67 protein-coding genes and 1 riboswitch (1 of these 68 cut by a window edge) are annotated in these 55,543 nt (G+C 52.6%); of the genes, 50 read left to right on the forward strand and 17 right to left on the reverse strand.

The genetic code is table 11. The features are described 5' to 3' along the window. The 42 genes from CVU77_05240 to CVU77_05445 form a co-directional block, all read left to right on the forward strand. The coding region (locus CVU77_05240) for a hypothetical protein (protein PKN01340.1) at positions 1–78 on the forward strand (78 nt) is incomplete at its 5' end. 16 nt (positions 79–94) lie between these two features. After that, positions 95–430: a 30S ribosomal protein S10 gene (locus CVU77_05245; protein PKN01341.1), complete on the forward strand. Its 336-nt coding sequence runs from the start codon at positions 95–97 to the stop codon at positions 428–430. A 12-nt stretch (positions 431–442) separates the two neighbouring features. Beyond that, on the forward strand, positions 443–1,144 hold the full coding sequence (locus CVU77_05250) for a 50S ribosomal protein L3 (protein PKN01342.1): 702 nt from the start codon (positions 443–445) through the stop codon (positions 1,142–1,144). A 6-nt stretch (positions 1,145–1,150) separates the two neighbouring features. Then, positions 1,151–1,789 (forward strand): 50S ribosomal protein L4, encoded by a 639-nt coding sequence (locus CVU77_05255; protein ID PKN01343.1) that lies wholly within the window; start codon positions 1,151–1,153, stop codon positions 1,787–1,789. A gap of 6 nt (positions 1,790–1,795) precedes the next feature. After that, positions 1,796–2,077, forward strand: a complete 282-nt coding sequence (locus CVU77_05260; GenBank protein PKN01344.1) for a 50S ribosomal protein L23 — start codon at positions 1,796–1,798, stop codon at positions 2,075–2,077. Positions 2,078–2,150: 73 nt separating this feature from the next. Further along, complete coding sequence (locus tag CVU77_05265) at positions 2,151–2,981, forward strand: 50S ribosomal protein L2 (protein PKN01345.1); 831 nt, start codon at positions 2,151–2,153, stop codon at positions 2,979–2,981. A 64-nt stretch (positions 2,982–3,045) separates the two neighbouring features. Then, complete coding sequence (locus tag CVU77_05270; protein PKN01346.1) at positions 3,046–3,333, forward strand: 30S ribosomal protein S19; 288 nt, start codon at positions 3,046–3,048, stop codon at positions 3,331–3,333. A gap of 78 nt (positions 3,334–3,411) precedes the next feature. Beyond that, positions 3,412–3,741, forward strand: a complete 330-nt coding sequence (locus CVU77_05275; protein PKN01347.1) for a 50S ribosomal protein L22 — start codon at positions 3,412–3,414, stop codon at positions 3,739–3,741. Between the two features lie 8 nt (positions 3,742–3,749). Beyond that, on the forward strand, positions 3,750–4,505 hold the full coding sequence (locus CVU77_05280; GenBank protein PKN01348.1) for a 30S ribosomal protein S3: 756 nt from the start codon (positions 3,750–3,752) through the stop codon (positions 4,503–4,505). Between the two features lie 33 nt (positions 4,506–4,538). After that, positions 4,539–4,943 carry a 50S ribosomal protein L16 gene (locus tag CVU77_05285; protein ID PKN01349.1) on the forward strand — a complete coding sequence of 135 codons (405 nt, stop codon included), beginning with the start codon at positions 4,539–4,541 and terminating at the stop codon, positions 4,941–4,943. Between the two features lie 21 nt (positions 4,944–4,964). Further along, positions 4,965–5,198 carry a 50S ribosomal protein L29 gene (gene rpmC / locus CVU77_05290; GenBank protein ID PKN01350.1) on the forward strand — a complete coding sequence of 78 codons (234 nt, stop codon included), beginning with the start codon at positions 4,965–4,967 and terminating at the stop codon, positions 5,196–5,198. Positions 5,199–5,201: 3 nt separating this feature from the next. Continuing rightward, complete coding sequence (gene rpsQ / locus CVU77_05295) at positions 5,202–5,474, forward strand: 30S ribosomal protein S17 (GenBank protein ID PKN01351.1); 273 nt, start codon at positions 5,202–5,204, stop codon at positions 5,472–5,474. 15 nt (positions 5,475–5,489) lie between these two features. Further along, positions 5,490–5,858 (forward strand): 50S ribosomal protein L14, encoded by a 369-nt coding sequence (locus CVU77_05300; protein PKN01352.1) that lies wholly within the window; start codon positions 5,490–5,492, stop codon positions 5,856–5,858. Between the two features lie 26 nt (positions 5,859–5,884). Next, positions 5,885–6,196: a 50S ribosomal protein L24 gene (locus tag CVU77_05305; GenBank protein PKN01353.1), complete on the forward strand. Its 312-nt coding sequence runs from the start codon at positions 5,885–5,887 to the stop codon at positions 6,194–6,196. Positions 6,197–6,373: 177 nt separating this feature from the next. After that, positions 6,374–6,559: a type Z 30S ribosomal protein S14 gene (locus CVU77_05310; GenBank protein ID PKN01354.1), complete on the forward strand. Its 186-nt coding sequence runs from the start codon at positions 6,374–6,376 to the stop codon at positions 6,557–6,559. Between the two features lie 21 nt (positions 6,560–6,580). Continuing rightward, positions 6,581–6,979 carry a 30S ribosomal protein S8 gene (locus CVU77_05315; GenBank protein ID PKN01355.1) on the forward strand — a complete coding sequence of 133 codons (399 nt, stop codon included), beginning with the start codon at positions 6,581–6,583 and terminating at the stop codon, positions 6,977–6,979. A 59-nt stretch (positions 6,980–7,038) separates the two neighbouring features. After that, complete coding sequence (locus CVU77_05320; GenBank protein PKN01356.1) at positions 7,039–7,620, forward strand: 50S ribosomal protein L6; 582 nt, start codon at positions 7,039–7,041, stop codon at positions 7,618–7,620. 32 nt (positions 7,621–7,652) lie between these two features. Further along, positions 7,653–8,009 carry a 50S ribosomal protein L18 gene (locus CVU77_05325; protein PKN01357.1) on the forward strand — a complete coding sequence of 119 codons (357 nt, stop codon included), beginning with the start codon at positions 7,653–7,655 and terminating at the stop codon, positions 8,007–8,009. A 33-nt stretch (positions 8,010–8,042) separates the two neighbouring features. After that, positions 8,043–8,528, forward strand: coding sequence for a 30S ribosomal protein S5 (locus tag CVU77_05330; GenBank protein ID PKN01358.1), 486 nt, complete (start codon positions 8,043–8,045; stop codon positions 8,526–8,528). 28 nt (positions 8,529–8,556) lie between these two features. Further along, positions 8,557–9,015 (forward strand): 50S ribosomal protein L15, encoded by a 459-nt coding sequence (locus tag CVU77_05335; GenBank protein PKN01359.1) that lies wholly within the window; start codon positions 8,557–8,559, stop codon positions 9,013–9,015. A 4-nt stretch (positions 9,016–9,019) separates the two neighbouring features. Further along, the gene (locus CVU77_05340) at positions 9,020–9,577 is read left to right on the forward strand and encodes a 50S ribosomal protein L5 (GenBank protein PKN01360.1); all 558 of its coding nucleotides are present in this window, start codon (positions 9,020–9,022) and stop codon (positions 9,575–9,577) included. 2 nt (positions 9,578–9,579) lie between these two features. Next, the gene (locus CVU77_05345) at positions 9,580–10,908 is read left to right on the forward strand and encodes a preprotein translocase subunit SecY (protein PKN01361.1); all 1,329 of its coding nucleotides are present in this window, start codon (positions 9,580–9,582) and stop codon (positions 10,906–10,908) included. Beyond that, positions 10,908–11,573, forward strand: a complete 666-nt coding sequence (locus tag CVU77_05350; protein PKN01362.1) for an adenylate kinase — start codon at positions 10,908–10,910, stop codon at positions 11,571–11,573. Before CVU77_05345 ends, CVU77_05350 begins: the two co-directional genes overlap by 1 nt. A gap of 7 nt (positions 11,574–11,580) precedes the next feature. Beyond that, complete coding sequence (map, locus tag CVU77_05355; protein PKN01363.1) at positions 11,581–12,351, forward strand: type I methionyl aminopeptidase; 771 nt, start codon at positions 11,581–11,583, stop codon at positions 12,349–12,351. Then, positions 12,348–12,635 carry a translation initiation factor IF-1 gene (gene infA / locus CVU77_05360; GenBank protein ID PKN01364.1) on the forward strand — a complete coding sequence of 96 codons (288 nt, stop codon included), beginning with the start codon at positions 12,348–12,350 and terminating at the stop codon, positions 12,633–12,635. The genes map and infA overlap by 4 nt, the downstream gene beginning before the upstream one ends. 18 nt (positions 12,636–12,653) lie before the next feature. After that, entirely contained in the window at positions 12,654–12,767 is a 114-nt protein-coding gene (locus CVU77_05365) for a 50S ribosomal protein L36 (GenBank protein ID PKN01365.1), read from the forward strand. A 38-nt stretch (positions 12,768–12,805) separates the two neighbouring features. Beyond that, complete coding sequence (locus CVU77_05370) at positions 12,806–13,204, forward strand: 30S ribosomal protein S13 (GenBank protein PKN01366.1); 399 nt, start codon at positions 12,806–12,808, stop codon at positions 13,202–13,204. Positions 13,205–13,305: 101 nt separating this feature from the next. Then, positions 13,306–13,695 carry a 30S ribosomal protein S11 gene (locus CVU77_05375; protein ID PKN01367.1) on the forward strand — a complete coding sequence of 130 codons (390 nt, stop codon included), beginning with the start codon at positions 13,306–13,308 and terminating at the stop codon, positions 13,693–13,695. A gap of 57 nt (positions 13,696–13,752) precedes the next feature. Beyond that, positions 13,753–14,373, forward strand: coding sequence for a 30S ribosomal protein S4 (locus tag CVU77_05380; protein PKN01368.1), 621 nt, complete (start codon positions 13,753–13,755; stop codon positions 14,371–14,373). A 71-nt stretch (positions 14,374–14,444) separates the two neighbouring features. Beyond that, positions 14,445–15,419: a DNA-directed RNA polymerase subunit alpha gene (locus tag CVU77_05385; protein ID PKN01369.1), complete on the forward strand. Its 975-nt coding sequence runs from the start codon at positions 14,445–14,447 to the stop codon at positions 15,417–15,419. Positions 15,420–15,472: 53 nt separating this feature from the next. Continuing rightward, on the forward strand, positions 15,473–15,823 hold the full coding sequence (locus CVU77_05390; GenBank protein ID PKN01370.1) for a 50S ribosomal protein L17: 351 nt from the start codon (positions 15,473–15,475) through the stop codon (positions 15,821–15,823). A gap of 6 nt (positions 15,824–15,829) precedes the next feature. After that, complete coding sequence (locus CVU77_05395; protein PKN01371.1) at positions 15,830–16,858, forward strand: rod shape-determining protein; 1,029 nt, start codon at positions 15,830–15,832, stop codon at positions 16,856–16,858. 116 nt (positions 16,859–16,974) lie between these two features. Next, positions 16,975–17,769: a hypothetical protein gene (locus tag CVU77_05400; protein ID PKN01372.1), complete on the forward strand. Its 795-nt coding sequence runs from the start codon at positions 16,975–16,977 to the stop codon at positions 17,767–17,769. Positions 17,770–17,792: 23 nt separating this feature from the next. After that, a complete protein-coding gene (mreD, locus tag CVU77_05405; GenBank protein ID PKN01373.1) occupies positions 17,793–18,302 on the forward strand; it encodes a rod shape-determining protein MreD in 510 nt (169 codons plus the stop codon). A gap of 7 nt (positions 18,303–18,309) precedes the next feature. Next, a complete protein-coding gene (mrdA, locus tag CVU77_05410) occupies positions 18,310–20,112 on the forward strand; it encodes a penicillin-binding protein 2 (protein PKN01374.1) in 1,803 nt (600 codons plus the stop codon). Between the two features lie 8 nt (positions 20,113–20,120). Then, the gene (locus CVU77_05415; GenBank protein PKN01375.1) at positions 20,121–21,464 is read left to right on the forward strand and encodes a rod shape-determining protein RodA; all 1,344 of its coding nucleotides are present in this window, start codon (positions 20,121–20,123) and stop codon (positions 21,462–21,464) included. Between the two features lies 1 nt (position 21,465). Beyond that, positions 21,466–23,901 (forward strand): hypothetical protein, encoded by a 2,436-nt coding sequence (locus CVU77_05420; GenBank protein PKN01376.1) that lies wholly within the window; start codon positions 21,466–21,468, stop codon positions 23,899–23,901. Positions 23,902–23,985: 84 nt separating this feature from the next. Then, positions 23,986–25,494, forward strand: a complete 1,509-nt coding sequence (locus tag CVU77_05425) for an Rne/Rng family ribonuclease (GenBank protein PKN01377.1) — start codon at positions 23,986–23,988, stop codon at positions 25,492–25,494. After that, the gene (locus tag CVU77_05430) at positions 25,257–26,255 is read left to right on the forward strand and encodes a hypothetical protein (GenBank protein ID PKN01378.1); all 999 of its coding nucleotides are present in this window, start codon (positions 25,257–25,259) and stop codon (positions 26,253–26,255) included. Before CVU77_05425 ends, CVU77_05430 begins: the two co-directional genes overlap by 238 nt. Before the next feature lie 182 nt (positions 26,256–26,437). Continuing rightward, positions 26,438–27,055 (forward strand): radical SAM protein, encoded by a 618-nt coding sequence (locus CVU77_05435; protein ID PKN01379.1) that lies wholly within the window; start codon positions 26,438–26,440, stop codon positions 27,053–27,055. Continuing rightward, complete coding sequence (locus CVU77_05440) at positions 27,042–27,860, forward strand: hypothetical protein (protein ID PKN01380.1); 819 nt, start codon at positions 27,042–27,044, stop codon at positions 27,858–27,860. Before CVU77_05435 ends, CVU77_05440 begins: the two co-directional genes overlap by 14 nt. Positions 27,861–27,914: 54 nt before the next feature. Beyond that, positions 27,915–28,109, forward strand: coding sequence for a hypothetical protein (locus CVU77_05445; GenBank protein ID PKN01381.1), 195 nt, complete (start codon positions 27,915–27,917; stop codon positions 28,107–28,109). A 168-nt stretch (positions 28,110–28,277) separates the two neighbouring features. On the opposite strand, the gene CVU77_05450 is transcribed toward CVU77_05445, so the two are convergent. The 6 genes from CVU77_05450 to CVU77_05475 are packed head-to-tail and all read right to left on the reverse strand — an operon-like array spanning position 28,278 to position 33,035. Continuing rightward, the gene (locus CVU77_05450) at positions 28,278–29,438 is read right to left on the reverse strand and encodes a hypothetical protein (GenBank protein ID PKN01382.1); all 1,161 of its coding nucleotides are present in this window, start codon (positions 29,436–29,438) and stop codon (positions 28,278–28,280) included. Continuing rightward, positions 29,435–30,433, reverse strand: a complete 999-nt coding sequence (locus tag CVU77_05455; GenBank protein ID PKN01383.1) for a hypothetical protein — start codon at positions 30,431–30,433, stop codon at positions 29,435–29,437. The genes CVU77_05450 and CVU77_05455 overlap by 4 nt, the downstream gene beginning before the upstream one ends. Then, positions 30,434–30,931: a cyclic pyranopterin monophosphate synthase MoaC gene (gene moaC, locus CVU77_05460; protein PKN01384.1), complete on the reverse strand. Its 498-nt coding sequence runs from the start codon at positions 30,929–30,931 to the stop codon at positions 30,434–30,436. It abuts the gene before it with no gap. A 24-nt stretch (positions 30,932–30,955) separates the two neighbouring features. Continuing rightward, complete coding sequence (locus CVU77_05465) at positions 30,956–32,002, reverse strand: GTP 3',8-cyclase MoaA (protein ID PKN01385.1); 1,047 nt, start codon at positions 32,000–32,002, stop codon at positions 30,956–30,958. Between the two features lie 8 nt (positions 32,003–32,010). Beyond that, entirely contained in the window at positions 32,011–32,532 is a 522-nt protein-coding gene (locus CVU77_05470) for a molybdenum cofactor biosynthesis protein (protein PKN01386.1), read from the reverse strand. Between the two features lie 38 nt (positions 32,533–32,570). Continuing rightward, positions 32,571–33,035, reverse strand: a complete 465-nt coding sequence (locus CVU77_05475; protein PKN01387.1) for an MOSC domain-containing protein — start codon at positions 33,033–33,035, stop codon at positions 32,571–32,573. A 185-nt stretch (positions 33,036–33,220) separates the two neighbouring features. Between CVU77_05475 and CVU77_05480 the strand changes: the two genes are divergently transcribed. Genes CVU77_05480 through CVU77_05490 form a run of 3 tightly spaced genes read left to right on the forward strand, consistent with a single transcriptional unit; the run spans position 33,221 to position 36,092 of the window. Beyond that, positions 33,221–34,744, forward strand: coding sequence for a hypothetical protein (locus tag CVU77_05480; GenBank protein ID PKN01388.1), 1,524 nt, complete (start codon positions 33,221–33,223; stop codon positions 34,742–34,744). Positions 34,745–34,767: 23 nt separating this feature from the next. Then, positions 34,768–35,175, forward strand: coding sequence for a hypothetical protein (locus CVU77_05485; GenBank protein PKN01389.1), 408 nt, complete (start codon positions 34,768–34,770; stop codon positions 35,173–35,175). Beyond that, positions 35,172–36,092 carry a diguanylate cyclase response regulator gene (locus CVU77_05490; GenBank protein ID PKN01390.1) on the forward strand — a complete coding sequence of 307 codons (921 nt, stop codon included), beginning with the start codon at positions 35,172–35,174 and terminating at the stop codon, positions 36,090–36,092. Before CVU77_05485 ends, CVU77_05490 begins: the two co-directional genes overlap by 4 nt. A gap of 134 nt (positions 36,093–36,226) precedes the next feature. Here CVU77_05490 and CVU77_05495 read toward each other — a convergent pair whose 3' ends face one another. The 11 genes from CVU77_05495 to CVU77_05545 all read right to left on the reverse strand — a co-directional run bounded on the left by CVU77_05495 (position 36,227) and on the right by CVU77_05545 (position 51,884). Further along, positions 36,227–37,810: a hypothetical protein gene (locus CVU77_05495; protein PKN01391.1), complete on the reverse strand. Its 1,584-nt coding sequence runs from the start codon at positions 37,808–37,810 to the stop codon at positions 36,227–36,229. Then, positions 37,782–40,019 carry a hypothetical protein gene (locus CVU77_05500; protein PKN01392.1) on the reverse strand — a complete coding sequence of 746 codons (2,238 nt, stop codon included), beginning with the start codon at positions 40,017–40,019 and terminating at the stop codon, positions 37,782–37,784. The genes CVU77_05495 and CVU77_05500 overlap by 29 nt, the downstream gene beginning before the upstream one ends. A 95-nt stretch (positions 40,020–40,114) precedes the next feature. Next, on the reverse strand, positions 40,115–41,281 hold the full coding sequence (locus CVU77_05505) for a peptidase M23 (protein PKN01393.1): 1,167 nt from the start codon (positions 41,279–41,281) through the stop codon (positions 40,115–40,117). A gap of 35 nt (positions 41,282–41,316) precedes the next feature. Further along, positions 41,317–42,609: a hypothetical protein gene (locus CVU77_05510; GenBank protein ID PKN01394.1), complete on the reverse strand. Its 1,293-nt coding sequence runs from the start codon at positions 42,607–42,609 to the stop codon at positions 41,317–41,319. Then, on the reverse strand, positions 42,606–43,115 hold the full coding sequence (locus CVU77_05515; GenBank protein ID PKN01395.1) for a hypothetical protein: 510 nt from the start codon (positions 43,113–43,115) through the stop codon (positions 42,606–42,608). The genes CVU77_05510 and CVU77_05515 overlap by 4 nt, the downstream gene beginning before the upstream one ends. Before the next feature lie 5 nt (positions 43,116–43,120). After that, positions 43,121–45,679: a hypothetical protein gene (locus CVU77_05520; protein ID PKN01409.1), complete on the reverse strand. Its 2,559-nt coding sequence runs from the start codon at positions 45,677–45,679 to the stop codon at positions 43,121–43,123. 172 nt (positions 45,680–45,851) lie between these two features. Then, complete coding sequence (locus CVU77_05525; protein PKN01396.1) at positions 45,852–46,883, reverse strand: bifunctional oligoribonuclease/PAP phosphatase NrnA; 1,032 nt, start codon at positions 46,881–46,883, stop codon at positions 45,852–45,854. Between the two features lie 65 nt (positions 46,884–46,948). Then, a complete protein-coding gene (gene rbfA / locus CVU77_05530) occupies positions 46,949–47,296 on the reverse strand; it encodes a ribosome-binding factor A (protein ID PKN01397.1) in 348 nt (115 codons plus the stop codon). Positions 47,297–47,397: 101 nt separating this feature from the next. After that, positions 47,398–49,686: a translation initiation factor IF-2 gene (locus CVU77_05535; GenBank protein PKN01398.1), complete on the reverse strand. Its 2,289-nt coding sequence runs from the start codon at positions 49,684–49,686 to the stop codon at positions 47,398–47,400. An 88-nt stretch (positions 49,687–49,774) separates the two neighbouring features. Then, a complete protein-coding gene (gene nusA, locus CVU77_05540; GenBank protein PKN01399.1) occupies positions 49,775–51,208 on the reverse strand; it encodes a transcription termination/antitermination protein NusA in 1,434 nt (477 codons plus the stop codon). 145 nt (positions 51,209–51,353) lie between these two features. Then, positions 51,354–51,884, reverse strand: coding sequence for a ribosome maturation factor RimP (locus tag CVU77_05545; protein PKN01400.1), 531 nt, complete (start codon positions 51,882–51,884; stop codon positions 51,354–51,356). Positions 51,885–52,068: 184 nt separating this feature from the next. Between CVU77_05545 and CVU77_05550 the strand changes: the two genes are divergently transcribed. The 5 genes from CVU77_05550 to CVU77_05570 form a co-directional block, all read left to right on the forward strand. Beyond that, the gene (locus CVU77_05550; protein PKN01401.1) at positions 52,069–52,785 is read left to right on the forward strand and encodes an ADP-ribose pyrophosphatase; all 717 of its coding nucleotides are present in this window, start codon (positions 52,069–52,071) and stop codon (positions 52,783–52,785) included. Positions 52,786–52,821: 36 nt separating this feature from the next. Beyond that, a riboswitch (cyclic di-GMP riboswitch) is annotated at positions 52,822–52,979 on the forward strand. Positions 52,980–52,990: 11 nt separating this feature from the next. Next, complete coding sequence (locus tag CVU77_05555; protein PKN01402.1) at positions 52,991–53,473, forward strand: hypothetical protein; 483 nt, start codon at positions 52,991–52,993, stop codon at positions 53,471–53,473. Positions 53,474–53,832: 359 nt separating this feature from the next. After that, a complete protein-coding gene (locus CVU77_05560; protein ID PKN01403.1) occupies positions 53,833–54,069 on the forward strand; it encodes a hypothetical protein in 237 nt (78 codons plus the stop codon). Next, positions 54,060–54,722 (forward strand): hypothetical protein, encoded by a 663-nt coding sequence (locus CVU77_05565; GenBank protein ID PKN01404.1) that lies wholly within the window; start codon positions 54,060–54,062, stop codon positions 54,720–54,722. Before CVU77_05560 ends, CVU77_05565 begins: the two co-directional genes overlap by 10 nt. Continuing rightward, positions 54,673–55,543, forward strand: partial view of a hypothetical protein gene (locus tag CVU77_05570; GenBank protein ID PKN01405.1) — the 5' end (the start) only. 2,330 nt of this gene lie beyond the right edge of the window; 871 of the gene's 3,201 nt are visible here — the first part of the coding sequence; the start codon lies at positions 54,673–54,675; its stop codon lies off the right edge, out of view. The genes CVU77_05565 and CVU77_05570 overlap by 50 nt, the downstream gene beginning before the upstream one ends.

The following is a 55,543-nucleotide window of genomic DNA, read 5'->3' on the forward strand; positions in this document are numbered from 1 at the left end:
GAACAGGGTTTAAGATTCGCTATCCGCGAAGGCGGCCGCACTGTCGGCGCCGGCGTGGTTACCGAAATACTGGAATAACTTGACGGAGCGAAAAATGGCAGATAAATCCTCGACACTAGTACAGAATCCGACAAAGATAAGGATAAAGCTGAAGTCGTTCGAGCAGAAATTGCTCGACGATTCATTGGCGCGCATCAAGAAAACTGCCGAAAATACCGGCGCCAAAATCGTGGGCCCCATACTTCTGCCGACGAGGATCAAAAAGTTCACGGTTCAGCGCTCCGTGCACGCCGATAAAAAAGCCAGAGAGCAGTTTGAAGAAAGAATCCACATGCGCCTTATGGACATCATAGAGCCGTCGGCCAAAACCATCGACGAGCTCATGAAACTGGACCTGCCGGCGGGCGTGGATATCGAAATTAAATACTAAAGACGGTCATATATGAAAATACTTATAGGTAAGAAATTATCGATGACACAAATCTTCGACGAATCCGGCACAGTAACGCCGGTTACGGTCGTTCAGGCCGGCCCGTGCTATATCACAGCGATAAAAACCGTCGAGAAAGACGGGTATTCCGCCGTGCAGCTGGGTTTCGAGGAAATTACAAAAGCCGCCAACGCCGCCAAGTCGTACGCGGGCATATTCGGCAAGAAAAATATTCCGACTTTGCGCCACCTCAGGGAATTCCGCGCGGCAAAGCCGGAGGACATCGCCGGCTTCGAGCAGGGCAAAGTTTTATCGGCGGATGTATTCGCGGCGGGAGATTTTGTCGATGTCACCGGTACCAGCAAGGGTCACGGGTTCTCCGGCGTAATGAAGCGTCACAACTTCAGCGGTCAGCCGGCCTCGCACGGCGCTTCCGACAGGGAGCGCGCGCCTGGTTCAAGCGGACGTCAGCAGCCGCAGCGCGTTATTAAAGGAACAAAGAAGCCCGGACATTTCGGCGTGGACCGCGTGACGATTCAGCGTCTGGAAATAATGGGCGTGGACAAGGAAAACAACAAAATACTGGTTAAGGGAGCCATCGCCGGGCCGTCGCACGGCACGGTTTATCTTAAAAATACCGTAAAGAGAATAAAGAAAAAAGTCGCTCCTGTCGCCTCCAAAAAAAAGGTGACGGTCGAGAAAAAGAAAAAGTAAAAAATCATGGAAATTAAAATTTACGACAAAGCCGGAAAAGTAACGGGAAATCTCGCCGCGCCGCAGGAATTGCTGGACAAAAAAGTGTCCAAGCACGTTCTCTATGAAGCGGCCAGAACGTATCTTGCCAATCAGAGAAGCGGAACGGCTTCCACAAAAACGCGCGCCGAAGTTTCGGGCGGAGGCAAGAAACCCTGGAAGCAAAAGCATACGGGCAATGCCCGCGCCGGCTCCACGCGCTCTCCCCTGTGGCGCAAGGGCGGAATAATATTCGGCCCGAAACCCAAAGAGTGGAGAATTGACGTCCCCCGCGCCAAAAAACGTTTGGCCGCGGGATTCGCGTTCGCCCTTAAAATAAAGGCCGGCGAAGTTATTATCGTGGAAGATTTCGGTCTTTCGGATCCCAAGACACGGCTTGCCGCCGATATGCTTAAAAAACTCGGAGCAGGTTCTTCTAAATCCGTGCTTTTGGCCGATTCTAAAATCGAACCGAACATGAAAACGGCGTCGCGCAATATTCCCGGCGTGGAGTACAAGCTCGCCGCCGACGTAAATGCTTATGAATTAATGCGCTCCTCGCGTTTTATAATAACGAAATCGGGCTACGAGACGCTTCTTAAACGTCTCGGCTGCCTTGCCGGATAGAAAACTATGGAAATATATGAAATCATCAAAAGCCCTGTCGTTACTGAAAAAGCCGCTGCCGTAAAAGAGCGGGATAACTGCTACGTTTTCCGCGTAGCGCGAACTGCGACAAAAGGCCAGATTAAAGAAGCCGTAACGGAAATGTTCAAGGTAAAAGTCGCCAAGGTACGCACGGTAATTCTGCCGGGCAAATACCGCCGTATGGGGGCTTATGGCGGATATAAGCCGGATTTCAAAAAAGCGTATGTAACCCTTAAAGAAGGGCAGACCATCAAAATCGGCGAGTAGGGACAGGTCGCGACCTGTCCGTACATAAAATAATTCGCCCATTGCCCCGCAAAAAAAGCAATCGGAGAAATATATGGTTAAAGATTATAAACCTTACACACCGTCCCGTCGCTTCATAACCACCGAAGATTTCAGCGATGTCACCCGCCATCGCCCCGAAAAATCTCTCGTTGAAGGCCTCAAGAAAAAAGGCGGCAGAAACAATACGGGCGAGATTATGGTGCGCCATCACGGCGGCGGACACAAGCGTCTTTACCGCATAATAGATTTTAAGCGCGACAAGTACGACGTTCCCGCCCGCGTCGCGTCCATAGAGTACGATCCCAACCGCTCCGCGCGCATAGCTCTTCTGCATTATGCCGACGGAGAAAAGAGATATATCGTTCAGCCGGTCGGACTCAAAGTCGGAGACACGGTTGTCTCGGGCGTTGAGGTCGAGGTGAAAGTCGGCAATTCCATGACTCTGGAAAAAATTCCTGTGGGTCAGATAATTCACAACGTGGAACTGGTTCCCGGCAACGGCGCGCAGCTTGCCAGATCTGCCGGCGCCATGGTTCAGTTGCTGGGCAAGGAAGGAAATCTTGCTCACTTGCGTCTGACTTCCGGCGAAATCAGAATGGTTCCCGTTAAGTGCCGCGCCACCATAGGGCAGGTAGGCAATCTTGATCACGAAAATGTGACGATAGGCAACGCCGGCCGTGCCAGACATATGGGTCGCCGTCCGACGGTAAGAGGCACGGCCATGAACGCGACGGACCATCCGCACGGAGGCGGCCGCGGACGTTCCAAGGGCAACAATCAGCCCAGAAGTCCGTGGAATCAGCCGGCCAAGGGCTACAAGACCCGCTCCGCCAAGACGCACGACTGGATGATAATCCGTCGCAGGACCGGACAGAAAGTATAACGATACGCAGACGCCTTGCGCCTTCGACCTGACATATAACCTAAGCACTTATTGAGGTAAAGTTATGAGCCGTTCAAGCTGGAAAGGGCCGTACGTAGACGAAAAACTCGCAAAAAAAGTTTCGATAATGAACCAGACGGGACAGAAACGTCCTATAAAGACATGGGCTCGCGCGTCCATGATTCCGCCCGAATTCGTAGGACATACCTTTGAAGTTCATAACGGAAGAAAGTTTCTTAAAGTTTACGTTACGGAACAGATGGTCGGGCATCGCCTGGGAGAATTTTCACCCACCAGGTTCTTTAAGGGTCACGGTATGGCGCATACCAAGGAAGCCGCCGACCTTACGTAAGACGGCAATACGGATCGCCGCGCCGTTCGCGGGCAGTTGACGGATAAAAACAGGACTTAATAAAGAGAGTCGCAAACTATGGAATCATCAGCCACCGCAAAATACGTAAGAGTAAGCGCTCGCAAAGTCGAGCAGCTGCTCGACATCGTAAGAAGAAAAACAGTCAAAGAAGCTCTCGACACTCTGGCTTTCACCGTGAAAGCGCCGTCGGAGCCGGTCTCCAAGGCCATCAAATCGGCTTTGGCCAATATGGGAAAAAACGCCGACCCGTCGCGCGCTGTCATCAAAGAAGCCGTGGTCGGGAAGGGCGTTTATATGAAAAGATTTCGAGCGGGTCCTCAGGGAAGGGGCATGCCCTACACCAGAAAGACCTGCCACATAAAAATCGTGTTAAGCGACGCTAAATAAGAGGCGACATGGGACAGAAAGTTCATCCTAAATCCGTACGACTCGGCTACATCAAAGACTGGGACTCCAGGTGGTTCGACTTAAAGAACGCGCCGCGCTGGATAGAAGAAGATTTCAAGATTCGTCAACTCATTAAGAACAAGCTCTATAGCGCGGGCATTTCGCGCATCGTCATAGAGCGAATGGGATCCGGCAAGTATCTTAAAATCATCATCTACACTTCGCGCCCAGGCGTAATTATAGGCCGTCAGGGTCAGGAAATTGAGCGGCTCAAAATTGACCTTGAGGAACTCACGGGGCTCAGAGTCGATATTACCGTGCTTGAAATAAAAAGAGCCGAACTCGACGCGCAGCTCGTGGCGGAATCGGTGGCTTTTGCGATCGAACGGCAGATAGCGTACCGCCGCGCGATGAAAAAAGCCATTGAGAAAGCTATCGGCTCGGGAGCCGGCGGAATAAAAATAAAAGTTTCCGGCCGTCTGGCGGGAGCCGAAATAGCCCGCACCGAATGGCTGCTGGAAGGACGTCTGCCGCTGGCGACTTTCCGCGCTGACATAGATTACGGTTTTGCCGAAGCCCGCACGAAACTGGGTATCATCGGCGTTAAAGCGTGGATATTCAAGAAAGAACTTTTCAGAAAATCCGACGCGGATCTTATGGCCGACGTAAAAGCTGTTGACAAGAACGAAATAGCGGCAGCCGTTTCCACTGAACCGGCCGTAACGCCCGCCGCGGGCAAAGATGAAGCCGGGAAGAAAGCTTAAAGAAATAATCTTTACCCGACGGAGAAACTTAATATGCTGATGCCCAAAAGAGTAAAATACCGCAAAGTCCAAAAAGGGCGAGTCAAAGGTGTGGCTAAACGCGGGACAACGATAGCTTTCGGCCATTACGGACTTATGGCCCTGGAAATCGGCCGCCTTTCGAGCAGACACATTGAATCCTGCCGTCTTACGCTCACGCGTTTCATCAAAAAGGGCGGAAAGATATGGATAAGAATATTCCCCGACAGACCGGTCACCAAAAAACCGGCCGAGACAAGAATGGGAAAAGGAAAGGGCAATCCCGAATTTTGGGTTGCCATTGTCAAACCCGGCAGAGTGATGTTTGAGATGGAAGGCGTATCCGTTGCCGACGCGCGCGAAGCATTCAGGCAGGTCGCTCACAAACTGCCCATCGTCACGAAGTTTCTGGAACGTTAGAAACATTTTAAGGACAAAAAAATGAAATCCAAAGATTGGGAACAACTTAAAAACTCGACGGACGCGGAGCTGAACGCGAAACTCGACACACTTCGCCGCCGTCGTTCGGAACTGGAATTCCGCAACAAAACCGCCAAGGTGAAAAATCCTCTTGAAATCCGCGCTGTTCGGCGCGTAATGGCGCGCATAAAAACGATTTTGCGCGCGCGCGAGCTGATTTCCGTCGCCGCGCCGGCTAAGGTGAGGTCATCGTAAATTATGGCAAGAAAAATTCTGCTGGGACAAGTTGTAAGCGATAAGATGGAAAAAACCCGCGTCGTCTCGATAAAGCGCGTTTTCTCTCATCCGAAATACGGAAAAGTGATGCGCCGCGCCACAAAGGTTCACGCGCACGACGAGAAAAACGCCAGTCGCACAGGCGATTACGTAACCATTTGTGAAACCAGGCCCGTCTCAAAATCAAAGAGATGGGAAGTTCTTTCGATAACAAAATCTGCCGGCGCCGCCGCACCCGCGCCGAAAGCAAAATAATAACGGGACAAACCCATGATACAGGAACGTTCGATTCTTAAAGTCGCAGACAACTCCGGAGCCCGCCTCATAAGATGCTTCAGGGTTTTGGGCGGCTCCGACAAGAGATGCGCCGCCATCGGCGAGTTGATAGTGGCCTCGGTACAGGTCGCCACTCCTTTTGCCGCGATTAAAAAGGGCGAGGTGGTAAAGGCCGTGATCGTAAGAACCAAAAAAGAAAAGCGCCGGCCCGACGGAACTTATATCAAGTTTGACGACAACGCCGCCGTTATCGTTGACGACAACGGCGAACCCCGAGGCACACGCATATTCGGACCCGTGGCCAGAGAACTCAGAGAAAAAAATTATCTTAAGATTATATCCCTGGCTCCCGAGGTGCTCTGAGGCGTACGGGAAAAAACGAGGAAAAGATGCTTAACATAAAAAAGAAAGACAAAGTGATGGTCATAGCCGGCGACGATAAGGGTAAAACCGGCGAGGTGCTTGAGATTCTGTCCGGTCAGAAACGGGCGATAGTTTCAAAAATCAACATAGCCATAAAGCATAAAAAGCCCACTCAGAGCGATCCCGGCGGCAGAATAGAGATGGAGCGCCCCGTGGCAATTTCAAAGCTCGCGGTGGTTTGTCAGAAATGTTCGCGTCCCACAAAAGTTAAGCGCGACCGTCTCGCCGACGGAAAGAAAATACGCGTTTGCAAAAATTGCGGCGAAGTTATTCTTTAAGCGTACGCCGCGAAGATGGCGCATAGAATAGAAAAAGAAATAGTTGGTGAATAGCGGCAGAAAAAGAAGTGGTTAGTGGATAGTGAATAGTGGATAGTAAAAGCGTATTTATGGTTATAAGCAGGCAGCAGAAACAGACTAACCACTATTCACTATCCACTGCCCTTAGGAGAAAAGATGGCGACTATAGCATGGATGGCTAAAGCAAAAAAGCCGCCGAAGTTTTCGACTCGGAAACGCAATCGCTGCTCGCTTTGCGGCCGCGCCCGCGGGTTCATGAGTGATTTCGGCGTCTGCAGAATATGTTTCAGAAAACTGGCCCATCGAGGTGAAATTCCCGGTGTGCGCAAATCAAGCTGGTAACGAACTTTTTAAGGTGGTAATATGTCGATAATCGACCCGATAGCAGATTTTTTCACGGCGATCAGAAACGCTAATGCAAAAATCAAAGAAAAAGTGGACGTTCCGGCGTCCAAGACGAAGATCGCCGTGTCCAAAATATTAAAAGAAGAGGGCTTTATCTCCAACTATAAAGTCATCGACGATTACAAGCAGGGCATCCTCAGGGTTTATCTTAAATATACACCGCAGAAAGAGGCCGTAATCAAGGAACTCAAGCGTATGTCCAAGTCGGGACGCAGGGTGTATAAGTCGTCGGCCGAACTGCCGCGTTTACGCAGAGGTATGGCGGTGGTAATAGTATCAACGTCGAAGGGCATAATGACCGCCGACAAGGCCGGCGAGGCCGGTCTGGGCGGGGAAGTAATGGGCTACATTTGGTAAGGCAAGGCAAATAATTTTTTCCCTCTCCCACAATGGAGAGGAGAAATAGAGGACAGAATATGTCGAGATTAGCCAAAAAACCCGTAAAAATACCCGAAAAAGTAACCGCGACCCTCAAGGATAATGTTTTGGAAGTCAAAGGGCCGCTGGGCACGATAAAACAACCTGTGCCCGAAGGCATCAAGTTAATTATAGGCGACGATAATACCGGCTCCAAGGGAATTACTCTGGAGCGTGTCGGCTCGAACACTCCCAAGGTGCGCGCGTTGCACGGTCTTGCCGCGGCGCTGGTCAAAAACGCGGTAGCCGGCGTAACCGTGGGATTTTCCAAGGATCTCGAAATCCACGGAGTGGGTTTTAAGGCGTTGCTTGAGGGCGGCACACTGAATATGACTCTCGGTTTCACGCATCTCGTGAAAGTTGCGATACCCGAAGGCATCAAAGTAGTCGTCGACCCGAAACAGACGTCAGTCACCATTACAGGCATAGACAAATATCGCGTCGGACAATTCGCCGCGAACATAAGAAAAATCCGTCCGCCCGAGCCGTATAAGGCCACGGGGATAAGATACAAGGGCGAGCACATAATCAAAAAGGCCGGCAAAGCCGCCGGCGCGGCCGGAGCGACCGCGGGCAAATAGCAAAATAACCCGAAAGTTAACCGAGGTAAAGTATGTCGATAGTGAAAACCCGAATGGAACGCAGGATTAAAAGGGCCAGAAAGAAAATATTCGGCACAGCCGAACGTCCCCGTATGGCTTTCAAAAAAAGTTTGAAGTATCTTTACGCGCAGGCCATCGACGACACCGCAGGCAAGTCGCTGGGAATTTTCACGACCGCGTCGTCGGATTTTAAGGATTTGAAGTCGCGCAAGAACGTGGCTGCCGCCGTTAGGTTGGGCGAATATGCGGGCAAAAAACTATCCGACAAAAAAATAGCCCGGATAGTATTCGATCGCAGAGGCCGACGGTATCACGGCGTCGTTAAAAGTTTCGCCGAGGCATTAAGAAAAACAGGCCTGGCTTTTTGAAATAGACAGAACTTATAGGGGATTCGGCAAACTATGGAAAACCAGTCATCGAAAGTTGAACTTAAAGAGACCACGGTAGTCATTAATCGCGTGGCCAAAGTCGTAAAGGGCGGAAAAAGATTTTCTTTCAACGCTCTCGTAGTAGTGGGCGACGGCCGCGGCCGCGTAGGCGCGGCGTTGGGCAAAGCCAAAGAAGTTCCGTCGGCCATCGCAAAAGCCGGCACTCGCGCGAGAAAAACAATGATTCCCGTCCGGCTTAAGGGAAATACCATACCGCACGAAGTCACCGGCAAAAACGGAGCAGGTTCGGTTCTTCTGATGCCGGCCGCTCCCGGTACGGGCGTTATAGCCGGCGCGGCCGTCAGATCCGTGCTGGACGCCGTCGGCATAAAAGACATACTTACAAAGTCGCTGGGCTCGGCCAATGCGTTTAACGTTGTATACGCCACGCTCGACGCCCTTAAACATCTGCGCACCAGAGAAGACGTTGAAAAACTGCGTGCCACCAAGACGTCGTAATATTTTCAAACGACACGCGAGGATATAAATGAACGACAATACTTTAAGCAATCTTAAGCCCGCGCACGGTTCCGTGCGTAAAACAAAGCTCATAGGACGCGGCGGATGCCACGGACGCTCCTCGACGCGCGGCGGCAAAGGGCAGACCGCCCGATCGGGCGACTCGTCGATGAATGGTTTCGAGGGCGGACAGACGCCGCTTCTGCGACTGATACCCAAAAGCGGATTCAAGAATATTTTCAGCGTTAAATATCAGACGGTTTCCGTAGGAGATATAAACGCCAATTTCGAGTCCGGCGCCGCGGTTGATGTCGAGGCGCTCAGGAGCGCCGGTCTGATACAAGGAACCCTGCCGGTAAAGGTGCTCGGCGACGGCGAAATCTCTAAAAAAATTGATATTACCGCGCATAAGTTCTCCAAGTCAGCGGAAGAAAAAATAAAATCTGCCGGCGGCTCGGCGGTAAAACCCACAATAAAAAAGGCATAACCCCATGAAAACCGACTATACCCCCAATCTCAAAAAAGATTACGTTGAAAGAATCTCTCCGGCGATGATGGAGAAATTCGGCTACAAGAACTTTTTTGAAGTGCCGAAACTTTCCAAGGTAGTAATCAATATCGGCGTAGGAGAGGCAAGGGACAATATTAAAGCGTTCGATGTCGCCCTCGCCGAACTGACTCTGATAGCGGCTCAAAAGCCCCAGACCAGAAGAGCAAAAGAGGCGATTTCAAACTTTAAACTCAGAAAGGGTATGCCCATAGGACTTAAAGTGACTCTCCGCCGCGACAGAATGTATGAATTTCTTGAACGGCTTATAAAAATAGCCATGCCCCGCATAAGGGACTTTAAGGGCATCGAGCCGAAATCTTTCGACGGGCAGGGCAATTACAATCTGGGTCTCAACGAACAGTATCTCTTCCCCGAAATTAACGTTGAAAAATCCGATCATCCGCGCGGTATGAATATTACGATATGCACCACCGCGTCGGGCGATGAAGAGGCCCTCGAACTTTTAAAACTTTTCGGGGTGCCGTTTAAGAAAAGATAAAAATGCTTAAATCGTTCGGCGACATATTTAAGGTACCGGAGCTTAAAAAACGTATCCTCGTAACCATAGGGGTAATAGCGGCATACCGTGTGGGCGCCTTCATACCCCTGCCTGCCGTGAACTCCCAGGCGCTTAAAGCCCTTTTTGAGCAGCATTCCAGGTCGCTTCTGGGTTTTATGGATATGTTTTCCGGCGGGGCGCTCAGCCAGTTATCGATATTTTCTCTGGGCATAATGCCCTACATAAACGCTTCCATTATAATGTCGCTTGTGCAGGGAGCGCACATAATACCGGTACTGGATCGTCTTTCTAAAGAAGGCGAAAGCGGCCGAAAGAAGATGAACCAGATCACGCGGTATTTCACTCTTCTTCTGGCGCTGGTGCAGGCCGTGGGATTGAGTATCGCCGTCTCAAAAATGCCCGTGCCGGGCGGCGGAAGCATAGTATTGAATCCCACGCTCGGATGGTTCATGATGACGGTGGTTACGCTGATTGCCGGCACGGTTTTCGTAATGTGGCTGGGCGAGCAGATAACCGAGTTCGGCATAGGCAACGGGATTTCGCTGATAATTTTTGCGGGCATTATTGATCGCTTTCCTTCGGCAGTCAAAGGCGTGATAGATTTATTGAGAAACGACGAGCGCTCCATACTCGCCGTTCTTTTGATGCTGGCCGTGGTAGTGGTCGTCATAGGGCTTGTCGTGTGGCTTGAAACCGCGCAAAGAAAAATTCCCGTGCAGTACGCCAAGCGGGTAGTCGGACGCAAAATGTACGGCGGCGCCAGCACGTTTCTGCCGCTTAAAGTCGAGCAGTCGGGCGTTATAGCCGTAATATTCGCGGTTTCCCTGCTGTCTCTTCCAATGACTTTGACGCAGTTTTTTCCGGCGGCCGTTTGGGCACAGAGATTTTCCGATATATGGACACGCGGCGGGCTGATATACGAAGCCATTTTTGCGGCGTTGATAATTTTCTTTTGTTATTTTTATAATTCCGTGGCTTTTAATCCGGTCGACCTGGCCGAAAATATGAAAAAGTCCGGCGGTTTCATACCGGGGATACGTCCCGGCGACCACACGGCCGACTATATTCAGAAAATTGTGGAGCGCATAACGTTAGGCGGCGCGCTGGGTGTTGTGGCCATAGCGATATTGCCCGATTATATGAGAAAAATTTTCGACGCGCCGTTCTTTTTCGGCGGTACGTCTCTTCTGATAGTAGTGGGCGTGGCGCTTGACACTATAGGGCAGATAGAGTCGCATCTTATAATGCGCCACTACGAAGGTTTTATGAAGCAGGGCCGCATAAAAGGCCGCTGGTTCAACGCAAGGTAATGGATATAATTCTTCTGGGGCCTCCCGGCGCGGGCAAAGGAACACAGGCCGAGTTGCTCGTCAAAGATTTTGACCTGAAACACCTCTCGACCGGAGAAATATTCCGTTCGGAGCTTAAGGATGAAACGCCCCTCGGCAAGAGAATAAAAGAATTTATGGGAACGGGCGGCCTCGTTCCCGACGACATCGTTCTTGAAGTGATAGATTCTTACGTTAAGAAAAACGCGAAGTTAAATTTTCTCTTCGACGGTTTTCCGCGCACCGTGCCGCAGGCCGAGGGACTATCAAAAATACTCGCCTCGTCGGGCCGCGACCTGGCGGCGATTGTATACGTGAATGTCCCCGACGAAGAAGTCGTGCGCAGATTGTCGAGCCGCCGCACATGCAAATCCTGCGGCGCGATACACAATCTTGCTACGGGACCGCTGCCTTCCGCCGACGGTAAATGCGCCAAATGCGGCGGGGAACTTCTGGCGCGGGCCGACGACAAAGAAGCCATAATCAAAGAGCGCCTGCTGGTATATCGCGCGCAGACCGCTCCGCTGATAGAATATTATTCGCGCAAGATGCCTCAAAAGTTCATTGAATCCGACGGCTCGGCTCCGATAAACGAAGTTTACGGAGTCATAAAGGCCGCCGTCAGAGAACGTCTCGCGCGGAAGTAGGCGCGATATGTCAAAGCTCATAGAGCTTAAAAACGCGGCCGAGCTCGACATCCTGAGAGAATGCGCCCGTCTCGTCTCCGGAGTTCTGGCCGAAGTATCGGCCTTGCTGGCCGACGGCCTCACGACGTACGATCTTGAAGCCGCCGCCGTAGGCGGGATATCTTCGGTCGGCGCGCAGCCCGCTTTTTTGGGCTATCGCGGCTATCCGGCGGCTCTTTGCGTATCCGTCAACGATGAACTCGTTCACGGCATACCGTCGAAGAAGCGCGTGATACGTTCCGGCGATATAGTTTCGCTGGATTTGGGCGTTATCCACAGAGGTTTTTACGGAGATGTCGCGGCTACTTACGCGGTGGGTAAAATATCTCCGGCCGCCGCTCGCCTGATAGAAGCGGGTAAAAGCGCTTTCGCGCCCGAGATTGTAAAGAATTTAAAATCCGGCGCGCGCTTGGGCGATTACTCGAACGCCGTGGAGCGGCACATAAAAAGCCGCGGGTTTGCCGTAGTGAAAGATTACGTGGGCCACGGTATAGGACGAATGTTGCACGAAGATCCGCCGGTGCCGAATTTCGGCAGAGCCGGTTTGGGTCCGGAGTTGAAAGACGGAATGGTTCTTGCGGTGGAGCCGATGATGTGCGAGGGTTCGGCCGAACTTACTCTTGACGTCGACGGCTGGACGGCCGGAACACGGAATAAAAAACTGTCCTGTCACTTTGAACATATGATAATAGTGGGAGCAGACCCCGAAATAATAACTTTCTGGGGAGACAAAGTATGAAAAAAGAAGAAAAGTTTATCGTCGAAGGAAAGGTTTTGGAGACATTGCCCAACGCTATGTTCCGCGTGGAAATAGATATGCCCGCCGGCCCGCCTCCCGTCGTGGACATCACGGCTCCGGCCGCGGCGTCCGCCGCCGTACCTACGAAAAAGCACATAATCCTGGCGCATATCTGCGGGAAAATGCGGATGCACTATATAAAAATTCTCCAAGGCGACAAAGTCAAAGTAGAGCTCTCGCCTTACGATATGACTCGCGGCCGCATAATTTACAGAAGTAAATAAAACCATAAGGAATCCTCGATGAAAGTTCACGCTTCGGTAAAAAAAATTTGCAAGAAATGCAAGATTGTAAAACGTCGCGGAGTGGTTCGCGTGATTTGCACCGATCCGCGCCACAAACAGAGACAGGGGTAGAATGAGAGGGCAGGAGTTTTACAATAAGGAGAGGCCATATGGCACGTATAGCAGGTATTGATCTTCCTAAAAATAAACGAATCGACATAGCGCTTACCTATATTTACGGTATCGGTCCGAAAACGGCGCGCCAGATAGTTGCAAAGTCAGGCGTAGACGCATCCAAAAGAATCAAGGATTTGAGCGAGGACGACGCAGGCAAACTTAACACCGTCATTGCGCAGGAGAATTATGACGTCGAAGGCGACCTCAGAAGGGAAATACAGCAGAACATTAAGCGCCTTATAGACATAGGGTCGTACAGAGGGCTTCGCCATCGCAGAAATCTTCCGTCGCGGGGACAGCGTACGCGCACAAATGCCAGATCAAGACGCGGCAGAAGAAAGACCGTCGGCGCAGCGCGCGCTCAGGCCGCTTCCTCAGCCAAAAAAGAGTAATAAAACAGGATTAAGTTTGTAGCGGGCGAATTGCTATTCGCCGAATTTGTGGGATAGCAATCCCACCGCTACCAGCGAGCGACTCAACAACAGGAGACAATATGTCGGAGCAAAAGCTTCCCAAAACAAAGAAAAGAACGGTGGTATCCGGTCTCGGACTGGCTTACATAAAAGCGTCGTTCAACAACACGCTCGTAAGTATCACCGACGAAAAAGGCAATGTCGTCTCATGGAGTTCCGCCGGAGCCAACGGATTTAAGGGCACAAAAAAAGGCACGCCGTTCGCCGCTCAGATGACGGCCACGACCGCCGCGCGCAAAGCCAAGGATAGAGGCGTAAGGCAGGTTAACGTGCTGGTTAGGGGCCCCGGACCCGGCAGAGAGACGGCAATAAGAGCGCTTCAGGCGTCCGGTATAATGATTTCGTCCATAAAGGACACTACACCCATACCGCATAACGGCTGTCGCAGTCCCAAGCCCAGAAGAGTATAAATACGGGAATAATTTTCCGACGATAAAAGGCAAAAAAACCGGAGGTTTAAAGAATAAATGGGAAGATATTTAGGATCAGTATGCAAACTCTGCCGCAGAGAAGGCGCCAAGCTGGTGCTCAAAGGCCGCCGGTGCACCACTAAGTGCCCTATAGACAAAAAATCAAAAAAACCCGGGCAGCACGGCGCAAATATGCGCATAAAGCTCTCGGAATACGCCGTGCGGCTTCGCGAGAAACAGAAGGCCAAACGCATAGCGTATCTCAACGAAAATCAGTTTTACCACTATTTCCTCAAAGCCACCGCAATGAAAGGCCTTGCGGGACTAAACCTCATTAAGTTGCTTTCGATGCGGTTGGATAACGTCGTCTATCTTATGGGGTTGGCGCCGTCGAGAATGGCCGCCAGACAGCTCATTACCCACGGACATTTTCAGGTAAATGACAAGCGCTCGACGCTTCCCGGGCGCATCGTTGCGGTAGGAGATAAAATAAAAATCGCCGCCGGAATGGCTGACAACCAGCATATACCGGCGATTCAGGGCGAAGTGTCGTCTCCGGGATGGCTTTCCTACGACAAAAATTCCAAAACGGGCAGCGTTGTCGCCGAGCCGTCCAAAGAACAAACGCCCTACGCCGGAGTAAACGAGCAATTCATAGTAGAACTTTATTCAAAATAACCGAGCCGGCCGTTTGTAAGATTTACGCCGCCGCTCTTAAAAGTTTTACCAATAATGGAGGATGGTTCCCGATGAAGAAGATAGATCTTGCGCCTCTCAGAAAACTCAGCATAGATGAAAAAACACGCACGCCTTCGTACGCCAAGTTCACCATAGAGCCGTTTGAAAAAGGATACGGACACACGGTGGGCAACGCCATCAGAAGAGTGCTTCTGTCGTCCATAGAAGGAGCGGCGATAACGAACGTTCGTATAAAGGGCGTTCAGCATGAGTACTCGAGCGTCCCCGGAGTAAAGGAAGACGTTATCGGCATAATCCTCAACCTTAAAAAAATCAGGGTCAAGATATTTTCCGACGGGCCGGAGATACTCAGAATAGACGCTAAATCGAAGGGGCAGGTTACCGCCGGCGACATAGCCGGCAACCCGAACGTGGAAATAGTCAATCCCAAACAGGTAATTGCCACGCTTAACCCCGGAGCGTCGCTGTCGATGGAAATTGAAGCGGCCAAAGGATTCGGATATTCCATAAGCGATGAAAATAAAAGACCCGGCAAACCCGCCGGAACTATCTTCATAGATTCGCTTTTTTCACCCATCGTAAAAGTAAACTATGAAATTGAAAATACCCGCGTCGAACAGTTTACGGATTACGAAAAAATACTTCTGGATGTCTGGACGGATGGAACCATCGAGCCGGCCGATGCCGTAGCTTATTCCTCCAAGCTTTTAAGGGAAGTGTTGAGCGTTTTTATAGGAGAATCTCAGGAAGAGAATCCGGCCGCCGAGGCCGTATCCGCGGTTTCCGACGAGGTTGAAGAAATCGTCGATGAAAAAAGAAAAGAGTTGGTCGAGCAATCCATAGACATACTTGTGCTGAGCAAGCGCCCCGCGAATTGTCTTGAGAAAAACGGAATTAAAAAAATAAAGTCGCTCATAGCCCTGAACGCGGCGGAGCTTTTGAACCTGGAAAATATGGGCAAGGGCTCGCTGGAAGAGATAAAGAAAAAGCTCGCCGAGCTTGATTTGACGCTCGCGGAAAAATAATATCGCCGCAACAAAGGCGCAGAGCCAGCCGGCAAACCGGACGGAGAAATTAAATGATAAAAAATCTGAATAAGAGAAAATTGTCGCGGACGTCTTCCCACCGCCGCGCTCTTTTAAGAAATATGGCGACATCGCTTTTTCTGCACGAAAAAATTACCACTACCTATGCCAAGGCGCGCGAAGTGTCGTCTTTTGCCGAGAAACTCTTAACCGCCGCCCGGCCGCTCGACGTGAACGCCCGTCGCAGAGTGTTTGCGGACATTAAGGACGTTACGGTAGGCAAAAAGATATTCGACGTGCTGATTCCAAGGTACGAAAAAAGAACTTCCGGCCGCGTGGCCGTTTATAAGGCCGGCCACAGAAAATCCGATAACGCTAAAATGGCGATAGTGGCGCTCGTCTGAGGCGATATGTTTAATTTTCTATTCTCTCTTTTTTCCAACGATATGGGCATAGACCTGGGCACGTCGTCGGTGCTGGTTTATGTGGAGGGGCAGGGCATAGTCCTCAGAGAGCCATCGGTGGTGGCTATAGAGAGCGAGACAAAACGCGTCGTGGCCATAGGGACCGAGGCCAAGCGGATGATAGGCAAAACGCCGGCCAATATAGTTGCCGTGCGTCCGTTGAGAAACGGCGTTATCGCCGACTTTGAAATCACCGAGCAGATGATAAGATACTTTATCAAAAAGGTGCACAACCGCCGCTCGCTGCTTCATCCCCGTATAGTAATAGGAATCCCCTCGGGTATTACCGAAGTCGAACGCAGAGCCGTAAGAGAGTCCGCCGAGCAGGCCGGCGCCAGGGAAGTTTACCTGATAGAGGAGCCGATGGCCGCCGCGATAGGCGCCGGGCTTCCTATAAACGATTCGGTCGGCAGTATGATAGTGGACATCGGCGGCGGCACGACCGAGGTGGCCGTTATATCTTTGGGCGGTATGGTCGTTTCAAAGTCGCTTGAAATTGCCGGCGACGAGATGGACGAATCCATAGTGCAGTATTTCAGAAAAAAATACAACCTTCTCATCGGCGATAACAGCGCCGAAGACGTCAAGATTAAAATAGGTTCGGTTTTTCCTCTTCCGGAAGAGACCAGAATGGAAGTCAGGGGCCGCGACCAGGTTTCGGGACTGCCCAAGACGGTCGTAGTGAGCTCCGAGGAAATAAGGCAGGCAATGCTTGAACCGACCAAATCCATTATTGAAGTTATAAAGGACACCCTCGAGGAAACGCCCGCCGAACTTTCGGCCGACCTCGTCGAGCGAGGCATTTGGCTTGCCGGCGGCGGATCGCAGATAAGGGGATTCGCGGATTTGCTTTCTCAGGAGACGGAATTGCCCGTTCATATAGCCGAGGAAGCTATGACGTGTGTGGTGCGCGGCACGGGGCGATATCTCGAGGAATTGGAAAAATTTATCGGGTCTAAAAGGTCTCTTATCTGACATACGGATAGAGACGGGGGGCGCGATTTTTCCCGCTTTGCGCGGGGCTTCGTTCCGGATTATCGGAGCGCGGCACGATTTAACTCATAATTTTCCTCGTCCAAACGAGGTTTCAGATGCGCTTACCGCGCGCTTTTTTGGTTTATCTTTTTTTTACCTCCCTGAGCTTTCTTATACTCCTTACCAATATCAAAGTTCCCTCGTCGCGTTATCTGGCGTGGCGAAACCTCATTTTGCATCTCTACGCTCCGGCTTTATGGAGCGCGGAAGATTTTGCGCTTGATAATTTGAATCTGCCGCGCGAAGTGCTCGACTTGTTAACCGCCCGCCGTCAAAACGAAGAATTAAAAAGAACTATTCTGGAATATGAAAACAAGGTGTCCGCCTACGATGCGCTTGCCGCGGAAAACGATTTTCTCAGGCGCGCCGCTTCGCTGTCGCCCCGTCCCGGATATATGTTTGTAACGGCCGAAGTCGTGGCGCGCGACGCCGCCGGCTGGTCGCTTTCCTGTATTATAAACAAGGGATTGTCTTCCGGAATAAAGAAAAACTCCGCGGCTACCCTGCTGAAAAACGGGAGATTCGTGCTGGCCGGGAAGGTCGTCGAAGTGTCCGACGGCTCCGCCCAGGTTATGCTTCTTACAAATCCGGCTTTTGCGGTTCCGGCGGCGGTCGTTGATTCCGGCTCCGAAGGCCTCATAGAGCACGTCGATTCCCGCACGCTTGCGCTCAATTACCCCTCTCCCCTGAGCGCTCCCGTGGGAAGCGAAGTTGTCGTCGGAAGTATGAGCAGAATTTTCCCGCCAGGACTTCTCATCGGGCGGGTTCTGGACAATCGCGGCAGGATAACCGTATATCCGGAGTTTGCCCGTCTTCCGTCGTCAAAAATGGTGTTGATAGTAAGGAAATGAAAATTGGTTATTAAGAGGAATATATGAAGGGAAGATTTATCGCCTATGCGGCGTCCTACGTTGTTATCGTGGTTCTCGTCGGCGTATTCTCACGATATTTGAAGTTTCTTGGCGCCGCGCCGGAAATCTTTTTGGTATTTCTTGCGGCCGCATCGCTCAGGGAGGGCCCGTACTTCGGAGTGATTTTCGGATTTTTGACGGGGATTTTCGCGGATTTTATTTCCGTATATCTGCCCGGCGCGCATTGTCTGTTGTATACCGCCGTCGGCTATATATGCGGATCTTTGAGCGGCAAATTTTACACCGACTCGGCGCAAAACAGAATTTTTATAACTTTATCCGCGACGGTTTTCGTGCGCGCCGGGCTGTGGCTGGCCGGAGAAACCTTTGGCGTGCGTTATAATCCGTCGTCGCAATGGGTTATGCTTACTATTTTATATAACATTTTGGCTTCCTGGCCGATTTTTCCCGCCGCGGCCTCCGTCGGAAGTTTTATCGACAAGCGTAATTCCTCCCGCGAGAGGCACGGATAAACTCTATATGTGGCAGAAGGATCCCAATATTTATTATCAGGATTTTATAGAAAGGATAGAAGCGGCGTCTTACTTGTTTTTTGTCGCCTCCGCGTTTATTTTTGCGAGTATTTTTTTCTTTCAGGTTCTACGGGGCGCTCATTACTACGAGCGATCCGAGCGCAACCGGCTTTATCTATTGACGGCCCGCGCCGCCCGCGGCGACATACTGGACGCTTACGGCAAAAGAATGGCCGGAACTATGAGCGAGTACGGAGTGGTTTTCTATCCGTTTGAGCAGACAAAAAGCGACCTGGATGAAACCATCGCCAAAATTTCTTCGATACTCCGTTCTCCGCAATCAAAAATAGCCGCGGCCGTTCTGGGTTCGATTCGCAGCGGACGTCTGGCCGAACTCGCGCCTTCATTAAGCAGGGAACAGCTCTTTGCCATCAAAGAGGATCAGGATTCTTTGCCGGGAATATCCGTTACCGGCATATCCGACCGGGTGTATTCCGACGAGCAGATTAATTCCCATCTCATAGGTTACATAGGCGAGGCCGATACGGCGTTTCTTGAAAAAACGTCGCATCTGGGTTATCGCCGCGGAGATATAATCGGACGCGCGGGGCTGGAATCTCTTTACGACGGCTACCTGCGCGGCGACGACGGCGGCTGGCAGATAGAGGTCGACGTGCTCGGAAAGCAGCGCCGCTTCTTAAACTACATATCTCCGCGCAAAGGTTATAACATAAAACTTTTTATCGACGGAGAACTTCAGCGGACGGCCTACGAAGCCATCGCGCAGACCGGACGCACGGGCGCGGCTGTGGCGATTGAGCCGTCAACCGGCAAAGTGCGGCTTTTTGTTTCCGTGCCGGGATACAGGTCGTCGGCGGCATTCTCGCCTTTCGAGAGCACCGGAAAATTTTGGAAGGACGTGCTTAACGACCCCGCCAAACCGCTTCTAAACCGCGCGGCGTCCGGGCTCTATCCTCCGGGTTCGGTTTTTAAGATAGCGACTTTCGTAACCGCGCTGCAGAAAAAAGTGCCGCCGGAGACAACCTATTTTTGCGGCGGCAAATTCGACTACGGTTCGAGAACCTTCCGCTGCTGGAAAAAAGAAGGCCACGGCCGGCTGGATCTGGCCGGCGCGCTGACCAACTCCTGTAACGTATATTTTTACAATCTGGGGCTGCGTCTCGGCGGAGAAGAAATTCTGAAGACCGCAAGAGCCATGCAGTTCGGCAGGGCCACACAGGTCGATTTTCCTCACGAACGCTCCGGTTCGATTCCGGCGAAGCTTCCTTCTCACGGCGGAGGCGAGAGCATAAACGTGGCCATAGGACAGGGCGCGATACTGGTTACACCCATGCAGATGGCCCAAATCGCGGCGGCTGTGGCGGTTCGCGGACGTGTAATGAAACCGATAATAGCGGAGACGGCGTCCACCCGCGCCGGCGAGTCCATTTTACTTAACGCACCGTCGAAAATTTCCGAAATCAGCCTGCCCGACGAAGTTTGGGACCGGCTCGATTCGGCGCTGGCCTCAGCCGTCTCCGACGGAACCGGCCGCGCCTGCCGCATAGACGGCGTCCGCGTGGCGGGTAAAACCGGCACGGCGCAAAATCCGCACGGCAACGATCACGCGTGGTTCGTTTGTTACGCGTCGAGAGCGGGTACGCCCGCCTCGCCCGAAATAGCGCTGGCCGTTCTGGTCGACACCGGCGGCTCCGGCGGAGCCGTCGCGGCGCCCATAGCCCGCAGGATTCTTGAGAAATATTTCGATTTGAGACCGAGACCTGTCGCTGCCGTCGACTACGGCGACTGATAGACACTATGAAATCAGCAGAAAGAAGATTCGATTCCGTGCTGGCAAATATTGACTGGACGCTTATTGTCTGCGCGGCGGTCTTAAGCGTTGCGGGCATCGTAATGATATATTCCGCGACTATGCGCACCGGCTCGCCCGTGACTTTCGTGGGGCGGCAGTTTTTTGCGATGCTCATAGGCATGTTGTTATGCGCTTTGATGATATGGATGAATTATAAAATGCTTGCCGACTTCGCGCCGCATTTTTACGTTTTAGGCACACTGATGCTGGTTGCCGTGCTTCTCTTCGGAACTCAGATAAGAGGGACAAGGGGATGGTTCAATCTGGGATTTTTCAATTTTCAGCCGGTCGAAGTGACCAAACTGTTTTTTATTACCATACTTGCGGCATACCTTTCGGCCAACTGGAAAAATATTTTCCGGCTCGGAAGCTTAGTTGTTCCGGCGGCCGCCCTGGCGGTTCAAGTGGTGCTGATACTCGCTCAGCCGGATTTTTCCTCGGCCATAGTTTACTTCCCGATATTTATTTTTATGATTTACTTCGCGGGCGCCGGCGTCATTCACATTGCCCACATAGTTTTATTCGGCGCTATTTCCGTCGGGATTCCATTGGCGGCCACTTATATCAAGATAAAGCATCCGGATGTCATAAAATCTCTCGTCGGCGGATTCCTCTACAGGGCGAGTTATGATATAAACACGGCGCTGGCGGCTTTGCTGGCGGCGGCCTCGGCGATATTCTTTATGTGGTGGATAATTCACAAACTTCGCTTCCGTGTGCCTTTAATTTTTGCGATTTCTCTTGTGACGGTATTGGCGGCCGGAACATTTTCATCCTTCGTTGTTTCCAGGTCGCTGAAAGAATATCAGCGACGCCGTCTGATAGTTTTTGTCGATCCAAAGATAGACCCGCTCGGATCGGGCTATAATATAATACAGTCGCAGATAGCCGTGGGCTCCGGACGGATTTTCGGAAAAGGCGTGTTCGCCGGTTCGCAATCCGGTCTGGGATTTTTGCCGGAGCAGCACACCGACTTTGTTTTTTCCGTTATAGGAGAAGAGACGGGTTTTCTCGGGAGCGCGGCTTTCCTTGGCGTATATTTTCTTTTTATGTGGAGAGTGCTGGCGGTGATAAGGGACGCCAGAGATCGAACCGGCTCGCTGATGGCCGCGGGTATCGGCGTAATGTTTATTTTTTATTTTGTCACCAATATCGCCATGACGCTGGGGCTTGCGCCCGTTACGGGGCTTCCGCTGCCTTTCGTCAGTTACGGCGGATCTTCTATGGCATCCGCGTGGATGGCCGTAGGTATTCTTGAAAGCATTCACGCGCGAAGGTTCACATATTGACATGAATGATTTGGATAAAATAATCAATTCCGTGCGACGTCCTTCGCGCTACACAGGCGGCGAGTGGAATTCTTATTCGACTCCGGCCACGTCGCGGCTCCGGCCAAAGGCCGCCGGCGAGCCGTCGGCGAGTATCTGTCTGTGCTATCCCGATCTCTACGAAATAGGAACGTCGTCGATGGGGCTTGAAATTCTTTATGCCGTCGTCAATGGCGATACGCGTTTTTCCGCCGACAGGTGTTTCGCCCCGGCCGACGATTTGGCCGCCGCGCTGCGCTCCCGCGGCGAAACTCTTTTTTCGCTGGAGACAAAAAAACCGCTGAAAGATTTCGACGCGATAGGTTTTACGCTTCAGCACGAACTTTGCGCCTCCAATATTTTATATATGCTCGATGCCGCGGGTGTGAGCGCGTTTTCAAAAGACCGCGCGGAGACCTTTCCCTTAATTCTGGGAGGCGGGCCGCTCACTATGAATCCCGAGCCGCTGGCGGATTTTTTCGACGCGTTCGTCATCGGCGACGGCGAAGACGCCGTGGTGGAAATTATGGAGCGTCTGGCCGCGGCCAAGACGTCGGGGGCGGGCAAAAGAGAGCTTCTGGAGTCGCTGGCCGGAGTGCCCGGCGTTTACGTGCCGTCCTTATACGAGCCGGTTTACGACGAGCGCAAGGTATATTCCGGCCTTCGCAAACTCTCGCATGCCGCGCCCGATAAAGTGGCCAAAAGAGTTTTCGATATCGCGTCCCGCCCGCCGGTTGCGGCGCCCGTGGTGCCGTCGGCCGCAAGCGTTCATTCCAGATTATCGGTTGAAATCGCGCGCGGTTGTCCGCATAGTTGTTCTTTTTGTCAGGCGTCGGGGTACTACAAGCCGCTCAGAGTGCGCCGTCCCGATGTTATTTTGGAAGCGGTGCGCGTGGGATTAAAAAACACCGGATACGACGAGGTTTCCTTCGCCTCGCTCTCAAGCGGAGATTATCCGGGTATTGCCCGGCTTATAGAGGGCGCGCTGTCCGCCAATACTCTTTATCCGGTGTCGGTGGCGCTTCCTTCGCTTCACTGCGACAACTTCGGCGCCGATGTGGCCGGAGCGCTGGCTAAATCCGCGTCGCGGCCTTCCGTGACTCTGGCTCCCGAAGCGGGCACCGAAGGATTGCGGGAGCGTATCGGCAAACGTTTGAGCGACGATGCGGTCGTGGCCGCCGTATCCGCCGCGCATACCGCCGGCTGGAAACAGGTCAAGCTTTATTTTATGTACGGCTTGCCCACGGAGACGGACGCCGACATAGAGGGTATTGCCGCGCTCGTCAAACGCATAAGGTCGGAGTGCCGCGGCATAGGCATCAAAGTTTCCATGTCGCCGTTCGTGCCTAAACCGGGGACAAAGTTCGAGCGGGAGCCGTTCGCCGGAACGGAAGAGCTCTCCCGCAAGAAAACAATATTGCGCAAACTCCTGGGCGGCGCCGTCAAGAGCCACGACGGCGCGGCGAGCTTTACAGAGGCGCTTTTGTCTCGGGGCGACAGGCGTTTGTCCGGCGTGATCGCCGCGGCTTATGCCATGGGAGCCAGATTCGACCAGTGGTCGGAGTTTTTCAGATTCGACATCTGGATGAAGGCCTTTGAAGACGCGGGTATCGACGTCCGCGATTATGTCAACAGGTTCGGGACCGATTTCGCGCTGCCGTGGTCGCATATTTCCATCTCGGTTGCCGCGCCCTCGGCAAGGGGCGAAGCGGGCTCCGAAGTTCCCGTCGAGCCGTCGCCGGCGGTTTTGGCGGCCGCTGCGCCGCAACGGGAAATAAAGTCCGTGCGATTCAGAATACGTTTGGCGCGGAAGTCGTCGGCCAGATTTATTTCGCATAACGATCAGGTGGAAGTTTTCCGTCGGGCCGTGCGGATAGCCCGCCTGCCCGTTAAGTATTCGGCGGGGTTTCACCCGCAGCCCAAAATCGCTTTCGGCCCGGCCATAGCCGTGGGCTACGAGAGCGAAGCGGAGTATATGGAAGTCGAATTTTTAAGATACGTGCCGCCGCAGGAGACATCCGACCGTCTCAATGAATGTCTGCCCGAGGGCTACGCGGTCTTGTCCGTCCGCCAGATACCCACGGCCTTCGCCTCCCTTGAGTCGCTTTGCGGTGTCGAAGATTATTCCGTGTTTTTCGACGTCCCTCCCGTCGATGCGCCGGGTGCGCTGCAAAAATTTCTGGCGCTCGAATCGTCCGTGGTCGAAGTGGATTCTAAACCGCGCGATCTTAAAAAAATCATCAGATCCGCTTCGTTTGAAAACGGCGTACTGTCTCTCGCCGTGAATCTTTTACCGTCGGGGAATCTTAAGCCGGACAAAATAACGGCCCATATTTTCGGGGTCGCTCCGGAATCGCTTCTGGTCAGGCGTCTCAGATTTTACGCGGTTAAAAGGGACGGCGCAATAATCGAGATATGAGCGTGCGGGCAATAATGAGAGGCGGGCGGCGGCAAGTCGGCAGCGGGGAAGTGAAATAATAATATATGGCGGACAGGAGACGGTTTGACAGCCGCTTTTTCCGTCGATACTAATAAAAGGAAAGCCCGCCTCGGCGCGGGCGGAATAACCAATATGAAAAAAGAAATACTTATCTCATCAACATCGCTTGAAACAAGAGCGGCCATCATAGAATGTGTCGAGGGCTCGAAATTCCGCCTCGCGGATTATTTTGTCGACAGACCCAACCGGCAAAAGATCGTAGGAAATATCTACAAGGGCCGCGTAGCCAACGTGCTTCCGGGATTAAACAGCGCGTTCATAAATATCGGCATCGGCCGCAACGCGTATCTTCAAGTCGACGACGTTGTCCCTCAGACCAAAAAAATTCAAAGCGTTCTTAAATCCGGCGCCGACGTGATGGTGCAGGTAACGAAAGACGCCATAGGCACAAAAGGCCCGAAGATAACGATGGATATATCCCTGACGGGGCGCCTTTGCGTGCTTATGCCCTTTTCGGACAAAATAGGCGTGTCCAAAAACATAGAAGACAGGCCCATCCGCTCAAAACTTAAAGACGCCATATCGAAAGCTCTCTCGTCGCAAAAACTCGAATACGGAGTGATAGCCCGCACGGAATCGGAGGACGCCGCCGCCGACGAGATAGCCGCCGAAATCAAATATCTCGACAAGCTTTGGAAAGTAATCAAAAACAAATATGAGCAAAGCAAACCGCCCAAACTCGTATACGGCGACCTTGACGCCGTCGAGCAGGTTATAAGGGACTATTTTACCGACGAGGTCGAATCGCTGCTTACGGATTCCGACGAAGTCCACAAACAGGCGCTGGAATATGTCGAGGATATCGCGCCGGAGCTGGCTTCAAGGATAAAGGTCTATAAAAACCGCACACCCATTTTTACGGCCTTCGACGTGGAAAAAGAGCTCGACGGTCTTCTTTGCGCCAGGGTAAAGCTGCCTTCGGGCGGATATATAATAATCCAGGAAGCCGAATCGCTGTGCGCCATCGACGTAAACTCGGGCAAGTTCCTGGGTTCGTCCCTGGAGGATACCGTAACCCGCACCAACATAGAGGCCGCGCAGGAAATCGCGCGCCAGCTTCGCCTCAGAAACATCGGCGGAATAATCGTCATTGATTTCATCGATATGAAAAACCGCCAGAATCAGCGCAAGGTTGTCGACGCGCTCAGGGAAGCCATGAAAAGCGACAAGGCGAAAATAAAAATATTTCCCGTGACTAATCTCGGGCTTATAGAGTTGAGCCGCTCGCGTAAATCCTCGTCGTTAAGATCATTTATGGGCGAGGCCTGCGCGGTATGCGGCGGCAGCGGAATGGTGCCGTCGCGCCAGACGGTTTTCATAAAAGTCGCGGCCGAAATCGACGAGTTGCTCAGCCGCCGCCGCCTTCCGGCGGAAGACGTAAAAGTAAAAATACGGCTTCATCCCGATGTGGCGGCTTACTTTTTGGAAAACAAAGACAAACTGCCGGTGGCGGCGTCCATTCAAAAAGATGCGGCGATTCCGCCCGGAGAGTACAATATAATACTCGAATGACCCGCATATTCGACACTCACGCCCATCTTCTCGACCCCGTTTACGACGGCGACCGGATTGAAATAATAAAAGCCGCCGCCGCGGAACTTTTTATTGTCGAGTCCGCGCTCAATCCGGCCGAATGGCTTGCCGCGGCGGATTTGTCCGTCGGATTCGACAATCTTTGGTATACCGCCGGCATTCATCCCCACGACGCCGGCCGTAGTCACGATTTTGAGATATTGAGACGCGCGCTGTCGGGCTCCAAATGCCTGGCTGTCGGCGAGGCCGGTCTTGATTATCACTATAAACATTCGGAGCCGTCCGCGCAAAAAAAAGTTTTTGAGGCGCAAATGAAAATCGCGCTGGATACGGGACGGCCTCTGGTGGTGCATTGCCGCGAGGCCTGCGAGGACTGTCTGAGTATGCTGGCTTCCGCTTCGCAAAAATGGCGCGGGGTCGTTCATTGTTTTTCCGGCGCGTGGCCGGAAGCCGAAAGATTTATGGATTTGGGATTTTACCTGGGCATCGACGGACCGGTTACTTATCCCAAGTCAAATATTTTAAAAGATGTCGTCGCGCGCGCGCCTCTCGACAGATTGCTCGCCGAGACGGATTCGCCGTACCTGACGCCCGTGCCTTTGAGGGGAAAAAGAAACGAACCCGCGAATGTCCGCTACGTCGTGGAGGCCGTCGCCGGCTTAAAAAATATCGCCTTCGAGGCCGCCGCCGAGGCGACATTTTTAAACGCTTTAAAATTATTCGGTATTCCGAACCAATAATATAAAAAGGAATAGTCGGTCACAAAACTTACCCCCTCACCTCAATCCTCTCCCTCGATGGGCGAGGAAGCCCGAAGGGCAGGTGAGGGTGAAGTAAAAGTATCGTCGGAGACGGCAGGAGAGCAAAAATATTTCAGACCCTGAATTCTCCGACGGGAAAAGGGCTGTAAAAAGGAAAGTGTATGACCGCCGTTTACCCCTATAAGGGCGCGCTTTACGTTAATCTTACCAATCGCTGTCCCTGCTCCTGCGTTTACTGCATAAAAAATAAATGGGGTTGGCAATTCCGAGGGCAAGATCTTAAATTGGAGAGAGAACCGTCGGCTTCGGAAGTCGTGGATGCGGTTAAGAAAGCGGATGCCGAAGCCGGAACCCCGTACACAGAAATAGTTTTCTGCGGATACGGCGAGCCGTTTATGAGATTCGATATTATGAAAGTTGTGGCGGAAGAACTCAAAAAATCCGGCCGGCGAATTCGCGTTAATACCACCGGTCTCATAAATACCGACGGAGCACGCGAGTTGCTGCCGGATATCGCCGGTATCGTCGACGGCCTTTCGGTAAGTTTAAATGCCGCCACGCCGGAAGATTATGTCCGCGTAAACCGGCCTGCGGCCGGAATTTCCGCGTATGCTTCCGTGCTTGATTTTATCCGCCGCGCCGTAGCTCTGGGCTTCGACGTGACTGTAACGGCCGTAGAATTTCCGGGCGCCGATATCGACGGCGTCAAAAAAACTGCCGAAGGCCTCGGCGCGAAGTTCCGCCCGCGGCCGTATCTTGAGGAATATGAGGATAGGTAAGAAGACCGCGGCCGCTTTCGTGGCGGCGTTCGCGCTTTTTGCGGCCGCCGAGGTCTACTATTTCGTATCCAGAAAAACGGTTATCATCGCCGATGGCGCCCGACGCACCGTGGTTGTTTCCGCGGCCACCGTGGGCGAGGCGCTGGCTAAAAAAGGTTTTGCCGCCGGGTCTAAGGACATCGTCGAGCCGCCGGGCGATTCTCCCCTGGAATATCCCCGCATAATAAGAATAATCCGCGTTACCGAAGAGATAGAAATCAGTTCTTCGCCGCCGGTCACGAAGCTCCTTGCCCGCGTGAAATCACTCGACAATCTGCGTCCGGCGCTTTATAAAAAGTTCAGGGTTGGCACGGTCGTCACAAAAACAAAAGTTACCCGCAGGGACGGCGCCGAGTCGTCGCGCGAGGTTATATCGCGTAAACAAGTCGAGCGTATCGAGGAATATCTTCATCTGCTCGACAAGAAGGGGCGTTACGCCGTCGAGACCTACAATCTTACCGTCGCTCCCAAGAAAAAAATGATCGCCACGGCGTATTACCCGGGAGATCCTCTGGCCTGGCGCGACGGAACGATAACTTATCTGGGAATGAAGATGCAAAGAGGCATTGTGGCCGTCGATCCCCGCGTTATACCTCTGAGGACGCGCCTGTGGATACCCGGTTACGGCTACGGTTACGCCGCCGACACCGGCAATGCCATCAAGGGAAACAGAGTGGATTTGGGAGTAAGAAATCCGGAAGAAGAGAAACCCTGGATGCACCGCCCCGTCACCGTCTACATCCTGGGGAAATTCAAAAGTTTTTAAGTTTATTCTTGACATCGTAGACTTATTTTTGTAACATCAAACAAAAGGGGGATGATGCTGTCATCGCGTCAGCGTGGAAATTTGGCAAAGTTTTTCTTCGATTCGGCAAAACTTGTGTTGGCTATTAACGTTTTGGGCCCGGTAGTTGTGCCGGATAAATCTCATTTATCGGTGGTTGTGGCCGGATTTTTTGCGGTTATAGGTTTTGTTGGTATCGGCGTTCTTTTGGACAGGGAGGTAGAATTATGACCGGATCTAACTTAGCTTTAATACCGCTGGTAGGTATGATCATTGTTGCGCTGGTTTTGGCGGTGGTAATTATTCGCGACAATCATAAGAAGAAACAACACAGGTAGATTATATAAACATTTAAAGACCGGAAAGAAAAGGGATTGGTAATGAATAAGTAAAATCGTTTTAACGCTTTCCGCGTTTTTTTTCGTCGATCAATTCTTTGTAAAGCTCAATGTGACGGCGGGTCGATACTTCCGACGTCATTTCAAGCGCGTCACGATGGCCGGCCTCGGCCAGTCGGCCGCGCAAGCCGTCGTCCCGCAGAAGTTTCAGAGTCCATCCCGCGAATTCTTCCACGGTGTTACCCGACAAAATTCCGTTTTTATCGTGTCGTATTATGCTCAAGACCCCGCCCTGATTCATCGTCACGACCGCGGTCTTGTTCATCATCACTTCTATCAAAACCAGCCCCTGCGTTTCGGTTATCGACGGAAAAACGAACAAATCCGCGTCCTTGTAATACTGCGCGAGGGTCTGGCGGTCGAGAAAATTCAGAAATGTTATTTTGCCGGTTATATTAAGCGACCGCGCGAGCGTCTTGAGTTCATCTTTTAAAATTCCGTCTCCGGCCATAAACAGATGCGCGTCGGAATATTCGTCGAGCGTTTTTCTGAAAGACCTTAACAGCAGCGACAGATTTTTTTCTTTCCCGAGCCGTCCGGCGTAAAGAAGTATTTTGGTCTCCTCTCCGAGGCCGTGTTTTTTTCTTACGTCGAATAATCCCTTGGCTTCAAAGTCGGCTTTGTTTACGCCCGTGGGCAGCACTACTATGCGGGACTTTACGCCGTAGGAAACAAGTTCGTCTTTCATCTGAGGGGAAGGCGCAACCACACAATCGCATTTATCAGAGTAACGTCTTACAATACCTTCCGCCATTTTAGGCGACAAAACCTTTCCCTTGAAGAAATAGTGAACGTATTTCGGATAAAGCGTATGATAAGTGTAGAGAAGAGGCAGCCCCCACTTACGCGCCAAATGGACTCCGTAGAGGCCAACGCTGAACGGCGAGTGAGTGTGTATGACATTAAGGTCCAGAGCTTTTATGGTGTCGTAGGTTTTTTTGCTTAACCCCGGCAAACCTATTCGATACGGCGGATAGAAGAGAAACGGCACCGACGGAACGCGGATAATATTCGATTGCGTGTCTTTATACGCCGGATAGCGGGGAGTGACTATGTAAGTCGGATGCGACATTTTCGCGGCTTCTATAAGAAACATGTCCAGAGCCGTTACGATACCGTCGATTCCGGGACGATATACGTCAGAAAAAAACCCGATATTCATACAGTTGCCATCCCCGGGTCGCCGCGCTTAACTTTTGCCTTTGATGACGGTTTATTCAGCAGGCCACCCGCCAGAATAATATCTTTTTTTATTTGTTTTTTCAACACTCGCGTGCTCGCAAATTTTTTGTCGTCGCGGATTTTATCGATAAAAAAAACTTTCCATTTCCGCGCGTCTTTCACTGCGTTCAGAAAACCTTCGGGGGATATAACGTGGAATTCAAGGCGATTTTTTTTGAGGCGCAGCAAAGTCGGCGATTTTCCCGCGTAGGCGGCCGCTTTAAGCATTATCGGCCGGCGATTGTCCGTTGCCGGCGACGCGAAACACGCGAAAATTCCGGCGGGCAGCATTTTTTCGCGCGGGACATTTATGTTGACGGTCGGAAAACCGAGTTTGGCGCCCAGCCCCGCGCCCGATGTCTTGGCGCCCGATACGGAGTACGGTCTGCCCAGCATACGTGATGCGGTCTTAACGTCGCCCCGCGCGACGGCCCTGCGCGCGGCGCTCGACGATATTATGCTTCCGCGATGTTTCAACGGCTTCTCGACGATAAGTTTTATTTTGCGGCCGGCTTCGCGCAGTATGGCCGGAAGGTCCTGCGCCTTTCCGGCGGCGTTTCTGCCGAATCTGAAATCATATCCGGCGACTATCGCGGCGGGATTTAACCTCAAGAGTATTTTCCGCGCGAAATCCTCCGGCGAAAGCCGCCAGAGTTTATTCCCGCCGTCGAGCGCGATGACTTCGTCGGCGCCGGCTTCTATAAGCAAGGCGGCTTTTTCTTCGGCCGATGTCAGCGCGCTTCCCGTCCTCACGCCGAACGGTTTCTTGAAAGTCACAGCCACGCACTTTGCGCCGATTTTGCGGGCCGCGCGCGCGGCCCGTCCGATAAGCCGCGCGTGTCCGCGGTGCACACCGTCGAAGTTGCCCACACTCAGCACCGCAAGCGGCGGATTATCAGTTCCGGGAGTAACGTATCCCGCCTGTCTCGACGTCATTTATCTTTTGTCTCTCCGTGAGATTTTACCCGTCGATTTTTTTAGCCAATCGGATTTGCCGCCAGTTTTTTGAATCAGTTTAAGACCGCTTATTTCAATTCCGCGCTCGACCGCTTTGAGCATATCGTAAAGCGTAAGCGCCGCTACGGCCGCCGCCGTAAGCGTCTCCATTTCCACGCCTGTGGCGTATTGTGTCGCCGCCGACGCCGTAATACGCACTTCTCCCTCGGCGAATGTGAATTGTACATCCGCGTGCGAGAGATTTATCTGGTGTGTCAGCGGAATCAGTTCCGATGTCTTTTTTGCCGCCGCGATCGCGGCTATTTTTGCGCAGGCGAAGGCGTCGCCCTTTGAAAGAACGTTTTTCTTAAGCAGCGAAAGCGTGGCCGGAGACATTTTCAGGCAACATTCCGCCACTGCCGCGCGGCGGGTGTGTCTTTTGCCGCCGATGTCGACCATTTGTATTTTTCCGTCGGTATCAAGATGAGTAAACCGCATATTTTCGGGTCTCCTTAGTTTTTCTCAGCCGCCTATCGAATCCATTTTCACCGCGCCCGCCATCGCGAAGTCGTCGTGGTTGCGGGGTTTAATATCCGCCACATAAATGAAGCTTTCGGCTACGGCCGTGCGTTTCTCGTCCGTCGATTTTTTGCTTCTGAGCAATTGCCGCAAGTCCGCAAATTCGGGGTGGCCCAGACACGGCAGCAGTTTGCCGTCGGACGTCAGGCGGAGACGGTCGCATTTTTCGCAAAACGGTTTTGAAAGCGCCGCGACGAAACCGATTTTATGTCCGCCTTGCTTTTTGCGGTAGTATCTGCCGGGGCCGAACCCCTCGCTGTGAGTTTCACTCAGGCCCATACCGCTTACAATTTTTCGTTCAAACGCCGCAAAATCGAAAGTGTCCACGGGCCGCGCGCTGTCGGCTGCGGTCGTTAAAATCTCGGTGCCGCAGGCGCTTTTTGCCATCCCTTTTTTTACGGGCGCGTGTTTGCCCAGCGGCATTTCCTCTATGAACTTGACGTCTAAATTCCGCGCCGCCGCCCACGACAGAAAATTTTCGGCTCCGCTCTCGCCGCCCGGCCGCGCGACGGCGTTTACCGTTATCTCGTCGAACCCGGCTGCTATTGCCGCTTCAATTCCGGACATGACCGGCGATATGTCGCCGCCGGTTATTGCGCGGTAAACTTCCGCGGAAAGGGTGTCCAAGCTTATATTGAGCCGTTTGAGCCCGGCGGATTTCAGTTCCGGCGCCGCTTGTTCCAGCAGGGTGCCGTTGGTGGTCATTCCCGTCGCAAAGCCGCCGGCGACAAGCCGTCTTACAAGATCCGCTATTCCGCGCCTTACCAGCGGTTCTCCTCCGGTAAGACGTATATTTTTTATCCCGAATTTGTCCCGCGCCGTTTCAAGGATGAAAATGATTTCCTCAAAAGTAAGAATCTCCCCTCGCGGCGCAAAACCGTCCGCTCCGCTGCCTGTGCGGCAGTAACGGCAGTGCAGATTGCAGCGGTCGGTTACGGACACGCGGATGTAGTTGATTACGCGTCCGAACCTGTCGGAAAGTACGGGCATAATATTATTTAATGTTCAGTGTGACCGCGCAGCAATTCCACTGCATGCGGAAGGATGGCCAGCAGCGCGGCAGATGTCTGGCGGGCGGCTTTTTGAGAGCCGGGCAGATTTATAATAAGCGTTTTCTTGCGAATGCCGGCAGTCGCCCTTGAAAGCGCGGCGTGTTTTGTTATTTTGAAAGATTCCCAGCGTATAAGTTCGGGTATTCCCGGACACAATTTGTCCATAACATCGCGTGTGGCTTCGGGCGCGCAGTCGCGGGGACCCATACCGGTTCCCCCGACGGTAAATATAACGTCGGCAATCCCCGTGTCGCACCATTTTTTCAGCATTGCGCCGATTTGTTTGCGTTCGTCGGGAAGTATCAGCCGCGCGGTTATTTTTACGTCAAGCCCCGAAGATTGGAGACGCGAAAGTGTTTTTTCCACCGCCGGACCAGCGGTGTCGCGCCGGAGTCCGCGGCTGCCTTTGTCGGAGCACGTCAGAACGGCCGCCTTTACGTCGTTGATTTTCAAAATATGTTTTTTCATAAAATTATGATTATTTTCAACCGTCGCCGCGCTGCTCCTTATACTTTAAGCTCCACCGTGTCTCCGGGCTTGATTGATCCGCCGCGCACAACTTTTGCGAATACACCCTCGCGGGGCATAACGCAGTCGCCCAGAGTTTGTTTTATTCTGCATCCGTCGTGACAGGTTTTGCCGATGGATGTCACTTCAAATAAAACCGTTTCAGCGGCTCCTCCCCGGATTTCTATGCGCGCCCCTATCCGCGCCATTCTGAGATCCAGGCCTTTGGTCGTAATATTCTCGGCAAAATCGCCCGGAGAGATGATTATGCGCGCCGCCCCGGTGCCGCCGGCCGCCAGTTTCTCGGCCGCCCCCCAGTCCAAAAAACTGACCTCTTTAACCGACGAAAAATGTGCGTCGCCTTCAATGCCGCCGTGTTTCAGCAAAGCCGAAGAGACGGGCGCTTTCTTTTCGCCCTTTTTTTGAGCCACATTTACGCTTAACACAGTTCCCGTAAAAACCATTGCCGCTCCATGCTGCCGTCGATACTCAATTCTACAAAAATTGCCGTCGGCGGGCAAAATTTTGTATAATCCATTTCCGCCCACATTTTCGACAGTCGGACATAACTGCGGCACAACTGCCGGCTCGTCCGCAGTCCGGCGGGGCCGCAAAAGGGATATATTTTTCTGTGACAGGTTAACGTGCAATGAGCGCAAAAAAAGCGTACTTATTTTCTTTGCTGGCATTGTTGCTTGCGCTGGTTTTTTCTTTCACTTCCGGACGCAGACGTTTCGACTGCGGCGCCCCTGCCTATCAAACATCCGGAGTGGTTGCGTCGTCGGAAGCGGTAAATCTCGAAGACGCTTTCATTCGCGTAGCCGCGGACGTTAAGCCCGCCGTCGTCAATATTTCCACTGTGCACATAGAAAAAATTCAGTCGCCACGGTATGAGTTTTTCTTCGGTTCCCCGTTCGACGGTTTTTTTGAGGAGTTCTTCGGCGCCCCCCGACGGTCTCAGTCGCCGCCGCCCCGAGGGCGTCCTCAAACCAGGCGGCAGGAAGGCACCGGCTCCGGAGTTATTATCAGTCCCGACGGATATATCCTCACCAACGAGCACGTTGTGCGCGAGGCCGACGAGATTAACGTGGCTATGGCGCACGCCGACGGTTCCGAGAAAAAATACAAAGGTAAAGTTGTCGGAAAAGATACCAGAACGGACTTGGCCGTCATAAAAATATCGGGTTCCCGCCTGCCATACGCCCGTCTGGGAGATTCCGATAAAATCAGGGTCGGACAGTGGGTTGTGGCAATCGGTTCGCCGTTCGGACTGGAACAGACGGTTACGACCGGCATAGTTTCCGCGAAGCGCCAGGCGCTGTCCATAGAGGGCAGAACATACAGGGATTTAATACAGACGGACGCCGCCATAAACCGGGGCAACTCCGGCGGCCCGCTGTGCGATATTTACGGCGAAGTCATAGGTGTCAATACCGCCATATACGCGCCCACGGGAGTTTTTTCCGGCATAGGTTTTGCCGTGCCGATAAACAGGGCGAAAGCCATTCTTGATGAACTCATAAAAACCGGCAAGGTCACCCGCGGATGGCTCGGCGTTGAAATCCGTGCCGTCGACGCGGCCATAGAAAAAAACTTCAAGTTATCGTCGCGCGACGGAGCGTTTGTGGCCAACGTGCTCGACGGTTCTCCCGCCGCCGCGTCGGGTCTCAAGCGCGGCGACGTCATAGTGGACTTCGACGGCAAAAAAGTCAAAATTCCCATGGATTTGCAGGATGCCGTTTCGGCGTCGGCGCCGTCCAAAAAAGTTGCGGTTGCCGTAGTGCGCGACGGCAAACGGCTCAATCTTAATGTCGTTCTTGCCGCCATGCCCGACGAACCTTCGGCGGCGGTGTCTTCCCCGTCCGACGCTCCCGCCGCATCGTCCTACAAGTGGGAGGGGATGTCCGTGTCCGACATTACCGACGCCCTGCGGGCGGAGTTCGCCGTCGCCTCCGACGTCAAAGGCGTGATAGTCGTGGACGTCGAGGACTATTCCGCCGCCGATCGCGTAGGTATAGCGGCCGGCGACGTCGTTAAATCGCTTAACAATACCGGCATATCTTCCGTGGCTGATTTCAAAAAGGTCTCGGCGCGGGCCGATATTGCCAAGGGCGTGGTCTTCGATGTTTCCAGAGCCGGAAGATCCATTTATCTTACTTACTCCGAGGAATAGTCAATTTTGCTTTCGCGATTTTTATGAATCTGAAAAAAACGCATAACGGCGACAGGCCGACTGTCTTAATCGTCGACGACGACCGCGATTTCGCCGAAGCCGCCGCCGCTCTGATAGAAGACCTTGCCGACGTCGCCGTGGCCAACGACGGCACCGGCGCTTTGAGAATGGCCAAAACTCTGCGGCCCGCGGTGGTTGTCCTCGACGTCAATTTGCCCGACATAAACGGGTTCAGAATTTGCCGCGGGTTGAGGGATTCGTCGGACTTTTCCGGCAAGATAATAATGCTTACGGTGCGCTCGGCCTCGGGCGACCTTAAATTGGGAGTCGGAGCCGGGGCCGACGAATACGTGCAGAAACCGATTTCCAACGAGGAGTTTGTGGTTAAAGTCAGCAATATGCTTGAACGGTACCGAACGGAGACAAAATGACAAACGCCAAAATATTTATAGCCGACGACGACGCCGAAATACTTGATTTACTGATTTATACGCTTGAGTCCGAACATTACACGGTGGTAACCGCCTCCGACGGAGACACCGCCCTGCGAAAGATTGTTGAAGAAAAGCCGGACCTTATAATCCTGGATGTCAACATGCCCGGAATGTCGGGCTTTGAGGTTTGCCAGAAGGTCCGCGAAAACTCCGACATCTGTCTTACTCCGGTAATAATATTGAGTTCTCTGGCCAAAACCAAGGATAGAATCACCGGAATTAAACTCGGCGCCGACGAGTATCTCACCAAGCCGTTCGAGCCGTTTGAGCTTGCCGCCCGCGTCGAAGGTCTGCTCAAAAGAGCCCGGGAATCCCTGGCGGCAAGTCCTCTGACCGGCCTGCCCGGCAATGTGTCCATTGAGACGGAAATAAAAAACCGTCTCGCCGGCGCGGAGGAGTTTTGCGTGATATATTCCGACCTCGACCACTTCAAATCGTACAACGACCGCTACGGATTCGACAGGGGCGACGCCGTAATCAAACTTGTTTCCACGATATTTCGCACCGCCGTGGCGGAAGAGGGAAACTCCAAGGATTTCATAGGACACATAGGCGGAGATGATTTTGTCGTCGTAACCACTCCCGACAAGTGCCGGGGTATCGCCCAGAAAATCGCGGCCGTTTTCGGCGCTTTAATCATCAACCAATACGATACGGATGCCAGAAAAAACGGTTTTGTGTCGGGCAAAGACCGAGCCGGCGCGCCGGCTCAATTTCCTATTATGACTATTTCCACCGGATGCGCCAAAGTTGTTCCCGGAAAATTTCCGCATTATTCGCTGGTCGTGGAAAAAGCGCGCGAACTTCTTAAAACGGCCAAGACGCAAACGGGGAATTCGTTGGTCTGCGAGTAAGAAAGGCGCGGGTGTGCGCTAAAAATCCCCCTCTTTCCCCCTTTTACAAAGGGGGATGAAAGGGGGATTTCTACATTCGGGAAGAACGGGGGATTGTTTCTATTTGCGGATGGATACTGATATATACTGCGATGCTACGGCCTCACTATAATAAGTATAACTCCGACAATAACCGAAATCGTCAATATTGCTATCGGGAGCGTCACCGTAGAAGCGGCCTTCTGTCCCACGGCGGTAAGCGGTTTGAATACACGTTTGGCGGCCGTTCCTTTTTTTACCTTCATTACGGTTCTTTCCGCGGAAGTTGCGTTGCCAGTCGCGTCGGCTACGGATATTTTGATTTTTACCACGCCTTCTTTGGCGAGAATGGCGTAGAGAAATTTGCCGTCGGCCTCCACGTTTGTGGGAACATCGTTTACCGTAAGAGCGACCCCCGCCTCGGTTTTTCCTTCCACGTATACAAACTCGGTATCGTATTCCGCCCCGTCCTCGGGCGAATATACTTCCAGCGGCGGCGGTGTGACGTCGACCGTAAACGCGCGCGGTTCCGAATATCTGCCCTCAAATCCCAGTTGATCTATATACGACACGCGCCAGTAGTACAGCCCGTCGGGAAGACCCAGACGGGTAAAGTCCAGCGAAATTTTAGACGTTAAATCTTTTGTTTCTTCGTGGGATATACTTACAAATGCCTGTGACGTGGATACCTGCAGACGGTATTTTTTTACGGCGCTGCCGAGAATCCTTCCCGCGCTTTTTTGTTCTTCGCCCTCGCCGGATGTTTTTTCCATGCGTGCGCCCGATTGATGTTGCCTGCCCCCGGGAGATGGCATATATCCCGCATCCGGCACGGCTATCGATATTTCGAGTTTGCCGTCCCGTGACGCCTGCGCCTTGGCGTCGCGGGCGTCAATTTTTAAATCCGGCATATCGGGAAGACGCAGCGGCGCCGACGGGCTGTCGCGAAATTTCACTTCGGTCCCGAAACCTTCGCTTACCGTAACTGTTTTGCCCTGTGCGGTAACGTCAATGACACCCTTGTAAACTTCCACCAGCGTGGTTTTGTCGGCCTTGATTTTAGTTTTAAAGTCGGGCGCTTCGCTTTTTGCGGTTATCTGCGGTTTCACCACGGTTTCCGCGGTTATTATCTTGGTTTTTGAAGACCGCACCTCGCCGGCCAGGAGTTCGGCCTGATCTTCCATCTTTTCCGGCTTTACGATAAGCAGCGAATTTTCAAAAAGCCGCAGTACTTCGCCCGACGGCAATTTTACCTGCGCCTGGGATTTTTCCAGTGTGCGCACGCCGTCGTCTTCATAAAGTTCCATGTTGGTCCACGCGCGTTTCCACTCGGCTTCCTGCCTTCTTCTGAAACGGACGTCTTGCAGAATATACACCAGATGGGCCGCCCTTAAATGTTCTTTGATCAGATAAATGGGCACCTGTATCCGCATTCCGGGCAGGACTATGTTGGGGTCGTTGGACAATCTGGGATTATGTTTCAGAATATCGGGCCAGCGGCGGGGGTCTTTAAGATAAAAATTGGAGATGCTCCAGAGGGTGTCGCCCTCTTTTACGGTTATTTCCTGCAAAACTTCCGCGGAATGAGAGGGCGGCGCGCATAGCGCAAAGTAAAAAACAGCCAGAAAAACGGATAATCTGCGGGCGGTAGTCAAGTTTAGTTTTTTCGCGTCAGGCATAATTATTAAATCCCCCTTCATCCCCCTTTGAAAAAGGGGGAAAGAGGGGGATTTTTCCGTTTGAGTTTTTCACGATAGGGAGTGTAAATATGAATTTGGAGCCCTCGCCCAGCTTTGATTCCGCCCATATCTTGCCGCCGTGCGCTTCTACTATGTGCTTGCATATCGTAAGTCCCAGACCCGTTCCGCCCCTTTTCTGGCCGGCCACCTGTTGAAACTTATCGAATATTTTTTCCACGTAATCCGGAGGTATGCCTTCGCCGGTATCGATAATGGATACGCGGGCAAGTTGGACTTCGCCGTTTTCCGTTTGCGCGGCCGTTTGTTCCAGTTTAATCGTAATGCCGCCGCCGTCGGGAGTGAATTTTACCGCATTGGATATCAGATTGATGAAAACCCGCTCCAGCATGGCTGAGTCCATCTTGAATCTCAGTTCTTCCATACCCGCCGACGGCGCGATGGCGAAATTGATATTCTTTTTGATCAATATGGCTTCAAGCGCATTTGCCGCGTTTCTTGCCACCTGCGCAAGATTCGCGTAATCCGTATTGAGGCGCATTTTGCCGCTTTCGAGTTTGGCTATATCAAGAATATCGTTGATCATGGAAAGCAGTTTCTGACTCGACCGATCCATGGTGTCAAGCATTTTTTTCTGCTGGGCGGTGACCGGTCCGCCGACGCCGTCCTGCAAAAATTTCAGAAACCCGCGGATGGACGTCATGGGATTCCTTAAATCATGGGTGATAGAGTGAAGGAATATATCCTTCATGTTGTCTATCTCTTTTTCAAGCGTTATGTCTCTTAGTATCGCCACGACGCCTATGCTGGTTTTTTTCTGCGGGTGAAGAACCATATTGGACGAAGCCGTGTAGTAACTGATGGCGTTGGGGGCCGCTATCGACACTTCGCGGGGCACCGATGCCGGATTGCTGACGGCGTTTTCAAATGCCGCGCGCATACTCGCGTCGGACAGGAAATTCCACACGGGCTCTCCGAGAGCTCTGTCGCCGAGGCCCAGAAGTTTTTTGGCCGCGGAGTTGTAGAGTTCTATTCTTCCCTCGGTGTCGGTCATAATAAGGGCGTCGGTCATGGCCAGTATGACGGCCTCCGTTTTTGTTTTTTCGGAGATAAGTTTGTCCACTTGCATTTCGTCGTAACGCATAATTTCCACGGCCATCTCGCCGAACGAACTCGACAGTTCCTCTATCTCGTCTCCCGTTTTTATTTTGGCCAGCGCGGGAGCGACCTCAAAATCCCGCTTCGATATTTTCCGCGCGGCCTCACTGAGGCGCAGTATGGGCAGGGTTAATCCTCTGGCTATGAAAAATGCCAGTATCGCCGCGGCTAAAACGCTGATAAGCGTAAGATACAGCGTATCCTTCTTCATTCTCTCGACGGATATGTACGCCTCGTCCTTGTCCTGCTGCACCACCACGCCCCATCCGGTTTCTTTCACCGAGGTGAAAGCGCCCACCGCCGACTTGCCTCCGGGCAGCACGTATTCCGACGAGCCGACGGAATCCGATGTCAGAGAATTTTTTACGATATCGAGTTTGGCTATATCTTCGAGCCGCGCGCCGGATTTTCCGGGGATTATTTTTTGGGCGGCGTCATCGTATGCCGGAAGAAAAATTCTTCCGGCGGAGTTGACCACAAACACTACGCCGGATTTGGCGAAACCCGCGCGCGACACATAGTCGTTGAGTTGTTGAAGAGAAATTTTTACGTATAGCGAATGAGTATCGGTGAGAGGATAAAATTTGCCGACTATGTGCGGGCGGTCGGTTATTTCTGTCGACATCTCGGGGACGCGGCTTGCGATGAATCTTTTGAAAAGATCTTCGCCGGAATGGTCTACCAGCGACGGATTGGCGTCTCTGTCCGGATTGTATGCTTTCAGCAGTTCCCTGCCCTTATTGTCCACTACGGCAATCGAGACGAAACTCGGGTTGGTGTCCAGAAGCACTTGCAGTATGCTGTGTTTTTCCCGCCAGTCGATATTCGCCCGCAAACTTCGCGCGGCTATCTTTATTTCCCTGTTGATTTCTTCCCAGTAATCCGATATTTTTTGCGCCGCGGATTCGGCCAGCGTGGTGTGGATTTCAAGAATCGCGTCCTGCATTCCCACGCGGTTTATGTTGATAGTGCGCATGCCGATAATGGCCGCCGGCATTGTTGCGATGGCGACCATTATGAGGGCAAGTTTCGGGAATAATTTCAGTTTGAACATATAATAAAGAAGTGAATAGTGATTAGTGAATAGTGGCGAGTAGAAGCGAAAAAGAGTTTTTACTATCCACTAAACACTATTCACCAACCACTTTTTTATCGTATCTCGTCGAGACGTTTTAGGGCGATTTCAACCGTGAGTCCGAAATCGGCCTTATACGCTACGGGAACTTGTTTGTTCGACGGCAGTCGCAGCGCAAGGAAATTCATCGCCGCGCCTCCGCGTCTTATCTCAAAGTGCAGGTGCGGGCCCGTTGCGACGCCCGTCGAGCCGACGTAGCCGATGATCTGACTCTGCCGGACTCTCGATCCACGGGCTATTTTAGCAAATCTCGACAGGTGACCGTAGTATGTTTCGTAACCGTTCGGATGGCGCACGCGCACGAGATTTCCGTATCCGCCGGAATAGCCCTTGAAGGATAACGTTCCGTCCCCTATGGAAGAGACGGGCGTGCCCGCCGGCGCCACATAATCGACGCCGTGATGCGGGCGGTATATCCTTAAAACCGGATGGTAGCGATTTCTGGAAAAATAAGACGATATCCGTCTGTAACTCAGCGGAGCCCTCAAAAAAGCCAGCCGCAGCGATTTGCCGTCGGGGGAATAGTAATCGTAGTCGAGGTCTCCGTTTCCGAAACCCACGGCGACGAATTTTTCCGAGCGGTTGATGTATTCCGCCGCGACGATTTTCTCTATTATCCGGCGTTTCTGCCGCTCCCCGCTCCCCGCGACTTTTTCCGACCAGATTATCTTAAACTCGTCGCCTTCGCGCGTGTCGGTCAGAAAGTCCACCTGCCAGGAGAACAGTTCCGCGAACCTTATTATGAGTTCGCCGTCGATACCGCGCGAGGCCATCGCTTCCCAAAGCGACGATTTAACCTCGCCGCGGGCGGTCATAGTAGTGGTTTTTACGTCCATTGCGAGGCCCTCGGCGGCGAATTTGCCGTCGTCGCCCGCGGCAATTTCGTAATACTCGAAACCACGCTGGGGATAATACGAAAAGGATATCAGCATTCCGTCGGTGGAAGTTACGACCTTGTAGTAGTCGCCTTCGCGCGAGCGCCTCAGGTTGAAGACCTTTTGCAGGTTATAGGAAATTTCCGCGATCGTCGCGGGAGTTATTGCGTTGTCGCTTAACGATGCCGACAGGGTTTCGCCCGACGACACCGTATGCTCCACGGTGATGGTTTCGGGAGCGCGGGAGCATCCGGCGGATATAATGGCGGCGCAGAATATGCCGACGGCGAGGAAGTTTTTCATCATCGTAAAAAATAATTTTTCAGGGTTTTTCGGGCGGGTTACCAGGTGGTCTTTACCTCTTGCCAGGACTTTATTTCCATCGGGGTTTCGGAAAGCTGCACGCCGTAGGCCACGCCGGTATCGTAGAACACCGTGAAATTGTTCATTGTTATATCGTCCTTTACGTAGACCGAACCCAGGATGGACGAGTTGCCGGCGTTGCCCAGTTGTCCTCCGCAGTAGAGAAATCCGCGCATTCCGCACGGTCGGATTGACGGACTTTGGCTGCCTATTACATAAGAACCCGTTGCTTCGCCCGGATAAACGTAGGCGGGGGTCACTTGTTTTTTCTTTACATACTCCAGCTCCGCGCCCGGCGGAACGTACGCCGTAAAATTAACGCCTTGCGCGTCGAAATTTACATTTCCCATTCCCACGAGCGCAAGTAGTTGAAGAAACACGTCGCTGTCTACGGATAACGTGCCGTCCGTGTATATTACCGACGTGGAACTTCTGAAGTCATATTTGTTGCCCACGCCGCCCTGTCTTTTTATTCTTATGCCGCCGCTGTTGGCCGCCGCGAGAAATATTCCGCTTCCGGGCGGATTGGCCACGGCTTTGGCGGCCCCGACTTTCTTTAAAATCTCTCCGGTTCCCGTGTCGACGGATATCCGCGAAAAAGACGCAACATTTATATAGTAATCGACGTCAATCACCGGTGGCGACCCCAAGTCCTCGTACGCCCAGTACTCCACATTGTCGGAATTAAGAGGATCAGGGTTGGTGTCGCGTCCGACTATTCTGCCTTTGGAAACCTTGCGGGGATACCAGTCGGCCGGCGCCTGGGTGATGGCGCTGTAACTTACGACCGGCCCCCAGTGAACTATCAAACCCGGCTTCCACTGCATCGCTCCGTCGACGGATATGGCATTGTCGAACGCCTTGCGGGCGTATATGGCTTTAAGCGCGCGATTTTCCGGCGGTTGTATGGTGCGTCCTTCCGACACTATGGTTATTTCGTTTTCCAATGGTCCGGACGTTATGCGTATTCTGTACTGCCCGCCGATTATGTCGTCGTAAACGGAGTCAAAGTGATAGCCGTCAAGCGGCGTTCCGTTTTTTATCTGAGTCCAGTTGGATGTGGAGATTTTTATCGTCCAGAGTCCGCGTTCAAGACCCGCCTCGGCCAGATTGAAAGCCGTCACGCTTTTTTGCTCTTTCACCGTCCAGACGGCCTCGCGCTCCACCCAAATTACGAAAAGCGGCAGCATTATGCCGAGTATCACGAGTATCGCCAGAATCGGAACCAGCATCTGGCCTTTTTCGCCGGAGATAAAATTTGTTTTCGTCATTTGTTCATCACCATAACTTTTTCAGAGGCCATATGAAGGGCCTTTGTCCGCAATTCAAATATTTCCTGTTCCAGCGTCAACGATACCGATATGATTGACAAATCCTCGGACTTCGGAGGCGTAAACGCAAGGTATCTTATGTCCTCGGTCAGCGTTCTTGAATTGGTATTTCCGCCGGTGGTCACATCCATCATGAGACGCCTGCCGTTCTGATAAAACGACCAGACCTGCCCGTCGATTCTGGTAAAGGTTATGCGCGAATAGGGCGGCTGGCCGTTGACGCGGTCCAGCGTTACCGTGCTGACTTTGGCCTGTCTGAGATTGCGGTTTATAATAGAGAATATCACGCGGGCGTCTCTTTGAAGATTGATACGCACTTTGCTTAAACCCATATATCTGTTGAACTGGATCATAATCTGGGCGCCCAATGAAAATATCACGCCCATCATGGCTATAACCACCATCATTTCCGTCAGAGACATACCCCGCTTATTTTTTTTAATCATGGGAGTTACCAGTCAAAATTTACGTCGGACAGAGTTACGCCGGGCGTTACCGCGATGTTTGACGCCGTGCGAGTGCTTACAAAAACGGTGAGTCCGGAAACAGTCGGATAGAACGCCGCCATGTTGTAGAGCGTAGAGCCGCCGCGGACTTCCAGGGCGTAAGTGCCGTTTTCATAACTATTGGTCATATAATAAATCTGCGGCATATTCGGAACTATGACCGGCGGAGCGCTTGCGGATATTGACGATGTCGACGCGAATATCATTACGCCCGTCGAAATCGGATGTCCGTCGGAGCGCACATTGCCGGCAATCCTGCCGAATGCGTCGGTCACGGTGAAAGTTCCCACGAATAAGCTCTCGCCCAGCGATATATTTGCGGTTATCTCGTCGGGATCCGATGTTTCCTTGGCGTCAAGCTCCGGTTTTATCGTGCGCGTTCCCGTCGAAATATTCAATATGCTGAACCTTCCGTTCTGCGCCGACATCCCCACGCCCAGCACCGCGCCGCTCTCGTTGGCTGCCGTTACGGATATGCCGGGAAGCGGATTTATGCCGTCTCTGGTAATCCATCCGTCGACGCTTCCTCCCTGTGAAAGAACAAAATCAACTCCCGAAGTGACTGCTCCCAGCGTAACCGCGACGTTGTCCCTGGTCTGGCTCACGTAGTAGGAATTGTCCATATTGGGATTTGCTTCGACCGTATACGTTTCCGGCGTCACCGCCGCGATGTATCTTCCGGTAGTCGGATTGGCGGTGACTTCCGTCGACCCGATTCTTATTTTAATGGGCGACGGCGCGGATATCGGCGCGTTCAGCGCGTTGGTCACCTTGCCCGATACGTAGCCGGCAAGGAGTTCCTGATTTATAAAAGCCGAATGGAAGTCGGCCGACGGCCATGACGGCACGGTATCGGCCGACGGAACATTGACTACCTGTCCGTCGGACGTTATGGTTACGGAAGATAACGAACACGACAGTGTGCCCGAAGTAATCAAAATTATGTGTTGCCCCGTAGCGACCGAAGTGAGCGTGAACTCGGCCGCCGGCGGCGAACCGGTTTGCGAGGCCGTCACAGAGTACGACAATCCGTCGTTGGCGCTGACGGCGGCGCCTATGGCGGGCTTTCCCGCTACGACTGTCGCGGAATCGGATGAGTTTTTCGGCGGATACGACAAGGGCTTATATCCGATGAAGTCGTCGGAGTTATTGTGGGAGTCGTAGCATCGCGCGAACGTTCCGACGATGCCGCCCGTCGATGTTTTTCTGACGAACTGCTCGCCGCGCTCAAGTCCCAGTGATGGTTGTGGTATGCCGTTGCCTTCGCGGATGGGAGCGACTTTATTCCCGCCAGCGTCCACCCCGCGGTTCCAGCCGGCGCGGTCTATCCACTCGCCGTCGGAAATGCGGTATATCCCGACACCGCCGCCTGCGTAGGTCGGGCCGCTGTCTTCTTTGCATTTTATCACGTTCGGGTAGTCGTCCGTGGCCGTGTTCCAGACGGCGTCGGCGTTGCGAGCGATGCCGCCGATGATTATCGTGGTCGTGTTGGCGGCCAGATAATAACTTTGAGGCGGTATCGCAAGGGTGACATAATCCAGATTGATTGTCGTCGGCGGGTCGCTGTCGTCGTCTCCCGTGGATTTGTATTTGAGGCCGAAGACGCCCGAGTTTGCGCCGGTAGCCATTACCCACGCCGATGTCGTGGGATTGAATAATTCGACATACTCCTGGTCGAATACTGTGCTTGCGTTGAGAGTGCTTCCGACCACCTGCGATATTACCGGCCCGTTGTTGAGCCAGGCGTAACCGCGCGCCGTTCCCGACGCCATAGCCACCAATGCGAAGTTCTCCTCGGCTATTTCATTTTCTCCCAGGGTAATCTTGCGGCTTTGCGGAAAATATCCTCTGGCTTCGGCGTACAAAGTGTGCGTGCCATCGAAGCATTTTATCAGATAACTGCCGTCGGACGCGCTTGCCGAGCGCCATGCAATGTTCTCGGCGATAAAAATGTTGGCGCCCTCAATGGGCTGAGCCGACGAATATTTTTTCACCGTTCCGGCCACGCCTGCGCTCAGTTTGATTGTGTCGGGATTTGCTATCACACTTTTTATCTGCAACAGTTTCTTTTCGTTGCGTTGCGTCCAAACCACGCTTACCGTCACGGCTTTCATTCCCGTGTCCGGAGTGGAGCCGAAATATTTCAGTACGTTCCCGACTTCGGCGGCCATTTGAACATACGTGAGACGTTCGTACATCACTCCGCCTTCAAGAATCGCTTCCGGCGGATAGTACGCGGTGTCGTAGGCAACTGTGGTGGACAGGTCTGTCCTGTAGCTGGGCGACGGCGTCACCATAAGGCGGTTGTAAGAAATTTGACGGAGTATCTGGATTTTTTCCTGGGCGAGATTGGTGGCAAGGGTGCGGTTTTTAGTCGATTGTATGGCGTTTGTGATGGTATTAAAGGTGGACACGGCGGCAAGGAAAGCTATGGAAATGATTGAAACGGCCACCATAACTTCCACAAGGGTGAAACCCGCGCGGCTTTTTAGCCGCGTCGACACCATATATCCGCGATTTTGTGTTTTCATGTTAATCGGTACGCGATGCCGTTTTAATGAAAAACGAGATTGGGATATGATAGTATCCTAATCCCGGCCTCTAATAATCTCGACCTCTCTACTGATAGCACAAAACTCCGCCGGTTTCAAGTTATTTTTGTCGATGAGCCCAAAATCACTTTTTAATAAGCGGAGCCGTCGCCCTTGCGACGATAGCGGTCGCTTCGGCTATTGATATGGATCTTTTCCCGCCGCTTGCGCAGGATGTCGAGTTGAAAGAGAATCCGGCGGCGTGCTTATGTCCGCCTCCGCCATAACCGGTGACTATCGGCGTGAGGTCGATTTTTTTTGAGCGCATACTCACTTTAATGACGCCTTTGGCGGCGGGTTTTGCCTTAGCCGCGCCGACATCGGGGACTTCACGGATAAACGCCGCAACCTCGGAATCCCTGAGCATAATCGGAAAATTGACGAATCCTTCGGTGTCGCGCCACGTCGCGCCCGTCTCACGGAAGTCGCGGGCGTTTATGGTTATGACGGCCAGGCGGCCGTCCAAATAAGTTTTTGTCGACGAAAGCGCACGGCTCAGAAGTTTGATTTCGGCCATGGACTTATTGGCAAAAACTTCGGAACTCACTTTTGCGGGGTCGGCCCCGTTTCGCATTAACTCCGCCGCGGCTTCCAAGGTCTCCGGAGTGGTATTTTGCTGCACGAATCTGCCTGTATCCGTCAACATTCCGGTATAGAGACATTCGGCTATTTTTTTTGTGATGGGAGCGCCCATTTTTTTAAGAAGACGCAATATCATAAGGCACGTAGCGCTGGAATCGGGCTCTATCCAGTTGATGTCGCCGAACGACGCGCTCACCAAATGATGGTCGATATTTATTATCGTTCGTGCCTGGCGTGGCGATATGAGATTACCCATTCTGGCCAGATCCGAACATTCAAGAATCACGGCGGCGTCGTACTTTGTCGACGGCGGCACGGCTCCGCGTTTTATCAGAGAACTACCCGGAAGGAATTTGAGATATTCGGGCAGCGGTTCCTTGGTGAATACGGACACTTTTTTTTTCATCGCGCCGAGAGCGTGGGCAAGAGCCAGCGCCGATCCCGCCGTGTCGCCGTCGGGACGCTCGTGGCCCGCTATAAAAATCGAGCGGGAACGTTTGAGGACATCGGCAATTTGTGCGATTGTGCGTTTCATAACGGGAGTGGTTAGTGGATAGTGGTTAGAAAAAACTCTTTTTCGCTTCTACTCGCCACTAACCACTACTCACTGCTTTTCTCGCGTTCAATTTTATCGAAAATTTCAAAAACCTTCGCCGCCCTCTCGGGCGTGGCGTCGTACTCGAAAGATAATCTGGGAAAATTCCGCGTGTGCAGAACTTTGGAAATATGTTTTGAAAAGAAACCCACCGACTGACCCAGAACGGACAACGCGGCCGCGGCGTCTTTTTCGTTGAGAACCGAGAAATAAACTTTGGCGTTTTTTATGTCGGGGCTTACAGTTACGTCGGTTATGGTTATAATGGCCTTTGATGTCTTTTTAAGTTTGAATACCAGGGAAGATATCTGTTGTTGCAAGAGTTTTGCCACTCTGTCGGTTCTGCGGGACATAGTTAAGTGAATAGTGAATAGTGGTTAGTGATTAGTGATTAGTGCAGGCGGCAGGTGTTTTTGTTTTTTACTATCCACTATCCACTCGCCACTAACCACTTTTATAAAAGCCGTTTTACTTTCTCGACCGTATACACTTCTATAATATCGTTTTCTTTGATGTCTTTGAAGTTCTCAAGCGTTATGCCGCACTCAAATCCCTTTTCCACCGACGACACATCGTCTTTTACGCGCCGAAGGGACGATATTTTTCCGTCGTAAACTATGGCGCCGTCACGCAGTATGCGGGCTTTGGCGCCGCGCAGCGCCTTGCCTTCGGAAACGTAACATCCGGCTACCGCGCCGACCTTGGTAATTTCGAATTTTTTTCTGACCTGAGCGCGTCCTGCCACCGTTTCCTGAAGTTTGGGATCCAGCAGGCCCTCGAGGGCTTTTTTAATATCGTCAAAAAGTTCGTAGACGATTCTGTAAGTTCTTATTTCCACTCCGAACATGTCGGCCATCGCCTGATTGGCGGCGTCCGCTTTCACGTTGAAGCATATTATGGCCGCGCCCGTGGTTTTGGCAAGGTTTACGTCGGACTCGCTGACGGGGCCTACGCCGGCGTGGACTATTACTATGGTGAATTCCGGATGTTCTATGCGCTCGATGTGGTCTCTGACCGCCTCAAGCGATCCGGCCACGTCGGCTTTTAATATCAGCCGAAGAATTTTATCGTCTTTTTTGTCGAGGTCGCTTAAACCCCACATCGCGCGGGCGGAAGATTTGCGAGCCGCTTCCTTCATCGAAAGCTTTATGCGCTCGACCGTCTCCCTGGCTTCTCTTTCGTTTTTTATCGCGTAAAATCTGTCGCCCGGCGACGGCAATTCCGAGGCGCCCAGCACCAGCACGGGCGTAGACGGCCCCGCGGCGTCCACCTTCGCGCCTGACTCGTCGAACATTGCCCGCACTTTGCCGACCACACTGCCGGCTACGAAGACGTCTCCGGCTCTAAGCGTGCCGTTTCTTACCATAAGCGTTACGCTGAGTCCCTTGCGCGGGTCGAGACGGGACTCTATGACCGCTCCCGACGCGGGCGCATTGGGGTCGCTCTTTAGTTCCATCATCTCCGACTGAAGGTGTATTGCGTCTAAGAGTTTGTCTATGTTTATCTTGTTCCTGGCCGATATCTCGACCATAAGGATATCGCCGCCCCAGTCCTCGGGGGCGAGATTATGCTGATTTAATTCCGATTTGATTTTATCGGGGTTGGCTCCCGCCACGTCGATCTTATTTATGGCTACGATGATAGGCACTCCGGCCGCTCGAGCGTGGTTAATGGCTTCTACGGTCTGCGGCATAACACCGTCGGCCGCCGATACAACCAGCACCACGATGTCCGTAACTTTTGAACCGCGCGCCCTCAGAGAAGTAAACGCTTCGTGACCCGGTGTGTCCAAAAAGGCCACATCGCCTTTGGGCGTCTTCACGCGGTAGGCGCCTATGTGCTGCGTTATGCCGCCGTGTTCGCCTCCGGCCACATCTTCGTGCCTTATGGCGTCAAGCAATGTCGTCTTTCCGTGGTCGACGTGACCCATTACCGTGACTATCGGAGCCCTTGGAGTGTCGCCGGTAATTTTTTCTTCGACATCCGGCATTTCGCCGACGGCCTTGAACTTTATTTCGCAATTATAATCCCCGGCGACTAACTCTGAAAGTGTTTTATCTATGCGCTGGTTGATGGTGACAATTTGGCCCAACGTGAAGGCCTTCTTTATTATGTCAAGGGGGCTCACGCCTATCTTCTGCGCTATACCCTTTACGGTCTCAAATTCGTTGATGGCAATCGCGCGCTTAGGCGCGGGCGGAGCGGCCGGCGTCGCCGGCACAACTTGCGGAGCGGGGATTGACGGAATTTCGGCGGATTTTTCTTTTTCCGGCTCGACGGCTTTTGCGGCGGGCGTTTTTTCCGGCGCGATAATTTCCGGCGCGGCTTTGGCGGGATGCTCTGCGGCTTTGGCGACGGCTGCGTCCCGGGGTTTTACTGCCGCGGGTTTAGCGGCTGCTGCCGGTTGAACGCTTGTCGGCTTTGCGTCCGCGGGAATCTTTGCGGTTTCCGCCTTGTGAACTTCCTTGACGGCCGAGGTCTTTCTTGATTTTTTGACGACGGGCGTGGCGGCTGCGACCGCCGGCTGCTCTTGGGCTGCCGGCTTGAAAGCGCTCGCCGCCGCCGCTTTTGCGCGCGATGGCTTTTTCGCCGCGGGCGCCTTGTCTGTTGTTTTGGCCGCGCGGACGGTCTTGGTCTTGGGAGCGCTCTTGGGCGCGACCAATGGTTTTGCCCCCGCCGTTTTCTTGACGGCTTTACTCTTGGAATCTTCTTCGCCCGCAGTTTTTGTTTTTTTTGTCGTCATAATTGTGCGCCTCGTGCGGTCGTTCCACGCGCTTGTGCGCTTTTTGCGGAACGACCTGAGTTATTTTGTACGATTTAGTACCCGCCGATTATTCTTCCGCGTCGGTTTTCTTTTCTCCGGCCGGTTCGGTTATTGCTTCTTCGGCTGCGGAACCTTTGCCGAGGTTGTCGCCGGATACTTCGGTTTTAGATTGAGCCGGTTCGGCTTTCACCTTGGTTTTTGATACTTTTTTGGATGCCGGTATATCTGTCGTCGCGTCTTCGGGCGATTGTATGGACAATTTGGCCGCGGCTATTATTTTCTCCGCGGTTTTAGGGCCGATACCCTGCAATGTGGTCAAATCGTCCACGCTCGCATCGGCTATTTTTTGAATACTGGCGAAGCCCGCTTTGGCAAGAACCTCCGAGGTTTTTTCGCCTATACCTTTTATTTGAGAGACGACGGCTACTTTATCGTGCGCTTTTTCCTCGTCACGCAGTTTTTTTGTGGCTTCCGACGTGACAACGAGGTTCCATCCGCTTATTTTCGAGGCCAAACGCACGTTATGTCCCGTGCGGCCTATCGCCAAAGACAGCACAGCGTCGGGGACTATGACTTCCACGGTCTTGTCCTCGACGGACCTGACCGAAAGCTGAATGTTTTTCGCGGGGCTCATCGCCTCTTCTATAAGTTTGAAAGCGTCCCTGCTGTTGTGTATCAGATCGATTTTTTCGCCGTTGAGTTCCTCTATTATCGGGCGGATTCTGGCTCCGCGCACGCCTATGCAGGCGCCTACGGCGTCCACCCTGGGATTTTTGGAATCGACTATCATTTTTGTGCGCATTCCGGGCTCGCGCTCTATGCGGACGATTTCGACTATCTTCTCGTAAATTTCCGGTATTTCAAGTTCAAATAATTTCTGAACAAACAGCGGGTCGCGGCGGGAAAGTACTATCTGCGCCCCCTTGGGCGTTTCCTCAATTCTGACCAGCACCGCGCGTATGTGTTTTCCGACGGAAAAACGCTCGCCGGGTATTTGCTCTTCCGGCGGTAGCACGGCCTCCGTCTTGCCTATGTCGAGTATTATGGAGCGATTGGAGAACTTAAATACGTTCCCGCTTAAAATCTCGCCTATACGCTTGGAATAATCGCTTATTATGGCCTCTTTTTCTTTTTCTTTTATCTTCTGAACTATAACCTGTCTGGCCGTCTGGGCCGCAATGCGCGAGAACTCGTTTACGTCAAGAGGAATACGTATTTCCGTGCCCGCGGCCGCCTTCGGGTCGATGGCTTGTGCGTCGTTGACGCTCATTTCCAGCAGCGGTTTCTCGACGGCATCGGCGACCATTTTCACCACACAAGCCGTCATTGCTCCGGTTTCGGGGTCTATGTGCGCTTCGGCGTTAATATCTTTGCCGTGCTGTTTTCTGTAGGCCGAGACGATGGCCGTCTCGATGAGGTTGAGTATCTCCTCTTTCTTTATGCCCTTCTCGCGCTCCATCTGTTCCATTATCGCTATCAGTTCGCTTTTTTGGGTTGACATAATTTCTCCGATATTTTAAGTAAGGCGAAAAGCGCCGAAAAACCGTGAATGGCCGAATTGTGAAGAGTGAAGCGTGAATGGTTAAGAGTAATTCACCCTTTACGATTTACACTTCAAGATTTGCACTTCACGTCCTTTACTATTTTTACATCTCCGGTTCCAATCTGGCTCTGGCTATCGACTTTAAGGGGAAAACGGCCGTTGCGCCGTCCTCGAATTTAAGTTTGACGGAACCGTTTTCAAATCCCGCTATTTCTCCGACGAAGCGCCTTTGCGAATCAACGGGAGCGTAAAGAGTAATCTCGGCCCGCTTGCCCGTAAAACGCTTAAAATCTTTCTCTTTTTTCAGCGCGCGTTGAATGCCCGGCGAAGAAATTTCCAGGCAATAGGCGCCCGTCAGTTCGCCGGCAAAATCTTTCTCCATCGCGTCCGAAACCGCCCCGCTCACCCTCTGGCAATCGTCGAGAGTAACGCCCGGACATCCTTCGGCGGCGTCGATAAAAATTCTTAATACCCATCTGCCGCCTTCCGAAAGATACTGAAGGTCGACAATCTCAAATCCCGCCTTATCCACAACGGGCGACAGCAGCGTTTCCAGACGTTCGGCTTTTGACATGATTTTAAGATGTGGGTTGCAAAAAAAAAGCGGTGAGCGGCTCGTAAACAAGCGGCTCATCGCCACTATCACTTCACGCCGGTATTGTACAAAAAATGCCGACGGAAGTCAAATGAATAAAACAGTGGCCAGTGGCGAGTGGTTAGTGGCGAGCAAAATCAAAAAGTTTTTCTAACCACTAACCACTCGCCACCCGCGTCCGCCATTTGCCGGTCGGGGGAATTAAATATGGTATAATCTCCCGATGAAATACACTGAAAAACTTCACCGTCGCCGTCGCATATACACAGGCAAAAGCGTAAACTTTTCCGCCGATGTCGCCCGCCTTCCCGACGGCAAAACTTCCGTCCGCGAATATCTGGAACATCCCGGAGCCGTGGCCGTCCTGCCTCTTATGCCCGGCGGGCGACAGGCAGTTTTCGTAAGGCAGTACCGCTATCCTGTCGGCAAAGAAACCCTCGAGATTCCCGCCGGTAAACTGTCCGCCAAAGAAAATCCGCTCGCTTGCGCGAAAAGGGAACTTGAGGAAGAGACCGGCATGCGGGCCGGATCGATAAAAAAACTTTTTTCGTACTGGCCTTCGGCGGCTTTCAGCACGGAGGTCATACACGTTTACGTCGCCACGCGCCTTGCGCGGGGCAGTTTTAATCCGGATTCGGACGAATTTATCGAGCCGGTTATCGTCGATATAGACGAAGCGATCTGTATGGTGCGCAGGGGGCTCATCAGAGATTCCAAAACGGCCCTCGCGCTGTTGTATTACGAAACTTTTATCCGAACGCGCGCGAATCGCGGGCAAATCGTTAAGCCGGGCAAGCTCGGCAATTATATGGAGCACCGGAAGATTCTTGTAGTCGCCGACCTTGGTCGGCTCACAGCAAAAAAAGCCGAGCAAGCTCGGCAACTACAGTGCTTATGCGCGCGAGTGAGACAAAAGTCACAAAAAAAACTCTTGACTTAAAAACAATAATTTGCTATATAGTGACTGCGATATAAGTACCCGAAACGGCAAACCCCGGGAAACCGGGGGACGCAAAGCCGTCAGGCGGCATAAGCAATTTATAAATTGTCGCCGCTTGGCGTCCCGATTTTACGTCGGGACACGGGCCTAAATTCCGCCGTTGTTTGGCGGGACACGGCGGCCGGGTTGCCGAAGGTATAAAACGATGACATTGCGTTTAGCGCTGGCACTTTTATTGTTTACCGGATCGTATATGGCCGCAACACCGGCCGATGCGCGTCCGGTTTATTTATTTTCGGGGGTTACGGATTCCTCGTTTTACGAGGATTTGGACGTACGCGACTCCCGCAACAGAGTTTTGAGCGACGCGAAGTCGGTGTTGATGCTGCGCGAGACCTTCGCGGTTTCGCTTTACCAGATTCTTATGGTCAGGGGCGCTCCGCTTGCCGCTATGGTTAAGGGCGTTGTGGGACGCAATTTCCCGGACTGTTCGTCGATCGGCGTTCCTGCGCGGAAGTTTATAACCGGCGCCAAGTCGCCGGCAGCCATCATCGCCGAGCGGCTTGAAAAAATCGCGATACAATCCTCCGCCGCATTTCTTTCGGTCGTAATGGCCGGCGGCGTTTTCATTTTTGCGGCTAAACGGCCCCCCGTTTCGGTCCGCTCCTTTGAAGTCCTGCGTTGTTGATTTATCCCTCCATCCGCAAATGTGCGGACGGGTTCAGACCTGTTCGTACGCAATCGAATTAAAATCGCTTTTTATTAACTGATGTAGTTGCCGGTCGCCACGCTTGTCATTGCGAATCAAGTGCTTGCACTTGATGAAGCAATCTCTGCCGAACGTGAGATTGCTTCCCCGCCAGGGCGGGGCAGGCAGTCAGTCGCTGCGATCTTTCCTCGCAATGACAACACGAAGTTTGATTGTGACCCGTGTTATCCATGCGCGCGCGTGCGCGTATATACAACGCGGGAACTTACAAGCCGCGGTTGCACTGAACGCAGAGCGACAGGCCGAGACCTGAACCTGCTTCGACCCGGAGAGCGAATATGATATACCCGGTCGTCGTAAAAAAAATAGCGGACCAAAAATACGTGGCTTACTGCCTCATAACGGATTCCATCTTCGCTTCGGCTCCGACTATGCGTTTGGCGCTGGAGGACGTAAGCGGCCAGTTCGCCTCGCGCGTGCACGACAAGGAAGCGCTCATAGACGTAATAGTTATGGCCGATAACACCGCTGATCGCGCCGAGGCGGCGGGGTTTGATACGGGAAAATGGGCATGAAAATTAACAGCCGGAGTTTGATTATCGCGCTATTGGCTTCGGTGACGCCGCTTTTCGGGATGTCGGCCGCCGTGGTAAATGTGGGCGCCGAAATATCGGCGTTAAAAGGCGGCAAGACCGACAGAAAGATAGAGGCCGCCCGCCGTCTGGGAAAATCCGGCGATGCTTCCGCCGCGGCGGCTTTGACGGGCGAATTGTCGTCCCAAAAAGATATGCGCGTTCGCGCCGGGATCGTCGAGGCGTTGGGGAATCTCAGGCACAAAGGCGCCTTGGACGAATTAAAAAATGTTTTGAGGTCGAACGACCATATCGTCGTCAAGTCGGCCGCCGTAATAGCCATGGGATCGGTGGGGACGAAAGATGCGGTGGCGGAATTGAGGTCGGTGTCCTCATCGGGTCAATTTGATATTGCGCTGCGGCTCGACGCTATGGAGGCGCTGTCGCGCATTCCCGGCGATGATTCTTTCGCCGCGCTTGAGGCGGCCGCGGGAGACAAACATCCGGCGGTGCGTCGGGCGGCGGCGAGTTTTTTGTGGCAGAGTTTTTATTCCGGGCAAAAGGAGCGCGTGACGGGAGTTCTCATGGCGTTGTCATCCGACAAGGATGCGCAAGTCGCCGCGGCCGCGCGGAAAATGCTGGAACTCGGACAATAGGGCAACGATGAAAAACACAGGCGCAGGCAAAACTATCCCGATTTTATTCTTTATGAGCGGCGCCGCCGGCCTCGTTTATGAGATACTCTGCGTTCGCGCGCTGTCTCTGGTTTTCGGCTCGACACATATGGCGGTTTCTACGGTGCTGGCCGCGTTTATGTTCGGGTTGGCTCTGGGCAGCCGGTACTTCGGATGGCTGGTCGGCAGGCACGAAAAATCTCCGGATTCCGGATACCCTGTCAAACTGTACGGATACCTGGCGCTCGGCTGCGGAATTTATTTTCTGGTTACTCCTGAGATTTTCCGCTTGATAGAGACGGTGGCAGTGTCGGTTTCATCCGGTTATATGAAAGACGGGATATTGGGCGCGAATGTGTACCGTGTTCCGTCGTGGTCGTTCGCGACTGTTTTTGCGGCCGCGTTCTTGGCAATGGCGATTCCGACTTTTCTTATAGGGGGAATGCTTCCGATACTGGCGTCCGGGTTGAACAGGGGCATTGCCAATGGCGGCGGCGTTGCGCGGGATAATGTCGGAATGACAGGTTTCCTTTATAGTATAAATACGTGGGGCGCCGTTTTCGGTACGGCTATGGCGGGGTATTTTCTTATAAATCTTGCGGGCGTAAGAGGAACGTTTTACGTGGCCGCCGTCATCAATTTTGTCGTGGCCGCCGCGGCGCTGCTTGTGGCCGGAAAGCGACCCGCCTTGCCGGCCTTGCGGGTTTCATCGGTTGGCGAAGGCGTTGAAGCCGACGATGCTTCGTGGCTGATTTTGCCGGCAATAGCCCTATCCGGCGCGACGGCCCTGGCCTACGAAGTTT

The organism is Elusimicrobia bacterium HGW-Elusimicrobia-1 (assembly GCA_002841695.1).
In the GTDB taxonomy this organism is placed as follows: domain Bacteria; phylum Elusimicrobiota; class Endomicrobiia; order PHAN01; family PHAN01; genus PHAN01.

Bases quoted from the DNA above. Each gene is read 5' to 3' on its own strand.
- CVU77_05245 (PKN01341.1), top strand. From the start codon at position 95: ATGGCAGATAAATCCTCGACACTAGTACAGAATCCGACAAAGATAAGG.
- CVU77_05250 (PKN01342.1), top strand. From the start codon at position 443: ATGAAAATACTTATAGGTAAGAAATTATCGATGACACAAATCTTCGAC.
- CVU77_05255 (PKN01343.1), top strand. From the start codon at position 1,151: ATGGAAATTAAAATTTACGACAAAGCCGGAAAAGTAACGGGAAATCTC.
- CVU77_05260 (PKN01344.1), top strand. From the start codon at position 1,796: ATGGAAATATATGAAATCATCAAAAGCCCTGTCGTTACTGAAAAAGCC.
- CVU77_05265 (PKN01345.1), top strand. From the start codon at position 2,151: ATGGTTAAAGATTATAAACCTTACACACCGTCCCGTCGCTTCATAACC.
- CVU77_05270 (PKN01346.1), top strand. From the start codon at position 3,046: ATGAGCCGTTCAAGCTGGAAAGGGCCGTACGTAGACGAAAAACTCGCA.
- CVU77_05275 (PKN01347.1), top strand. From the start codon at position 3,412: ATGGAATCATCAGCCACCGCAAAATACGTAAGAGTAAGCGCTCGCAAA.
- CVU77_05280 (PKN01348.1), top strand. From the start codon at position 3,750: ATGGGACAGAAAGTTCATCCTAAATCCGTACGACTCGGCTACATCAAA.
- CVU77_05285 (PKN01349.1), top strand. From the start codon at position 4,539: ATGCTGATGCCCAAAAGAGTAAAATACCGCAAAGTCCAAAAAGGGCGA.
- rpmC (PKN01350.1), top strand. From the start codon at position 4,965: ATGAAATCCAAAGATTGGGAACAACTTAAAAACTCGACGGACGCGGAG.
- rpsQ (PKN01351.1), top strand. From the start codon at position 5,202: ATGGCAAGAAAAATTCTGCTGGGACAAGTTGTAAGCGATAAGATGGAA.
- CVU77_05300 (PKN01352.1), top strand. From the start codon at position 5,490: ATGATACAGGAACGTTCGATTCTTAAAGTCGCAGACAACTCCGGAGCC.
- CVU77_05305 (PKN01353.1), top strand. From the start codon at position 5,885: ATGCTTAACATAAAAAAGAAAGACAAAGTGATGGTCATAGCCGGCGAC.
- CVU77_05310 (PKN01354.1), top strand. From the start codon at position 6,374: ATGGCGACTATAGCATGGATGGCTAAAGCAAAAAAGCCGCCGAAGTTT.
- CVU77_05315 (PKN01355.1), top strand. From the start codon at position 6,581: ATGTCGATAATCGACCCGATAGCAGATTTTTTCACGGCGATCAGAAAC.
- CVU77_05320 (PKN01356.1), top strand. From the start codon at position 7,039: ATGTCGAGATTAGCCAAAAAACCCGTAAAAATACCCGAAAAAGTAACC.
- CVU77_05325 (PKN01357.1), top strand. From the start codon at position 7,653: ATGTCGATAGTGAAAACCCGAATGGAACGCAGGATTAAAAGGGCCAGA.
- CVU77_05330 (PKN01358.1), top strand. From the start codon at position 8,043: ATGGAAAACCAGTCATCGAAAGTTGAACTTAAAGAGACCACGGTAGTC.
- CVU77_05335 (PKN01359.1), top strand. From the start codon at position 8,557: ATGAACGACAATACTTTAAGCAATCTTAAGCCCGCGCACGGTTCCGTG.
- CVU77_05340 (PKN01360.1), top strand. From the start codon at position 9,020: ATGAAAACCGACTATACCCCCAATCTCAAAAAAGATTACGTTGAAAGA.
- CVU77_05345 (PKN01361.1), top strand. From the start codon at position 9,580: ATGCTTAAATCGTTCGGCGACATATTTAAGGTACCGGAGCTTAAAAAA.
- CVU77_05350 (PKN01362.1), top strand. From the start codon at position 10,908: ATGGATATAATTCTTCTGGGGCCTCCCGGCGCGGGCAAAGGAACACAG.
- map (PKN01363.1), top strand. From the start codon at position 11,581: ATGTCAAAGCTCATAGAGCTTAAAAACGCGGCCGAGCTCGACATCCTG.
- infA (PKN01364.1), top strand. From the start codon at position 12,348: ATGAAAAAAGAAGAAAAGTTTATCGTCGAAGGAAAGGTTTTGGAGACA.
- CVU77_05365 (PKN01365.1), top strand. From the start codon at position 12,654: ATGAAAGTTCACGCTTCGGTAAAAAAAATTTGCAAGAAATGCAAGATT.
- CVU77_05370 (PKN01366.1), top strand. From the start codon at position 12,806: ATGGCACGTATAGCAGGTATTGATCTTCCTAAAAATAAACGAATCGAC.
- CVU77_05375 (PKN01367.1), top strand. From the start codon at position 13,306: ATGTCGGAGCAAAAGCTTCCCAAAACAAAGAAAAGAACGGTGGTATCC.
- CVU77_05380 (PKN01368.1), top strand. From the start codon at position 13,753: ATGGGAAGATATTTAGGATCAGTATGCAAACTCTGCCGCAGAGAAGGC.
- CVU77_05385 (PKN01369.1), top strand. From the start codon at position 14,445: ATGAAGAAGATAGATCTTGCGCCTCTCAGAAAACTCAGCATAGATGAA.
- CVU77_05390 (PKN01370.1), top strand. From the start codon at position 15,473: ATGATAAAAAATCTGAATAAGAGAAAATTGTCGCGGACGTCTTCCCAC.
- CVU77_05395 (PKN01371.1), top strand. From the start codon at position 15,830: ATGTTTAATTTTCTATTCTCTCTTTTTTCCAACGATATGGGCATAGAC.
- CVU77_05400 (PKN01372.1), top strand. From the start codon at position 16,975: ATGCGCTTACCGCGCGCTTTTTTGGTTTATCTTTTTTTTACCTCCCTG.
- mreD (PKN01373.1), top strand. From the start codon at position 17,793: ATGAAGGGAAGATTTATCGCCTATGCGGCGTCCTACGTTGTTATCGTG.
- mrdA (PKN01374.1), top strand. From the start codon at position 18,310: ATGTGGCAGAAGGATCCCAATATTTATTATCAGGATTTTATAGAAAGG.
- CVU77_05415 (PKN01375.1), top strand. From the start codon at position 20,121: ATGAAATCAGCAGAAAGAAGATTCGATTCCGTGCTGGCAAATATTGAC.
- CVU77_05420 (PKN01376.1), top strand. From the start codon at position 21,466: ATGAATGATTTGGATAAAATAATCAATTCCGTGCGACGTCCTTCGCGC.
- CVU77_05430 (PKN01378.1), top strand. From the start codon at position 25,257: ATGCGGCGGCAGCGGAATGGTGCCGTCGCGCCAGACGGTTTTCATAAA.
- CVU77_05435 (PKN01379.1), top strand. From the start codon at position 26,438: ATGACCGCCGTTTACCCCTATAAGGGCGCGCTTTACGTTAATCTTACC.
- CVU77_05440 (PKN01380.1), top strand. From the start codon at position 27,042: ATGAGGATAGGTAAGAAGACCGCGGCCGCTTTCGTGGCGGCGTTCGCG.
- CVU77_05445 (PKN01381.1), top strand. From the start codon at position 27,915: ATGCTGTCATCGCGTCAGCGTGGAAATTTGGCAAAGTTTTTCTTCGAT.
- CVU77_05450 (PKN01382.1), bottom strand. From the start codon at position 29,438: ATGAATATCGGGTTTTTTTCTGACGTATATCGTCCCGGAATCGACGGT.
- CVU77_05455 (PKN01383.1), bottom strand. From the start codon at position 30,433: ATGACGTCGAGACAGGCGGGATACGTTACTCCCGGAACTGATAATCCG.
- moaC (PKN01384.1), bottom strand. From the start codon at position 30,931: ATGCGGTTTACTCATCTTGATACCGACGGAAAAATACAAATGGTCGAC.
- CVU77_05465 (PKN01385.1), bottom strand. From the start codon at position 32,002: ATGCCCGTACTTTCCGACAGGTTCGGACGCGTAATCAACTACATCCGC.
- CVU77_05470 (PKN01386.1), bottom strand. From the start codon at position 32,532: ATGAAAAAACATATTTTGAAAATCAACGACGTAAAGGCGGCCGTTCTG.
- CVU77_05475 (PKN01387.1), bottom strand. From the start codon at position 33,035: ATGGTTTTTACGGGAACTGTGTTAAGCGTAAATGTGGCTCAAAAAAAG.
- CVU77_05480 (PKN01388.1), top strand. From the start codon at position 33,221: ATGAGCGCAAAAAAAGCGTACTTATTTTCTTTGCTGGCATTGTTGCTT.
- CVU77_05485 (PKN01389.1), top strand. From the start codon at position 34,768: ATGAATCTGAAAAAAACGCATAACGGCGACAGGCCGACTGTCTTAATC.
- CVU77_05490 (PKN01390.1), top strand. From the start codon at position 35,172: ATGACAAACGCCAAAATATTTATAGCCGACGACGACGCCGAAATACTT.
- CVU77_05495 (PKN01391.1), bottom strand. From the start codon at position 37,810: ATGAAGGGGGATTTAATAATTATGCCTGACGCGAAAAAACTAAACTTG.
- CVU77_05500 (PKN01392.1), bottom strand. From the start codon at position 40,019: ATGTTCAAACTGAAATTATTCCCGAAACTTGCCCTCATAATGGTCGCC.
- CVU77_05505 (PKN01393.1), bottom strand. From the start codon at position 41,281: ATGATGAAAAACTTCCTCGCCGTCGGCATATTCTGCGCCGCCATTATA.
- CVU77_05510 (PKN01394.1), bottom strand. From the start codon at position 42,609: ATGACGAAAACAAATTTTATCTCCGGCGAAAAAGGCCAGATGCTGGTT.
- CVU77_05515 (PKN01395.1), bottom strand. From the start codon at position 43,115: ATGATTAAAAAAAATAAGCGGGGTATGTCTCTGACGGAAATGATGGTG.
- CVU77_05525 (PKN01396.1), bottom strand. From the start codon at position 46,883: ATGAAACGCACAATCGCACAAATTGCCGATGTCCTCAAACGTTCCCGC.
- rbfA (PKN01397.1), bottom strand. From the start codon at position 47,296: ATGTCCCGCAGAACCGACAGAGTGGCAAAACTCTTGCAACAACAGATA.
- CVU77_05535 (PKN01398.1), bottom strand. From the start codon at position 49,686: ATGACGACAAAAAAAACAAAAACTGCGGGCGAAGAAGATTCCAAGAGT.
- nusA (PKN01399.1), bottom strand. From the start codon at position 51,208: ATGTCAACCCAAAAAAGCGAACTGATAGCGATAATGGAACAGATGGAG.
- CVU77_05545 (PKN01400.1), bottom strand. From the start codon at position 51,884: ATGAGCCGCTTGTTTACGAGCCGCTCACCGCTTTTTTTTTGCAACCCA.
- CVU77_05550 (PKN01401.1), top strand. From the start codon at position 52,069: ATGAAATACACTGAAAAACTTCACCGTCGCCGTCGCATATACACAGGC.
- CVU77_05555 (PKN01402.1), top strand. From the start codon at position 52,991: ATGACATTGCGTTTAGCGCTGGCACTTTTATTGTTTACCGGATCGTAT.
- CVU77_05560 (PKN01403.1), top strand. From the start codon at position 53,833: ATGATATACCCGGTCGTCGTAAAAAAAATAGCGGACCAAAAATACGTG.
- CVU77_05565 (PKN01404.1), top strand. From the start codon at position 54,060: ATGGGCATGAAAATTAACAGCCGGAGTTTGATTATCGCGCTATTGGCT.